43 protein-coding genes and 1 pseudogene are annotated in these 52887 nt (G+C 38.4%); 37 read left to right on the forward strand and 7 right to left on the reverse strand.

Annotation, left to right across the window (positions count from 1 at the left end; genetic code table 11):
• The first annotated feature begins 110 nt into the window (after nt 1-110).
• Entirely contained in the window at nt 111-791 is a 681-nt protein-coding gene (locus C9J34_RS10235) for a metal-dependent hydrolase (RefSeq protein ID WP_107839770.1), read from the forward strand.
• Between the two features lie 393 nt (nt 792-1184).
• Here C9J34_RS10235 and C9J34_RS10240 read toward each other — a convergent pair whose 3' ends face one another.
• Entirely contained in the window at nt 1185-2321 is a 1137-nt protein-coding gene (locus C9J34_RS10240; RefSeq protein WP_107839771.1) for an amidohydrolase, read from the reverse strand.
• A 344-nt stretch (nt 2322-2665) separates the two neighbouring features.
• On the opposite strand from C9J34_RS10240, the gene C9J34_RS10245 reads away from it, so the two are divergent.
• Nucleotides 2666-3973, forward strand: coding sequence for a DRTGG domain-containing protein (locus C9J34_RS10245; RefSeq protein WP_107839772.1), 1308 nt, complete (start codon nt 2666-2668; stop codon nt 3971-3973).
• A 99-nt stretch (nt 3974-4072) separates the two neighbouring features.
• Here C9J34_RS10245 and C9J34_RS10250 read toward each other — a convergent pair whose 3' ends face one another.
• Nucleotides 4073-4387: a YtpI family protein gene (locus C9J34_RS10250; RefSeq protein ID WP_107839773.1), complete on the reverse strand. Its 315-nt coding sequence runs from the start codon at nt 4385-4387 to the stop codon at nt 4073-4075.
• A 95-nt stretch (nt 4388-4482) separates the two neighbouring features.
• On the opposite strand from C9J34_RS10250, the gene C9J34_RS10255 reads away from it, so the two are divergent.
• The 11 genes and pseudogenes from C9J34_RS10255 to C9J34_RS10305 all read left to right on the forward strand — a co-directional run bounded on the left by C9J34_RS10255 (nt 4483) and on the right by C9J34_RS10305 (nt 18757).
• Nucleotides 4483-5424, forward strand: a complete 942-nt coding sequence (locus C9J34_RS10255) for a DHH family phosphoesterase (protein WP_107839774.1) — start codon at nt 4483-4485, stop codon at nt 5422-5424.
• Between the two features lie 16 nt (nt 5425-5440).
• A pseudogene (gene dnaE, locus C9J34_RS10260) lies at nt 5441-7387 on the forward strand (DNA polymerase III subunit alpha); the annotation flags it as partial.
• A gap of 770 nt (nt 7388-8157) precedes the next feature.
• Nucleotides 8158-10011, forward strand: coding sequence for a group II intron reverse transcriptase/maturase (gene ltrA, locus C9J34_RS10265; RefSeq protein WP_107839810.1), 1854 nt, complete (start codon nt 8158-8160; stop codon nt 10009-10011).
• A gap of 109 nt (nt 10012-10120) precedes the next feature.
• The gene (locus tag C9J34_RS10270; protein ID WP_238600618.1) at nt 10121-11248 is read left to right on the forward strand and encodes a helix-hairpin-helix domain-containing protein; all 1128 of its coding nucleotides are present in this window, start codon (nt 10121-10123) and stop codon (nt 11246-11248) included.
• Nucleotides 11249-11508: 260 nt separating this feature from the next.
• Complete coding sequence (locus C9J34_RS10275; RefSeq protein WP_238600619.1) at nt 11509-12141, forward strand: FadR/GntR family transcriptional regulator; 633 nt, start codon at nt 11509-11511, stop codon at nt 12139-12141.
• A 15-nt stretch (nt 12142-12156) separates the two neighbouring features.
• Nucleotides 12157-13026: an acetyl-CoA carboxylase, carboxyltransferase subunit beta gene (accD, locus tag C9J34_RS10280; RefSeq protein WP_107839777.1), complete on the forward strand. Its 870-nt coding sequence runs from the start codon at nt 12157-12159 to the stop codon at nt 13024-13026.
• Nucleotides 13019-13975, forward strand: a complete 957-nt coding sequence (accA, locus tag C9J34_RS10285) for an acetyl-CoA carboxylase carboxyl transferase subunit alpha (protein ID WP_107839778.1) — start codon at nt 13019-13021, stop codon at nt 13973-13975. The genes accD and accA overlap by 8 nt, the downstream gene beginning before the upstream one ends.
• A 236-nt stretch (nt 13976-14211) precedes the next feature.
• On the forward strand, nt 14212-15285 hold the full coding sequence (locus C9J34_RS10290; protein ID WP_107839779.1) for a branched-chain amino acid aminotransferase: 1074 nt from the start codon (nt 14212-14214) through the stop codon (nt 15283-15285).
• Nucleotides 15286-15521: 236 nt separating this feature from the next.
• Nucleotides 15522-16481, forward strand: a complete 960-nt coding sequence (gene pfkA, locus C9J34_RS10295) for a 6-phosphofructokinase (protein WP_107839780.1) — start codon at nt 15522-15524, stop codon at nt 16479-16481.
• A 27-nt stretch (nt 16482-16508) separates the two neighbouring features.
• Entirely contained in the window at nt 16509-18269 is a 1761-nt protein-coding gene (gene pyk / locus C9J34_RS10300; protein WP_107839781.1) for a pyruvate kinase, read from the forward strand.
• 98 nt (nt 18270-18367) lie between these two features.
• Nucleotides 18368-18757 carry an FxsA family protein gene (locus tag C9J34_RS10305; protein WP_107839782.1) on the forward strand — a complete coding sequence of 130 codons (390 nt, stop codon included), beginning with the start codon at nt 18368-18370 and terminating at the stop codon, nt 18755-18757.
• Here the strand turns inward: C9J34_RS10305 and C9J34_RS10310 are convergent.
• On the reverse strand, nt 18741-19709 hold the full coding sequence (locus C9J34_RS10310; RefSeq protein ID WP_107839783.1) for an AI-2E family transporter: 969 nt from the start codon (nt 19707-19709) through the stop codon (nt 18741-18743). The genes C9J34_RS10305 and C9J34_RS10310 overlap by 17 nt on opposite strands.
• A gap of 222 nt (nt 19710-19931) precedes the next feature.
• Here C9J34_RS10310 and citZ point away from each other — a divergent pair, with 222 nt between their 5' ends.
• The 3 genes from citZ to mdh all read left to right on the forward strand — a co-directional run bounded on the left by citZ (nt 19932) and on the right by mdh (nt 23713).
• The gene (gene citZ / locus C9J34_RS10315) at nt 19932-21047 is read left to right on the forward strand and encodes a citrate synthase (RefSeq protein ID WP_107839784.1); all 1116 of its coding nucleotides are present in this window, start codon (nt 19932-19934) and stop codon (nt 21045-21047) included.
• A 162-nt stretch (nt 21048-21209) separates the two neighbouring features.
• The gene (icd, locus tag C9J34_RS10320; RefSeq protein WP_107839785.1) at nt 21210-22475 is read left to right on the forward strand and encodes an NADP-dependent isocitrate dehydrogenase; all 1266 of its coding nucleotides are present in this window, start codon (nt 21210-21212) and stop codon (nt 22473-22475) included.
• 296 nt (nt 22476-22771) lie between these two features.
• Nucleotides 22772-23713 carry a malate dehydrogenase gene (gene mdh, locus C9J34_RS10325; RefSeq protein ID WP_107839786.1) on the forward strand — a complete coding sequence of 314 codons (942 nt, stop codon included), beginning with the start codon at nt 22772-22774 and terminating at the stop codon, nt 23711-23713.
• 67 nt (nt 23714-23780) lie between these two features.
• Here the strand turns inward: mdh and C9J34_RS10330 are convergent, their stop codons facing one another.
• Nucleotides 23781-24599, reverse strand: coding sequence for a hypothetical protein (locus C9J34_RS10330; RefSeq protein WP_107839787.1), 819 nt, complete (start codon nt 24597-24599; stop codon nt 23781-23783).
• A gap of 707 nt (nt 24600-25306) precedes the next feature.
• On the opposite strand from C9J34_RS10330, the gene C9J34_RS10335 reads away from it, so the two are divergent.
• The 12 genes from C9J34_RS10335 to coaE all read left to right on the forward strand — a co-directional run bounded on the left by C9J34_RS10335 (nt 25307) and on the right by coaE (nt 39763).
• The gene (locus C9J34_RS10335) at nt 25307-25744 is read left to right on the forward strand and encodes a MaoC/PaaZ C-terminal domain-containing protein (RefSeq protein ID WP_238600620.1); all 438 of its coding nucleotides are present in this window, start codon (nt 25307-25309) and stop codon (nt 25742-25744) included.
• A 45-nt stretch (nt 25745-25789) separates the two neighbouring features.
• Nucleotides 25790-26497, forward strand: coding sequence for a response regulator transcription factor (locus tag C9J34_RS10340; protein ID WP_107839813.1), 708 nt, complete (start codon nt 25790-25792; stop codon nt 26495-26497).
• Nucleotides 26494-28041 carry a two-component system histidine kinase PnpS gene (pnpS, locus tag C9J34_RS10345; RefSeq protein ID WP_107839788.1) on the forward strand — a complete coding sequence of 516 codons (1548 nt, stop codon included), beginning with the start codon at nt 26494-26496 and terminating at the stop codon, nt 28039-28041. The genes C9J34_RS10340 and pnpS overlap by 4 nt, the downstream gene beginning before the upstream one ends.
• A 203-nt stretch (nt 28042-28244) precedes the next feature.
• Nucleotides 28245-29201 (forward strand): FtsH protease activity modulator HflK, encoded by a 957-nt coding sequence (gene hflK, locus C9J34_RS10350; protein WP_107839789.1) that lies wholly within the window; start codon nt 28245-28247, stop codon nt 29199-29201.
• On the forward strand, nt 29198-30220 hold the full coding sequence (gene hflC / locus C9J34_RS10355; RefSeq protein ID WP_107839790.1) for a protease modulator HflC: 1023 nt from the start codon (nt 29198-29200) through the stop codon (nt 30218-30220). Before hflK ends, hflC begins: the two co-directional genes overlap by 4 nt.
• 226 nt (nt 30221-30446) lie before the next feature.
• On the forward strand, nt 30447-31610 hold the full coding sequence (locus C9J34_RS10360; RefSeq protein ID WP_107839791.1) for an ATP-grasp domain-containing protein: 1164 nt from the start codon (nt 30447-30449) through the stop codon (nt 31608-31610).
• A gap of 18 nt (nt 31611-31628) precedes the next feature.
• Entirely contained in the window at nt 31629-33311 is a 1683-nt protein-coding gene (locus tag C9J34_RS10365; RefSeq protein WP_107839792.1) for a methyl-accepting chemotaxis protein, read from the forward strand.
• A 695-nt stretch (nt 33312-34006) separates the two neighbouring features.
• On the forward strand, nt 34007-34444 hold the full coding sequence (locus C9J34_RS10370) for a DNA polymerase I (RefSeq protein WP_107839793.1): 438 nt from the start codon (nt 34007-34009) through the stop codon (nt 34442-34444).
• 186 nt (nt 34445-34630) lie between these two features.
• Nucleotides 34631-37261, forward strand: a complete 2631-nt coding sequence (polA, locus tag C9J34_RS10375) for a DNA polymerase I (protein ID WP_107839794.1) — start codon at nt 34631-34633, stop codon at nt 37259-37261.
• 12 nt (nt 37262-37273) lie between these two features.
• The gene (mutM, locus tag C9J34_RS10380; RefSeq protein WP_107839795.1) at nt 37274-38146 is read left to right on the forward strand and encodes a bifunctional DNA-formamidopyrimidine glycosylase/DNA-(apurinic or apyrimidinic site) lyase; all 873 of its coding nucleotides are present in this window, start codon (nt 37274-37276) and stop codon (nt 38144-38146) included.
• A 46-nt stretch (nt 38147-38192) separates the two neighbouring features.
• A complete protein-coding gene (locus C9J34_RS10385; protein WP_238600621.1) occupies nt 38193-39173 on the forward strand; it encodes an arsenic resistance protein in 981 nt (326 codons plus the stop codon).
• Complete coding sequence (coaE, locus tag C9J34_RS10390; protein ID WP_107839797.1) at nt 39170-39763, forward strand: dephospho-CoA kinase; 594 nt, start codon at nt 39170-39172, stop codon at nt 39761-39763. Before C9J34_RS10385 ends, coaE begins: the two co-directional genes overlap by 4 nt.
• Nucleotides 39764-39911: 148 nt before the next feature.
• Here coaE and C9J34_RS10395 read toward each other — a convergent pair whose 3' ends face one another.
• Together C9J34_RS10395 and C9J34_RS10400 are read right to left on the reverse strand one after the other, a co-directional pair.
• A complete protein-coding gene (locus C9J34_RS10395; RefSeq protein ID WP_107839798.1) occupies nt 39912-40793 on the reverse strand; it encodes a hypothetical protein in 882 nt (293 codons plus the stop codon).
• On the reverse strand, nt 40780-41286 hold the full coding sequence (locus C9J34_RS10400; protein WP_238600622.1) for an RNA polymerase sigma factor: 507 nt from the start codon (nt 41284-41286) through the stop codon (nt 40780-40782). The genes C9J34_RS10395 and C9J34_RS10400 overlap by 14 nt, the downstream gene beginning before the upstream one ends.
• Nucleotides 41287-41566: 280 nt before the next feature.
• Between C9J34_RS10400 and C9J34_RS10405 the strand changes: the two genes are divergently transcribed.
• The 9 genes from C9J34_RS10405 to thrS all read left to right on the forward strand — a co-directional run bounded on the left by C9J34_RS10405 (nt 41567) and on the right by thrS (nt 52213).
• On the forward strand, nt 41567-42586 hold the full coding sequence (locus C9J34_RS10405) for a glyceraldehyde-3-phosphate dehydrogenase (RefSeq protein ID WP_107839800.1): 1020 nt from the start codon (nt 41567-41569) through the stop codon (nt 42584-42586).
• A gap of 216 nt (nt 42587-42802) precedes the next feature.
• Entirely contained in the window at nt 42803-43165 is a 363-nt protein-coding gene (gene speD, locus C9J34_RS10410; protein ID WP_107839801.1) for an adenosylmethionine decarboxylase, read from the forward strand.
• A gap of 153 nt (nt 43166-43318) precedes the next feature.
• Nucleotides 43319-43810 carry an RNA polymerase sigma factor gene (locus C9J34_RS10415; protein WP_107839802.1) on the forward strand — a complete coding sequence of 164 codons (492 nt, stop codon included), beginning with the start codon at nt 43319-43321 and terminating at the stop codon, nt 43808-43810.
• Nucleotides 43810-44730 (forward strand): sigma factor regulator N-terminal domain-containing protein, encoded by a 921-nt coding sequence (locus tag C9J34_RS10420; RefSeq protein ID WP_107839803.1) that lies wholly within the window; start codon nt 43810-43812, stop codon nt 44728-44730. The genes C9J34_RS10415 and C9J34_RS10420 overlap by 1 nt, the downstream gene beginning before the upstream one ends.
• 63 nt (nt 44731-44793) lie before the next feature.
• Nucleotides 44794-45714 (forward strand): VanZ family protein, encoded by a 921-nt coding sequence (locus tag C9J34_RS10425; RefSeq protein WP_107839804.1) that lies wholly within the window; start codon nt 44794-44796, stop codon nt 45712-45714.
• A gap of 156 nt (nt 45715-45870) precedes the next feature.
• Entirely contained in the window at nt 45871-46335 is a 465-nt protein-coding gene (gene nrdR / locus C9J34_RS10430; protein WP_107839805.1) for a transcriptional regulator NrdR, read from the forward strand.
• Nucleotides 46336-46353: 18 nt separating this feature from the next.
• Nucleotides 46354-49044 (forward strand): DnaD domain protein, encoded by a 2691-nt coding sequence (locus C9J34_RS10435; protein ID WP_107839806.1) that lies wholly within the window; start codon nt 46354-46356, stop codon nt 49042-49044.
• Nucleotides 49031-49972 carry a primosomal protein DnaI gene (gene dnaI / locus C9J34_RS10440; protein ID WP_107839807.1) on the forward strand — a complete coding sequence of 314 codons (942 nt, stop codon included), beginning with the start codon at nt 49031-49033 and terminating at the stop codon, nt 49970-49972. The genes C9J34_RS10435 and dnaI overlap by 14 nt, the downstream gene beginning before the upstream one ends.
• Nucleotides 49973-50281: 309 nt before the next feature.
• Entirely contained in the window at nt 50282-52213 is a 1932-nt protein-coding gene (gene thrS / locus C9J34_RS10445; RefSeq protein WP_107839808.1) for a threonine--tRNA ligase, read from the forward strand.
• A gap of 142 nt (nt 52214-52355) precedes the next feature.
• On the opposite strand, the gene C9J34_RS10450 is transcribed toward thrS, so the two are convergent.
• Nucleotides 52356-52781 (reverse strand): DUF4362 domain-containing protein, encoded by a 426-nt coding sequence (locus C9J34_RS10450; protein ID WP_107839809.1) that lies wholly within the window; start codon nt 52779-52781, stop codon nt 52356-52358.
• Between the last annotated feature and the right edge of the window lie 106 nt (nt 52782-52887).

Raw genomic sequence — 52887 nt, forward strand, 5'->3', positions numbered from 1 at the left:
CGTATTGTTAAATATATTTCCTTTACTAGCATATCAAAAAAGAGGAAATTTTGCAGATATAGAGAATATAATTTTATGTAACAAATTTTTTTTTGAAGGGAGCATTAATAATGCAAATATCTTACCATGGACATTCCGTAGTAAAAATACTAACAAATGATACAACGATTTTAATTGACCCATTTATTCGTGGGAATGCATCCACAGATTTACAAGTAGAGGAGCAAAAGCCCGATGTCATTTTATTAACGCATGGACATAATGACCATGTCGGTGACACGGTTGAAATTGCGAAAGCAAATAATTCATTAGTTGTCGCACCGAACGAATTAGCAGACTTCATTGGCTGGCAAGGTGTAAACGTCCACAATATGCATATTGGTGGGGCGAAGCAATTTGACTTTGGTAAAGTGAAGTTTACACAAGCTTTCCATGGCTCATCTTATGTAACGGAAAACAATGAAATTATTTATACAGGTATGCCAAGCGGAATTTTATTTACGGCAGAAGGATTAACGATTTATCATGCAGGAGATACAGCGCTGTTCGGTGACATGAAACTAATTGGTGAGCGCCATCCAATCGATGTTGCCTTTTTGCCAATTGGAGATAATTTTACGATGGGACCAGAGGACGCAGCATATGCGGTGTCATTATTAAAGCCAAAAATTGTCGTACCGATTCATTACAATACATTCCCACCGATTGCACAAGATCCACAGCATTTTGCTGATTTGGTAGAGGGAGCAGACGTGCAAATTTTACAGGCTGGAGACTACGTGAAGCTATAAGGTAAGGTAGCTGTGGACAAAAAAAGGGATTGTCCAGAAAGTTGGAATCACCGTTGAATAACGGAAAATCTAGATGGGTTATTCATTGAAAGAAAAGGCGATGAAGCATGTGTTTTCGAAATTTTTAGTTCAAAAGTAATGATTTGCCCGTAAGATAGTGAATTTCGCCCGCAAAAAGACCATTTCCGCCCGTTAAAAAGCAAAATTCGCCCACAAGACAACCACATTCGCTCAATTAAACTCAAAATAGGAGCTTATCTAAAAAGGTGATATCTTTTTGGACAGCTCCTTTTTTGGTTTAAGACAGAATATTTAGCTCATTGAAGCGAAAAGAGTATTATCCAGTTGCGCTATTTTTCACAATAGTCGAGTGCTGTCCCAGCTTCTTTATTTTTATTCGTATGCGACTGTACCATTAATGTATGTTTGATGAATGGTTGTACGTAAATCGAAAGGATCGCCATTCCAAATGACAAAATCGGCATCTTTGCCAACTTCAATTGAACCTACCTGTGATTCAATGCCTAAATGTTTAGCTGCATTAATCGTAATGGCAGCAAGTGCTTCGTCCTCCGTTAGTCCGTGTTTAATAGCTAAAATAGCGCTTGTTAATAAATGTGTAATGCCAACAACGGGGTGATCTGTTGTAATGGAAAAGGGTACACCTGCCTCCCGCAATGCAATGAGTGTGTGCCAGCCTTTATTTGCGTTTTCGTTTTTTGAACGTGATGACATTGTTGGTCCGACAGATACGCGAATATCATGCTGTGCGATAAAATCTGCCATGAGATGTCCTTCTGTACAATGCTCGATTGTCATATCAATATTGAATTCGCGTTTAATGCGTAGTGCTGTTGCGATATCGTCTGCACGATGTGCGTGAATGCGTAAGGGAATTTCCTTTTTTAATACTTTTGCAATATTTTCTAGCCCTAAATTTCTCTCACATGCACCTTGTTCACGTTTTTCTAAGTAATTTTGACCTGCGATAAGCATTTCACGTAAGCGTCCAGCAACGCCCATACGTGTTGTTGGCATTTTTCCTTTGCCACCATGCGTATTTTTCGGGTTTTCACCTGTTGCTGCTTTAAGCCCAGATGGATTTTTGATAATCATTGCATCGACAACTGATTTTGCGGCTGTTTTGACGATGACCATTTCTCCACCGATCAAGTTTGCGCTGCCTGGCATAATTTGAACCGTTGTGACACCGTTACGTCTCGCATCTTCAAAGCCGATATCCTGCGGCTGAATCCCATCTAATGAGCTGACTTCAGGTGTTGACTCTGAGCTGATTTCATTAAAATCATGCCCCGCTTTACCAACACCCTCTGCATGAACGCCTAAATGTGTATGTACGTCGATAAGACCTGGCGTAATAATTTTTCCTTGTACATCAATTGTTAGGGCGTTTGCAGGTATGGATATAGCATCGCCAATCGCTTTAAATTTGCCATCCTCAATGACTAAGTCACCATGAATAATATCACCAGTACCTGTACGAATTTGTGCATTTTTAATATGTAACATAAAAAACCCCTCCTATTTTTCAAGTATACTAAATATAAAAAGGAGCAGGTGTATAATTTATAGAATTATTTTTATTTTCGAAATTTTTGTGCTTGAAGCGGAGGGCTAGGTGCAAATCCAAGACGCTCATTCTAAAATAATAGGTGAAAGCAAAATGTTCACAACAGCCTGTAAAAGTCGGATTGGTCAACCAATAAGCATTTAGTGGGTAGGCTAAAAATATTTGCCTTAAAGTCATTTTGTTCAAACGTTTTCATCAAAGTAAAATACACTTTTGTTTTGTATGTATCATCAAGAAATATGATACACTAACTAGGAAGGAAGATAGGGAAATAGGTGATTGTATGTCAACGAAACACGAGAAGATTTTGCAATATATTGAATCATTGCCTGTAGGAGATAAAATTTCAGTTCGCCAAATTGCTAAAGAAATGAAAGTCAGTGAGGGAACTGCCTATCGTGCGATTAAAGAGGCGGAAAATCGTCGTCTTGTCAGTTCAATTGAACGTGTTGGGACAATTCGCATTGAAAAGAAGAAAAAAGAAAATATTGAACGCTTAACATTTGCTGAAATTGTTAATATTGTAGATGGGCAAGTGCTTGGTGGGAAAACAGGCTTACATAAAACATTGACGAAATTTGTTATTGGAGCGATGAAGCTTGAAGATATGATGCGTTATACGGATGCAGGAAGTTTGCTAATTGTCGGGAATCGGACACAAGTGCATGAGCATGCTTTAAATGCGGGTGCAGCTGTATTAATTACAGGTGGCTTCGATACGGCGGAAGCTAATAAACAATTGGCGAATGATTTAGAGTTGCCGATTATTTCGACAAGTTATGATACGTTTACCGTAGCTACGATGATTAATCGAGCGATTTATGACCAGCTTATCAAAAAAGATATTTTGCTTATTGAAGATATTTATGTACCGATTGAAGAAACGGCTGTGTTGCAAAATGACCAAACATTGCATGACTTTAGAGAGCAAAATCGTCGCACTTCGCATGGTGCTTTCCCTGTCGTAACAAGTCAACAAAAGCTTGTGGGGATGATTACGGTAAAGGACGTTATCGGAAAAGAGGATACCGAGCTAATTGACAAGGTGATGACGAAAACCCCGATTGCCGGCTCCATGAAAACAAGTGTTGCCTCTGCGGGGCATCGTATGATTTGGGAAGGAATTGATTTGTTGCCTGTTGTCAATGATGATGGCACATTACAAGGTGTGATTAGCCGCCAAGATGTTTTAAAGGCATTGCAGCTTGCACAGCGCCAGCCGCATCAAGGTGAAACGATTGATGATTTAGTAAAAAACGAAATGAAGATGGTGGATGAGGAAGAAGTTGCGGTAGAATTTGTCGTAACGCCTCAAATGACAAATCAATTTGGCGGTATTTCTTACGGAGCATTTACGACACTGCTTGCTGAAGCTGGCTCTTTTGCTTTGAAAAAACGCAAGCGCGGTGAGGCAGTTGCGGAAAATATGACGATTTATTTCATTAAGCCTGTGCAAATGGAGAGCGTGCTAACCGTTAAGCCAAGAATTTTAGATATGAGCCGAAAATTTGTTAAGATGGAGTTCGAAGTATTCAGTGAGACATTGTTAGTTGGAAAAGCGATGATGACATTCCAACTATTGGAGCGTTAAAACGCAAGTAGCTGTCGGAAAAGCCTTGTGTGAGCACGCTTTTCCGACAGCTACGTTTAACTTGATTTAGCATCACGTCTCGACGTGATAGATTATAAGCTACTTATTGAGCTCGAATTCCTCATGTACATATTTCCCCTCATGGCGAGCGCGTTTGTAGTTATTATATGCTAAGCCTGCGCCGATAAGGGTGAACACAATAGCAACACCATAGCCAACGGATGTTGGATAGATGATTGTTGCATTCAATCCAAATGCAATAATAAAAGTACCGAGTGCAACACCTGCTTTTGCGGTATACCATTTTTTTCGTATCGGCAGTGTTGAACGGAATTGTTTTGTTTTATAATAAAAATAAAACACAAATGATACGACAATAAAGAAAACAAAAATAAAGTTTAAGACATTAGACATAAGTGAACCTCCCATAAAGCTAAAGCTGTTACTATTGTACAAACTTTTAGCAAAAAATGCGAACGGATTTCACTTGAATTAAGGAGGAAAAACGCTTGAAACGTCAAATCATCGACACAATTGAGCAATACGATACAATTATTATACACCGACATGTGCGTCCAGACCCTGATGCCTATGGCTCACAATTCGGTTTAAAGGAGCTAATACAAGCAAACTATCCAGAGAAGACCGTGTATGCTGTAGGTGAGCATGATTCATCATTAACATTTTTAGCGATGCCAGAGCGTATAACGGATGAACTATTTGATGGTGCATTAGTGATTGTGACAGATACGGCGAATACCGAGCGTGTAGATGATGAACGCTATACGTCTGGTGATAGGCTGATTAAAATTGACCATCATCCAAACGATGATGCCTATGGCGATATAATATGGGTTGATACAGGTGCAAGCTCTGTAAGTGAAATGATTTATGAGCTTTATGAGGAAGGTAGAGACTATAAAGAATGGACTTTCTCTGATGCAGCAGCACGTCTATTATTTGCAGGTATTGTAGGAGATACAGGTAGATTTTTATTTTCAAGCTCAACTGTAAAAACATTTGAAACAGCGGCGCAGCTGATTCAATATAACTTCAACCGCAATGAAGTATTTGATGGTATGTATGAAATGGAGCCGCATTTATTGCAGTTACAAGGCTATTTTTATCAATACTTTCAAATGGATGAGCATGGAGCGGCATCATTAAAAATTACAAAAGAAGTATTGCAGGAATATGGTGTAACGGCTTCTGAAACGTCTTTATTAGTAGGCTCGTTAGGCAGTGTGAAAGGTATTTGTGCATGGGTGATCTTTATTGAAGAAGGAGATACAATTCGTGTGCGCCTGCGTTCAAAAGGACCTGTTATTAACGGGTTAGCTAAAAAATATAATGGTGGTGGACACCCATTAGCTTCAGGTGCTTCTGCATCTTCATGGCAAGAAGCAGAGCAGATTGTGAAAGAGTTACAGGAGCTTTGTAAGAACTATTAATGTAAGGGGGATGGAAATGGTTGTTTATCCACAAATAAGAACGAGCGCGGATTTATTGAAAAGTACGATACGCATTGAAGCGCTCATCCCTTTTTTACAGCAACAAAAGGCAGAGGCATGCGCCATCGTGAATTCGAGGCTATATGGTCTTCTGCCTTTTTGGCACGAAATGAAGAAGGCTGGTATCCATCCAGTTATCGGGTTGGCAGTAAATGTGCAATTTGCCGAGGATGTCGAGTTGCCCTTAATTTTATATGCGCAAAATAATAGAGGTTATCACCATCTATTAAAGATTAGTAGCAGTGTCGCGATTCGCAAGGATGAACTATTACCATTTCGTTGGCTTGCAGGCTACGCAGCAGGCTGTATTGCCATTATTCCAGTATTTGCACAAGAGGCAGTATGGTTAGAACGTCCACAGCTTGCCGAGCAGCTTAAGCAATTATTTGGTGAGCACCTATTCATTGGGATTGAGCGATTAGAAGTTGCAGCAGCGCGTGAGCAAGAAGCAGTTCAACTGAGTGAGCAAATGGCGATTCCGATTATGGCTATCCATGAAAGTACATTTATGACAAAGGATGACCATTTTGCTTATGAAGTAGCACGTGCGATTGATACAGGTGTGAAAGAAAATTTAACTTTTAACTTGAAATTAAAGCACCGCTATATGCTAACAAAGGAAGAGTGGCAACAATTTTTTGTGGATCGCCCACAATGGCTAAAGCAAGCAGTACAAGTATTAAGGAGTTGTCATGTCACGCTAGAGCAGCATGATACACTTATGCCGAAATTTCCAGTTGCGAATGGACAAACCGCAGAGCAATTACTGCAAGAACATGTATTAAGTGGCTTGCAGCAAAGATTACAAAGCATGCAACTTCCAACGAACTATGAGCAACGTATGCGCCATGAATTAAGTGTCATTTGTTCGATGGGCTATGCTGATTACTTTTTAATCGTGGAAGATTTTATGCGTTTCGCAAGGGAACAGCAAATTTTAACGGGTCCAGGAAGGGGCTCCTCAGCGAGTTCACTTGTTGCTTATGCGCTGCGCATTACGCAAGTTGATCCGTTGCAATATGATTTATTATTCGAGCGCTTTTTAAATCCTGAACGTGTGACATTACCTGATATTGATATCGATTTTGTTGATACGAAAAGGCAGGAAGTTATTCAATATGTAGCCAATAAATATGGGCAGCAGCACGTTGCACAAATTATTACATTCGGCACATTGTCAGCAAAAGCTGTTGCACGTGATGTTGCGAGAATGCTAGGCTTTGAGCAAACAGAGCTTGAACAAATTTCTAAAATGTTGCCAAATAAGCCGGGAATTATGCTACAAGACGTTTATAAGGAATCACAAAACTTGCGCAATTGGATACAGCAAAAACCTGAGCGAGAGCGCTGGTATGCAACAGCACAAAAGCTAGAGGGTCTACCTCGCAATGCCTCGACACACGCTGCTGGTGTTGTGCTAAGTCCCGTCCCTCTTGTAGAAGTAGTACCAATCGAGGAGGGGCATGACCAAATATTTTTAACGCAATGGCCAATGTTTGAAGTTGAACAAGCTGGTTTATTAAAAATGGACTTTTTAGGCTTGCGCAATTTAACCATTTTAGAGCAAATACGTCGCTCTGTACAATATACGCATGGACAGGATATCCAGTTTGAGAAGATACCACTGCACGATCAACAAACATTTAATTTGCTACAGGCTGGCGATACAGCGGGTATCTTCCAATTAGAATCTGAGGGGATGCGTCAAGCGCTAAGAGAAATAAAGCCAACACATTTTTTAGATATAGTAGCAGTCAATGCACTCTATCGCCCAGGACCGATGGATTTCATTGCAACATATGCACGCAGAAAGCATGGGCAGGAGCAGGTGACGTTGTTACATCCTGTGCTTGAACCGATTTTGTACGAGACTTATGGCGTCTTGATTTATCAAGAACAAATTAGTGTGACACGTTCTGCATAAGGATATTTACTATCCGAAAAGCAGCATCCCTCTCATTTGAGGTAGAGAACTTATAATCCGAGGTTTGGAATGAAGGAGTAACGCCCTGAAACAAACCCTCTAAGGTTCCAACATGTGAGCGAGTAATAGGAAACTTGCTGATATGAAGCTTGGTAAAGTCGGCAGAAATTATCCTAAGTCTCAAAACGACCAAAGTAAAATTGGTTCAAAAAGGCTAGAGCCTACCTGTTTGAAAAGGTGGAAGTAGAGATATGGAAAATGATATGCCGGGAGTCTATAAAATACCCATGGTGAGAATGTTTTAATAACTGACAAACTTCTGAATGTACGTGTCTAGAGTTCTAAGTAGTCGAAAGGCTATTCCCATATAAAGGTGGGGCTAGTGAGGTAGAGTAAAAGTTGATTTTATGAAATACCTTATGATGTTACAGGCATCGTCCAGCTAGCAGGCATAAAGGAAGCACCTAAAGGTATATGTACAGATAGGATTATAGGAACGTGGTAAGCTTGGAACGTTGAGGGATCCTAATTCCAAGGAAGCGTTAATAAGGAAAATCTCATTTGATATAACTTATTTTTATTCAAGTGAAAGTAGTGCCACAGTACCGTTGAAACCATGATAATAAGTGGTGGAGGGATAGGCACAAGTCATATCAATTAAAAGAAAAAGTTATAACAGAATATTCAAAGGTTCGAGTATGACTAAAAGAGGAAATCCACTTCTGCAAAGGAGGGAACCGACTTTGACAATGCAAAGCAATAAGACTTTGAAAAATGATTCACTTCGCTACAATGAATACTACGATGTGCAAAGTATGGATGACGAATTATACAGTCAAGCAAAAAGTGGAAGTAAGTTCTCCGATTTAATGAACAAAATTCTGCATAGAGAAAATATTCTTGTAGCATACAGAAAGATTAAAACTAATAATGGCAGTCTTACAGCGGGACATAATAAACACACAATAGAAGATTTAGAAAGGCTAACACCTGACCAATTGGTATTTCAAGTTAGAAAAAGATTAGCCAACTATCATCCACATAAAGTTGAACGAGTAATGATTCCTAAAGTGAATGGGAAACTAAGACCTTTAGGGATACCAACAATTGAAGACAGATTAGTACAACAATGTATTAGACAAGTTCTGGAACCGATATGTGAAGCTAAGTTTTATGACTACTCGTTTGGATTCCGACCTAATCGGAGCACAACGCACGCTATGGCAAGATGTTATCACCTAATGCAACGCAATAATCTGCACTTTGTTGTAGATATTGATATTAAAGGATTTTTTGATAACGTGAATCATGGCAAGCTAATGAAACAATTGTGGCAACTTGGAATTAGAGATAAAACATTATTAAAATTAATTTCCAAGATGTTAAAAGCTGAGATTATCGGAGAAGGAGTCCCTACTAAAGGGACACCACAAGGGGGAATCTTATCTCCTTTACTGTCAAATATCGTACTAAATGAATTCGATTGGTGGATTCATTCACAATGGAACGGGATGAACACAAGACATCGATACTCTTGCAGTATTGCAGTTAATAAAGCACTCCAAGCTACCAATTTAAAAGAAATGCATATTGTCCGATATGCAGATGATTTTAAAATCTTTTGTCGAACACTTAAAGAAGCTAGAGTTATCAAAATAGCAGTGACGAAATGGCTTCAAGAACGATTAGGGCTTGAAATCAGTGAAGAAAAATCAAAAATCGTCAACCTAAAGAAAAACTATTCAGAGTTTCTAGGATTCAAAATGAAGGTTGTTCGCAAAGGGATTAAATGGAGCGCATATAAAGCAAGCAGTAAAGATAAATTTACAGTTAGGTCACATATGAATCAAAAAGCATTTGACCAAACTGTAAACAAAATAAAAACCGCTGTCAAACAAATTCAACATGGAAAGCCTAGCGAACTACCGAAAAATATCGGTATTTACAACGCAACAATCGCTGGACTCCATAATTATTATGATACAGCTACACATATTAGTAAAGACTTTCATAAAGTGGATTACCTCACAATAAAAATTAGGAAAAATCGTTTTAAAGATGTAAGAACAGAAACGGGTACAATGAGTAAATTTATTGAAGAAAAATATGGCGATAGCAAAGGGATTCATTATCTCTGTAAAATGGCAATAATACCATTAGCAAAGATTTCACATAAAGCCCCGATGCAATTCACCCAGGAAATCTCAAGTTATAGTGAGGTTGGGAGACAACTGATACACAAAAAGTTGAATGCCAATATTGAATTTAAAATTACACTACTAATGAGAAATCCAGTAATGGGTGAAACAGTCGAATACAACGATAATCGTCTTTCTCGATTCTCTGCTCAAAAAGGTAAATGTGCAATAACGAAAATGGAATTAGAGGTCAATGAGGTACACTGTCATCATCAAAAACCGAGACATTTAGGTGGTGATGACAAGTACAACAATCTGATAATTGTTCATGAAAAAGTGCATCGCTTAATTCATGCAGTAAAAGAAGATGTAATTGGACGATTAAAAGTAGAATTAAACCTCGACAATGACATGATTAAGAAAATAAACACATTGCGCCGAAAATGTAAATTAGAAACGATTTAACCAAGTTTTAAAGTCTAAACAAAAAGCATTGGAAATTCTGTTAGATAATAAATTCGATTTTGGTATGATGGAACGCCGTATGAGGTGAAAGTCTCACGTACGGTGTGGAGTGGGGGAAAAGCTGGAGATTATTTCAAAGGCTTACCTATCACTATTGCGAATCGCTCATGTCATGGCAGGTTTCTCGATTGGTGAAGCGGATATTTTACGTCGTGCAGTTAGTAAAAAAAATCGTGAGGAACTAGAGCGTCAGCGTGAACGCTTTGTGCTAGGCGCCCAGCACAAAGGCTATGACCCACAAATCGCAAATGAAGTATATGCATTGATTGTGCGCTTTGCTGATTATGGCTTTCCGAAAAGCCATGCGGTTGCATACAGCCTAATCTCTTATCAAATGGCTTATTTAAAGGCGCATTATCCTGTGAATTTTTATGCGGCATTATTGACAAACGCGACAGGAAACACAGATAAGCTTGTACAAATTTTAATTGAAGCGAAAGCAAAGGGAATAACGATCTTACCGCCGTCCATACAAAAAAGCGGACGTCATTTTAAAGTGGAGAATGGTCAAATACGCTATAGTTTATCAGCGATTAAAAATGTATCACAACCCTTTTTAAAAAGTTTAATGGAAGTAAGAAATGAGAGAGATACGCCATTTAAAGATTTATTTGATTTGGCAAGCTCTCTGTCAACTGCTGTCTTTCAGCAAAAAGCGATTGAACCTTTGATTAAAGCCGGCGCGCTAGATGATTTTCAATTGGATCGAGCGGTGCTACTCGCCTCGATTGAAGCGGCCAGAAAGCATGTTGACTTTAACGTAGGAAAACCGAAATTAGCAGTAACAGAGCCTTTATCACAACAAGAAAGACTACAATATGAAAAAGATGTGCTGGGCTTTTATTTATCGGAGCATCCATTAACGAAATGGCGCACAACGATTCAAGTGAGCGCCACGACATATAATGTGAATCGGCAACGAGATGGCCAGTATGTAAAAATGCTCGGTATTACTTCAGAAATTAAGCAAATTCGTACAAAAAAGGGAGAGTTAATGGCATTCGTTGAATTGCAAGATGAGTATGGTAGCATTTCTGCTACATTATTCCCAAAAGAATTTGCCGCTGTTCAGCAGCAGCTTGAGTTAAATCTTATCGCCTACGTAGAAGGTGTCTTAGAATTTCGATTCGGTAAACCGCAATTAAAAGTAAAGCATATGCGGATGCAAGCGATGTAAACTGTGCTAAGTGCAATTTTTTGTACTTAGCACAGTTTTTTCTTTACTTTTTGTTAAAACTTATGTATATTGGAAATGTGCAAAAGTGGTCAGACCACTTTTGTTCAAACAGTGAAGCTGTTAAAAAATCGCACCTATAAGTAAAAGGCATAGGGAGTATGTGGATGACTGCTGCATGCTCTCTATCATTTGCACGGCTGATTTACATAATAATAACAATTACAAAGTAGTGACGATATGAAGGGAAAGTATCGACATTTATGACTGAAAATAAAAAAATGTTTATGCAAATTGTTAAAGAGCTTCGAACATTGATTCATGAACAGCAAATTGAGCCAGGCGATAAATTGCCATCAGAGCGCGTTTTATCAGAGCAGCTCGGTGTTGGGCGGTCTTCTGTACGTGAAGCACTGCGCAGCTTAGAGTTGCTAGGTTTAATCGAAACAAGACATGGAGGCGGTACGTTTTTAGCATCCATTCATCATCATCAACTAATCGAAATTTTATCATCTTTTATTTTACAAGATACAAAATCTATTGAAGATGTTCATGCAACGCGTGAAATGCATGAGCGCGAAGCGATTCGCATTATTTGTAGAAGTGAGTCTTTGCGCAACTTGCCAGTATGGGAAAGTTTATTTATTAAAGTAGAATTGCAACAGGAGCTTGTGCGAGAGGATGTTTTGAAAGAGTGCATCATCGCTTCAAATAATCGGCTGTCGCTGAAGATATGGTTGCAATTATTGGCCTATAGCGCGCAAACTTTCAAGCAGCTTGTCACAGAGCGAGAAAAAGAAGCGCTCCAAATGTTTATGAAATCATTGCAAATGGGCTACATAAAAGGAGCCATTGAAGCATACGAAGAATGGATAGAAATTATTCAGGGTGAATGATAAGGGGGATATGAAGTGGCTATACGAGATATATTTTCAGTAAATAGAAAAAAACAAAAAGGTAGTTTCAATGCAACAAAGGAAAAGGATTTTCCAGAGGATTTAATGACGAAATGTCCTGAGTGCCGAAAAATCCATGTGACAAAAGCGGTCGAGCAAAATTTAAAAGTATGTCCAAATTGTCAGCATCATTTAAAGTTAACAGCACAGGAGCGTGTGGCAATCTTTTTAGATGAAGGTAGCTTTACATCTTTGGATGACCATTTACAAACAACCAACCCTTTAGGCTTCCCAGCATATGTGGAGAAAATTGAAGTGGACAAAAAGAAAACAGGCTTGAATGAAGCGGTTTTAACAGGTATTGGTACGTTAAAGGATGAGCAAGTGGTTGTAGCGATTATGGATTCGCATTTCCGTATGGGCTCAATGGGCTCTGTAGTTGGTGAAAAAATTACGCGTGCAATTGAAAAGGCGACAGAGCTAGGTGTACCATTTATTATTTTCACTGCTAGTGGTGGTGCACGTATGCAGGAAGGTGTCTTGTCTTTAATGCAAATGGCGAAAACAAGCGTTGCATTAAGTCGTCATAGTGCGATGGGCTTATTATATATTTCGATTTTGACACATCCAACAACGGGTGGTGTATCTGCAAGCTTTGCGTCAGTAGGAGATTTCAATATTGCAGAGCCTCAAGCATTAATCGGTTTTGCTGGTCGTCGTGTTATTGAGCAAACAGTACGTGAAAAACTGCCTGATGACTTCCAAACAGCAGAGTTTTTACTAGCACATGGACAATTAGATGCTATTTTCCACCGTCATGAAATGCGTGATAAAGTAGCGACGATTGTTAAGTTACATCGCAAGGAGGAAGCAGCACATGTCTAAAACTATGCCATTTGAAGAGCCGGTTATTAAATTACGACAAAAAATTGATGAGCTAAAGCATATTGCGCAAGACGCAGATGTTGATATGAGTGGTGAAATTGAAAAGCTTGAGGCACGTCTTGGGCAGCTAGAAAAGTCGATTTATTCAAATATGGCACCGTGGGATCGTGTGCAAGTAGCGCGCCATCCAGAGCGTCCTACAACATTAGCGTATATCGCTGCGATTTTCGAAAATTTTATTGAATTGCATGGAGATCGTCTATTTGGAGATGACGAAGCAATCGTTGGTGGGATTGCTTCGTTTGATGGGCAGCCGATTACGATTATTGGTCATCAACGTGGAAAAACAACAAAGGAAAATATTCGTCGCAACTTCGGTATGCCACATCCAGAGGGCTATCGTAAAGCACTGCGTTTAATGAAGCAGGCGGAAAAGTTCAAGCGTCCAATTATATGCTTTATTGATACAAAAGGTGCTTATCCAGGGAAGGCAGCTGAGGAGCGCGGTCAAAGTGAAGCGATTGCCCGTAATTTAATTGAAATGGCTGGCTTAAAAGTGCCTGTGATTAGTATTGTCATCGGTGAAGGCGGAAGTGGTGGGGCATTAGCATTAGGCGTAGCGAATCGTATTTTAATGCTTGAAAATTCCACATACTCAGTTATTTCACCAGAGGGCGCAGCGTCTATTTTATGGAAGGATGCGAGCCTAGCGAAACAAGCAGCAGAAGCGATGAAAATAACAGCGCCAGATTTAATGGATATGAAAATTATTGATACGATTATTCCTGAGGTTGCTGGTGGCGCACATCGCGATATTGAGAAGCAGGCAAGCACAATGAAGGAGTATTTAACAGCGACGCTTACAGAGTTAGCCATATTAAATGAGGAAGAACTTGTTCAAGATCGCTATGAAAAATTTAAGGCAATTGGTCAATTTATCGAAAATTAAAAAATAATCTGAATTTATAGCACACAATGTTGTAAAAGCGTGTTAGGATAGACATATAATTATTTTGACTCATGGATTTGAGTTTTGATTCAGAGCGCCACTAGGTAGCGAGATGAATGCTGAATCAAAATAAAGCCTTTGGCAGAGGTCATAGATTTTAAAGTAGTAACCTGTAGGCTTATGACAAAATCTAGCTAACCAAGGCGTAATCGATTTATAGAACAGGGGATAGCAATATGTCGTCAACAAACATAATACTAACACAACTTACTACAACACCGAAGGAAAAACCTACAGCTGAACAGCTAGGGTTCGGTAAACATTTTACGGATCATATGTTTATGATGGATTACACGATAGAGCAAGGATGGCATAATGCACGTATTATTCCGTATCAACCTATTTCACTTGATCCATCGGCTATGATTTTCCACTACGGACAATCTGTTTTTGAAGGTATGAAAGCCTATAAAACACCTGCTGGTGATGTGCAATTATTTAGACCAGAGCGCAACTTTAAGCGTTTAAATATCTCAAATGACCGTCTATGTATTCCTGCAATTGACGAGCAGTTTGCGTTGGATGCACTAAAGCAGTTGTTATCAATTGACAAAGACTGGGTTCCAAGCGAGCCAGGGACATCGCTTTATATTCGACCATATACTTTCGCAACAGAGCCATTTTTAGGTGTTGCGCCAGCTAAAAGCTATCATTTTATTATTATTATGTCTCCTGTTGGTGCATACTATAGTGAAGGAATTAACCCAGTCAAAATTTTAGTTGAAAAGCAATATGTTCGTGCTGTTGTAGGTGGAACAGGTGAAGCAAAAACAGGCGGTAACTATGCAAATGGGTTAAAAGCGCAGGAAATTGCGAGCAAGGAAGGTTATTCGCAAATTTTATGGCTAGATGGTAAGGAAAATCGTTATATTGAAGAGGTAGGTAGCATGAATATTTTCTTCAAAATTAACGGAAAAGTGATTACACCTGCTTTAAATGGTAGCATTTTAGCAGGTATTACACGTGATTCGATGCTGCATTTATTAAAATCAAAAAATATTGATGTAGAAGAGCGTCGTATTACAATTGATGAAGTGGTACAAGCTTATAAGGAAGGCATTTTAGAAGAGGCTTTTGGCACAGGGACGGCCGCAGTTATCTCACCTATCGGGCAATTGAAATGGCAAGATACGGAGCTAACAGTAAATGACGGACAAATCGGCGAAGTAACACAAATGCTCTATGATACGTTAACAGGTATTCAGAACGGCACAGTAGAAGATTCATTTGGCTGGATTGTTAAACTATAATAGTAAAAGATGTTTAAAGATAAGGCTGTTCAGAAATAATATATTCTGAACAGCTATTTTAAATGAGCTACGCGATTTATTGAGCAAATAGTCGTCTTAGTTGAGTAAACTTTTAAAGAACAGCCCGTTAATTATTATTTTTTTGTAAAAATAGTTGATTGAATCGTGTAGAGTGCTTACATAAAGTGTACATTCATGATAATGTGATAATAGCGTCATGCGAGGAGGGATTTTTGATGAAAAAAATAGCTGTTTTAACAAGTGGAGGAGATGCGCCAGGAATGAATGCCGCGATTCGAGCGGTTGTTCGTAAAGCGCACTACCATAAAATAGATGTTGTAGGTGTTTACTATGGCTACGAAGGGCTTTATAATGGTAACTTCGAGCTTCTTGATTTAGGGTCAGTAGGTGGCATTATCCAACGTGGTGGTACAATGCTTTATTCGGCGCGTTTCCCTGAGTTTAAAGAGGATGAAATGCAAAATAAAGCCATTGAGAACTTACGTAAAGAAGGTATTGATGGCTTAGTTGTTATTGGTGGAGATGGTTCATACCGAGGTGCAATGGCATTAACGGAAAATGGCTTCCCATGTGTAGGAATTCCCGGCACAATTGATAATGATATTCCTGGTACAGAATATACAATTGGCTTTGATACAGCGCTTAATACAGCTGTTGAAGCGATTGATAAAATTCGTGATACAGCAACGAGTCATGAAAACACATTTATTGTGGAAGTAATGGGGCGCAATGCAGGCGATATCGCACTTTGGACAGGATTAGCGGCAGGTGCGGAAACAGTTTTAATTCCGGAAGAAGAATTTGAAATTGAAGATATCGTTGCACGTTTAGAGCGAAGTGCTGCTCGTGGGAAACGCCATAGTATTATTATTGTTGCGGAAGGTGTAATGCCTGGACATAAGCTCGGAAAAATTTTAGAAGAGCGAACAGGTGTCCAAATTCGTGTGTCAGTGCTAGGCCATATGCAAAGAGGCGGTGCACCGTCAGCTCGAGATCGTGTTTTAGCGGGAAGACTTGGCGCAAGAGCTGTAGAGCTTTTACTTGAAGGACAAGCTGGTCGCGCAGTAGGAATTCAAAATCATGCAGTTGTGGACTATGATTTAAAGGAAGCGTATGAAAATGAACATAAAGCAGATGTAAGTTTATATACGTTGTCTAAGGAATTATCGATTTAATATTAATCAAATGGAGAGAGTGAACTTATGAGAAAAACAAAAATAGTATGTACAATTGGGCCGGCAAGTGAATCTCCAGAAATGCTGGAAAACCTCATTGAAGCTGGAATGAACGTTGCTCGTTTAAACTTTTCGCATGGATCGCATGAGGAACATGCGGTGCGTATTGCAGCAATTCGTGATGCTGCTGAGAAAGTCGGAAAGCCTGTAGGGATTTTATTAGATACAAAGGGACCAGAAATTCGTACACATACGATGGAAAATGGCGAGCTACATTTAGTAACAGGTCAAGTAATTGATATTTCAATGGCAGAAGTTGTTGGAACAGCAGCTAGCTTTTCTGTTACATATGCAGAGTTAATTGATGATGTAGAGCAAGATGATATCATTTTATTAGATGATGGATTAATCGAATTGCGTGTATTAGCAAAAGATACTGAAAAAGGCTTAATTCACACGATTGTTGAAAATGCTGGCGTATTAAAAAATAAAAAGGGCGTTAACGTTCCAGGTGTCTCGATTAAATTACCGGGCATTACTGAAAAAGATGCGCAAGATATTTTATTCGGTATCGAGCAAGATGTCGACTTTATTGCGGCATCCTTTGTACGTACAGCAAGTGACGTTTTAGAAATTCGCGAGCTGCTAGAACAAAACAACGGCAGCCATATTCAAATCATCCCTAAAATCGAAAACCAAGAGGGTGTTGATAACATCGATGAAATTATTCAAGTTTCAGATGGCTTAATGGTTGCGCGTGGAGATTTAGGTGTGGAAATTCCTGCTGAGGAAGTGCCATTAGTACAAAAGTCGCTTATTTTAAAATGTAATCAAGCAGCAAAACCCGTTATTACGGCAACACAAATGTTAGATTCAATGCAGCGCAATCCACGTCCAACACGTGCTGAAGCAAGTGATGTGGCGAACGCAATTATTGATGGTACAGATGCAATTATGTTATCTGGTGAAACAGCAGCGGGTCTTTATCCGTTAGAATCAGTTCAAACGATGAATAAAATTGCAGAGCGCACAGAGCAATCATTAGATTATCGCTCGATTGTGTCAAAACAGAGCCGTGGAAAAGAAGCGAATATGACAGAGGCTATTTCACAAGCTGTAGCTTATACATCACTGAATTTAGGTATTAAGGCTGTATTAGCACCGACGGAAAGTGGGAACACGGCAAAAATGATTGCTAAGTATCGCCCAGGTGTGCATATCGTAGCAGTGACAGGCTCTAAAAACACAGCACAACTTTTAACATTAGTTTGGGGCGTGAAGCCAATTCTATGCCAACGTGCCAAAACAACGGATGAAATTTTAGAGCTATCTGTTGATGAATCATTAAAGCATGGCTTTGTTGATCATGGTGATGTTGTTGTCATTACAGCTGGTGTACCTGTCGGTGAAGCCGGCACGACAAACTTAATGAAAGTACATGTTATTGGCGATTTACTTGCACGTGGTCAAGGTGTTGGCAAAGCGTCTGTAGTAGGGAAAGCATTGGTGGCGAACAATGCAGCAGAGGCACTAGCATATGATGCGGAAGGTGCCATTTTAGTAACAATCGGCACAGATCGTGAAATGATGCCAGCGATTGAAAAATGCGCGGGAATTATCACGGAAGAGGGTGGCTTAACGAGCCATGCGGCTGTCGTTGGCTTGAGCCTTGGCATTCCTGTTATTGTAGGGGTAAAGGGTGCATTAGAGCTAATCCGTCAAGGACAAGAAATTACAATGGACGCAGAAACAGGTGTTATTTATAAAGGGCATGCGAGTGTTCTATAAAAGAGATGGGGGCTGTTTGGCAAGTGCCAAACAGTCCTTTTCACAATGAAACCTTTTTCGTCATAGTTCGTATTACTAAGTAAGTAGGAGGTGCTTGTATGCAAAAAATATTGCTTCTATTCATTGTACTAAGCTTTGCAGAAATTGCTGCATTTATTCTAGTTGGTAAGTGGTTAGGCGTTTTCGTAACATTGCTACTCATTATCGCAACAAGCCTGATAGGTGCCTTTATTTTGAAAAATAAAGGACTCCGCTCATTCCAATCGCTTCAACACAGCATCGCACAAGGTAAGTCACCTGGTGTTGCGATGATAGAAGCCTTTGCGTTGTTTATTAGTGGTGTGTTATTACTATTACCGGGCTTTTTAACAGATTTAATTGGCTTTTTATTACTGTTACCATTTACGCGTAATCTGTTTAAGCCACTTATTTTTAGCTGGGTAAGAAGAAGAATGAAACATAGTCAAATTATTATCGAGCAAAAATAGATTTTTCGCTTATTTTCACTGCGATGAGCAAGAGAAACGGACTGAGTAAAATACCGTATATCCCGAATAAAAGAATAGAGGCAGCGCTAATAACGAAGGAGTGTACCATACGTAATTGGAAGGTCGATGCCCAAACGATGGATTCTACAAGCTGCCTCGATAGTTGAATAAAAAGATAAAGGGCGATTAATGAAATGGATAACCACTTTTGTCCAATAATAAAAAAGTAGATGATTAGTGGGATAAGAAAAATGCCTATCCCGAAAAATGGTAATGCGTCAGCAATAGAGATTAACAAGGCTTTGCTAATTGGATTTTCAAAGCCTAAGAAATAAAAGCCAATACTTAATAAAACAAAGGTCATAATAAATAGTTGTAGTGATACAAATAAAAAATATGAAAAAATATGTAAAGCGCGCTTAAAATAATGCTGCCATTCAGCGCGATATTTTTTCGGTACATAAACAAAAAACCATAAGCGATTTTTTCTTGATTCAAATAAGGAAAAATAAAAGACGAGTAGAAAGATAAAAAACTCAAATAAATAGCCGAAAGTGTGTTGGGCAATGCTGACAAGTGTCATCATAATGGAATCGATGAAAGAAAATGATTTCTCAAGCAGCAATGGGAAAAATAATAAATCAGCATATTGTGTTGAAAATGTATCTAAATGCGTTTTAAAATGAGGTATAAGCGTTAACAAGCTTTGAAAAAGAATAGCAGATAGTTGATAAATAATAGCGAAACATAAAGCTGTGGTTAATGTGATGCTAATGATAATAGGAAGATGCAACTTTTTGTGGAAAAATTGTACAATTGGGTATAACAAGTACGCGCAAAGTAAAGCTAAAGAAATAGGTAATAAAAGAAATGCGAGTAGTAAGTAACTAACAACAATTAAATACTTTATTATATTGTTGGTTGTTAAAAATTTTAAATGTGTATGATGCAATCATTCCACCCCTTAAAACTTTATGTATTTTTCTTCTCTTTTAATGATATTTTTTCATCCCTAATGCCTTTTTTTCTTAAAATAGTTACTTTTCATTCACAAAGCCGTCAAAATTGATTATAATGGTTCATGTAAGCGATTTACTTATAGGTTCATATAGTTAATGAAATTAGTGTGTTTAAACACTAATACAGTCAACAAAACATGAGGGAGCGATTATTTATGACAGCAACACGTGGTTTAGAAGGTATCGTAGCAGCAGAGTCTAAAATTAGTTCAATTATTGATGATACACTTACATATGTAGGGTACAATATTGATGATTTAGCAGACAATGCTAGCTTTGAAGAAGTAGTTTATTTATTATGGCATACTCGTTTACCAAAAGCGGACGAGCTTGCTGAATTAAAACAACAACTAGCTGATAATATGGCTGTACCACAAGCTATTCTTGATCAATTTAAAACATACCCATTAAATACAGTTCACCCAATGGCAGCGTTACGTACAGCTGTATCATTATTAGGCGTGTTCGATGAAGAAGCAGATGTAATGGACCCAGAAGCTAACTATCGTAAAGCAATCCGTTTACAAGCGAAAATTGCAACTGTAGTAACAGCATTCTCTCGTATCCGTAAAGGCTTAGAGCCAGTGGCACCTAAAGCTGAGCTGAGCTACGCTGCAAACTTCTTATATATGCTAAAAGGTGAAGAGCCAGCAGAAATCGAAATCGAAGCATTTGACAAAGCGTTAGTATTACATGCTGACCATGAATTAAATGCATCAACATTTACTGCACGTGTATGTGTAGCAACACTTTCTGATGTATATTCAGGTGTAACAGCTGCAATCGGCGCACTTAAAGGACCTTTACATGGCGGTGCAAACGAGCAAGTAATGAAAATGTTATCTGAAATTGGTTCACTTGAGAATGTGGAACCATGGGTACAAAATAAATTAGACAATAAAGAAAAAATCATGGGCTTCGGTCACCGCGTATACCGCAAAGGCGACCCACGTGCACCACATTTACGTGTAATGTCTGAAAAATTAACAAAGCTAACAGGCAAACCAGAATTATATGAAATGTCTGTTAAAATCCATGACATGATTGTAGAACAAAAGAAACTACCAGCAAACGTAGACTTCTTCTCTGCATCAGTATATGATTCATTAGGTATTGAGCATGACCTATTTACACCAATCTTTGCTGTATCACGTACATCGGGTTGGGTAGCACATATTTTAGAGCAATATGCAAACAACCGTTTAATCCGTCCACGTGCAGAGTATGTAGGGCCAGGCATGCAAAAATACGTTCCAGTTGAAGAGCGTTAATTTTCATAAATAAGTTAAAAATGTGTGTTTAGCACTCGTACAAGTTGCTACTTATAGCAGTTTTACGACTGCCAATGCACGCTTTGAAAAAATATGCTAAACTTATCTAGGACTGGGGCAGATGCACAGTCCTAGATTTTCGAATATAGGAGGCAACTATTCATGACTAACGGTAAAATTTTAGTAGAAAATGGCGTGTTAAACGTACCAAACAATCCAGTAATCCCTTTCATCGAGGGTGACGGTATCGGTCCAGATATTTGGGCAGCAGCTTCTCGCGTAATTGATGCAGCTGTAGAAAAAGCATACAATGGCGAAAAGAAAATTGAATGGTTAGAAGTTCTTGCAGGGGAAAAAGCATTCAACCAAACAGGCGAATGGTTACCACAAGAAACTTTAAATAAAATTGACGAATATTTAATCGCAATTAAAGGACCTTTAACAACACCAATCGGTGGCGGTATCCGTTCTTTAAACGTAGCATTACGTCAAGAGTTAGACTTATATGTTTGCTTACGTCCAGTACGTCACTTTGACGGTGTACCTTCACCAGTTAAACGTCCAGAAGATGTGGACATGGTTATTTTCCGTGAAAATACGGAAGATATTTATGCTGGTATCGAATACCAAGCTGGTTCTGACGAGCAAAAGAAATTATTAAACTTCTTACAAACTGAATTAGGCGTTAACAAAATTCGCTTCCCAGAAACTTCTGGTTTAGGTATTAAACCTGTTTCTCAAGAAGGTACAGCGCGTTTAGTTCGTGCTGCAATTGAGTATGCAATTAAACATAACAAACCAACTGTTACTTTAGTACACAAAGGAAACATCATGAAATTCACTGAAGGTGGATTCAAAAACTGGGGTTATGAATTAGCTGAAACTGAATTTGCTGATAAAGTATTCACTTGGAACCAATACGATGCAATTAAAGCTGAGCAAGGTGAAGCTGCTGCGAACGAAGCACAAGCTAAAGCTGTTGCTGAAGGCAAAATCATCGTAAAAGATTCAATTGCTGATATCTTCTTACAACAAATTTTAACTCGTCCAACTGAGTTCGACGTAGTAGCTACAATGAACTTAAACGGTGACTACATTTCTGATGCATTAGCTGCACAAGTTGGTGGTATCGGTATCGCACCAGGTGCTAACATTAACTACGTAACGGGTCACGCTATTTTCGAAGCTACTCACGGTACAGCGCCAAAATATGCTGGTCAAGATAAAGTAAACCCATCTTCAGTATTACTTTCTGGCGTATTAATGCTTGAGCACTTAGGTTGGCAAGAAGCTGCAGATTTAGTAACAAAATCTGTAGAAAAAACAATCTCTTCTAAAGTTGTAACTTACGACTTTGCACGTTTAATGGACGGCGCAACAGAAGTAAAATGCTCTGAATTCGCTAACGAATTAATTAAAAATCTATAATAGATTTGGGTGTCAGAAAAGCAGGCTAACGCGCCGCTTTGCTGGCACCCTTTTTGCTTTTCTATGGGGATTTTTCAGTTCAAAAGTAATGATTCGCACGTAAGCTACTCGTTTTCGCACGTTAAACATTGCAGTTCGCACGTAAGTACACCCAATTTCGCACATTAACTATAGATGTTTGCTCAATGCTTGTCTGATAAATTTGCTAATTTTGCCACTTGTTTGACTTATATAAATACCCTTTTTTTGATACTATAAAAGTAGGAAAACATTTCATTTATAGGAGTGGATTGATCATGACATTAAGACGTAAAAAAATCACGGTAATTGGTAGTGGATTCACTGGGGCAACGGCGGCGTTTTTAGCAGCGCAAAAAGAGCTAGGTGATGTTGTCTTGCTAGATATCCCACAAGCTGAAAATCCAACAAAAGGTAAAGCATTAGACATGTGGGAGGCAGCGCCAATTCAAGGCTATGATGCTTATGTAAAAGGAACGGCTGATTATGCAGATACAGCAGATTCAGACATCGTTATTGTAACAGCAGGTGTCGCACGTAAACCGGGTATGAGCCGTGATGATTTAGTACAGACGAATGAAAAAGTCATGGTTTCCGTATCGGAGCAAATTGCAAAATATTCACCGAATGCAACAGTACTTGTATTAACAAATCCTGTTGATGCGATGACATATACCGTTTATAAAACAACAGGCTTCCCAAAAAATCGCGTCATCGGTCAATCAGGTGTTTTAGATACAGCCCGTTTCCGCGCATTTATTGCAGAGGAATTAAATATGTCTGTAAAAGATGTGACAGCACTAGTTTTAGGTGGACATGGTGACACGATGGTTCCATTAACACGCTATTCATTTGTTGGTGGCGTACCAATCGAATCATTAATTGCACCAGAGCGCTTAGAGGAAATTGTCAACCGCACACGTAATGGTGGGGCAGAAATCGTTAACTTGCTTGGCAATGGCTCAGCCTACTACGCACCAGCAGCCGCAATGGTTGAAATGGCTGAAGCGATTTTAAAGGATCAAAAGCGTGTATTGCCATCAATCGCTTACTTAGAAGGCGAATATGGCTATGAAAACCTTTGCCTAGGTGTACCAACATTATTAGGTGCAAACGGTATAGAAAAAATCTTTGAGCTAGAGTTAACAGATGAAGAAAAATCAGCACTAGATTATTCAGCAGAGGCTGTAAAATCGGTTATGGGTGTTTTGAGTAACTAAATTTAATATAAAGAAGGGGGCTGTCTTGAAAGAATTTTCTTTCTAAGCAGCCCCTGTTTCTAACAAATTAATATTTTTGTTGTTTTCTATAGTACCTCAAAGCAAAATAACTAATAAGTAAAATTACACTTCCTATAATTAGAGAAAGCTTTAGAGTAGAGGTGGAAGAATCTTGTTCTTCCATTGCAGGACTTGAAGATTCCTTTTCTTGCATTACTTCCTCATACGTTTTATTGAAATTTCCTCCTACTGCAGTATTTTGCCCATGCTCTATAATTTCTTTTGGTGATGCATATTTTTTATAAATGTATTCTCTAAACTCTGGTAATTTTAGTGGTTTTTCAATTAGAAGTTGTGCACTTTTAGCAAATCCTAAAACTCTGCCGTTTTCAAATATATACCATGCATCTGCTGGCACTTCATAGAAAATTTTCCCATCAGAAATTGATTTCGCATCAAGTGCCATGGCTAAATCTTTTCCATAGCCAAACATGGAAAGTACATAATCGCCATCTTTATTTTCGGCAGTGGCAATTACATTAACAGGTATATTATCTTGATAAACTACAGCGATATATTCATTTGAATCCACGATTCCTTCGTCCTCGGATAATTCGTTTTTAGTGGTTACAAAATCATTAGATAGTCTATATCTTTTGTGCAACTTACTAAAGGTAATATTTGTACTATTTGTTAAATTATAATTGTGTGCGTCTTCTGAGTTTACAATGTCCAAAATGATTTTTTCAATATATTTTTCAGCAAATTGTTGTGCGGATTTTGCTCTATACTCCCCATCTGCATATTCCACATTTGCATGCACAGGAATCGTAATAGAAGAAATAAAGAGTAAACATAGTACAATCATAAACAAAATCTTTTTCATTAGGGCTCTTCCTCTTCTTAAATTTTTTGATCTAGTAGGTGTGTTAGCAAGCAAAATGAAGTGGGGGACCAAACCGCCTGTAAAAAAACTATTTTCGGCCAATACGGCGTTGATCACACAAACGTTTTCACAGGATGTGAAGCGCTTAGCTTGTGTTCCTTTAGTAGCATCAGTGGAGGTGGGAGAAACCTCCACTGATTGAATATTCTAATTAAAGATATAGAGATGATACTGAAAACCTTATAAAATACTATAATTTTTTTAATTACAATTTTATACTTTATTAAATTCTCTAAAAAATAGATATAGCCTTCTAATTTAACAAAAATAAAGTTGATAACCACAAATTAGAATCTGTGAGCTGAATGGCATGTCGTGTCACTGTCTATCGTGATAGAAGGTTGAAAACACCGTCGATTTTCGTTACGAGGGAAGCGAGCCAATCGCAACGGAGATCAACAGCATGTTTAGCTTTCTAAAAAAGATTAACAAATAAGGCTATCTATCTCTTTCAAATAATTATTTTGCATTTTGTCAACTCTAGTTTATGGTGATGAATTAAAAATAAAAAGTTCTATTAACTCGCAATAAAGTGAATATCTGAACAGTTTTTACTTTTAGTGCAGAAGCCATGATTTCACAACATTGTGCTTTCTACAAAAAGTTGTTACTATAAAAGTATCGCATAAAGAAGGAGTTGCTTCGTATTGCTACAAAAGAATAGAAAGCAAGGTAGATTGATCTCAACTTTAACAGTTGGCGAAAAGCTACATATTACTGAAAAAATGGATGATAAAGATTTATTAATCTATTTAGGTTTAACAAATGATAATAATCCATTATTTATTCAGCATGATTATGCGGCAAGCACATCTTTTGAGCAACCAATTGTTCCGCAAATTATGTTAACAGGCATTATTAATTCAGCGATTTCTAAGCATATGCCAGGTCCAGGCTCTTATATTTTAGAGCAAGCGCTTAAATTTTTGGCACCTGTGTATCATTATGAAACAGTCGATTTTGTATTGGAAATCGAGCATATTGATGAAGCGAAAAATGAAGTGATTATCAATGTAACAGCAAGTAATATGGAAAAGGAACAGTTGCTGGAAGGAACGCTTAAAGTATCTCCTCCTCGCATATAATAGATTTGAGATGGGGGTTTCAAATCGATGATGGAGGCAAAGGAAATGACGAAAACAATTTTAGTCGTAGAGGATGAATTATCTATTGCGACACTATTACAATATAATTTGGAACAGGCTGGATTCAATGTGCTTCTTGCACATGATGGGAAAAAAGGACTTGATTTAGCGGTTGAAAAAACGCCAGATTTAATGTTGCTTGATTTAATGTTGCCCACAATGGATGGCGTGGAAGTGTGCAAGGAATTGCGAAGCCTGCGCATGAATATCCCGATTATTATGTTAACCGCTCGTGACGATGAATTCGATAAAGTGTTGGGCTTAGAGCTTGGCGCAGATGATTATATGACAAAGCCTTTCAGCCCACGTGAAGTGATTGCGCGAGTAAAGGCCGTATTACGTCGCTTTACACCATCAGCGGCAGAAGAGGTGAAAACAGGGGAGACTACATATGAATATGGCAGTTTAAAGGTGTTCCCAGAGCGTTTTGAGGCCTTTTTAAATGATGAGGCATTGGAATTTACACCAAAGGAATTTGAGCTGCTTGTTTATTTATTAGAGAATAAAAACCGTGTACTGACACGTGATCAACTACTTAGCTCCGTATGGAATTATGACTTTGCTGGTGATACGCGTATTGTCGATGTACATATTAGCCATTTGCGCGATAAAATTGAGGAAAATAGCCGCAAGCCGCTGTTTATTAAAACGATACGTGGATTAGGCTATAAATTTGAGGAGCCTAGAAAATGAATAAGTCAATGAGTGGCCGACTCTTTTTGTCCTTTATTTTGCTTGTTACGGCAATCTTTGCTGTCCTAGAACTTGTGATAGGTCAGCTTTTTCCTTTTTATTTAGAGGACTATGTAGAAGTGCAAACAGAAATCGTTCAGCAAAATGTGGGGGAGCTTATTCAGCAGGAAAATATTGAATTAACTTCGTCGCAAGAGGAAAAATTATTGCAAGCATATGATGCGCATATAGATGAAGAGTATTTTGGCTATATCCGCGTTCGCTTAATGCTCGTCCTTGTGTTTTTATTTTTAGTAGCTATTGCAGTTATCGGCTTAGTGTCATATCGAATGGTGAATAATTTTGTCGAGCCAATCGAAGCAGTTACACGTACAGCGCAAGAATTAGCGGTTGGTAATTATTATGCTCGTGCCTTTGCAAACGGTCCGAAAACAATTGTTGAACTACGCAACTCCATTAATGTTTTAGCTCGTAGCTTGCAGGATATTACGAAAATACGTGAAATCGAAGAAGAACGTTTAAAAACTTTGATTGAAAATATGGGGAGCGCATTGATGATGATTGATCGAGAAGGCTATATATCGATTGTCAACAAGCAATTTCTTCATCGTTTTGATTTAACAGTTGAGCAAGTGCAAAACAAAAACTTTTTAACGGTCGGCTTGCCTGAAAAATTAGAAGTATTTATTGATCATGTTTTTTTAACAGAGCAGCCATATCAAAAACAGCTCGAATTGGAGTTACAGCAGGAAATTACGCATAAGCTTGTGTATGGCGCACCTGTTGTTGGGGAGCATGGACGTTGGCTCGGTGTCGTATTAGTCATGCATGATGTAACGGAGCTTATTCGTTTAGAGCAAATTCGTAAAGACTTTGTCGCGAATGTTTCGCATGAGTTGCGAACGCCGATTACTTCCATTAAAGGCTTTTCTGAAACATTACTGGACGGTGCATATAAAGATGAAAATATGCTGTTGTCGTTTTTAGAAATTATTTATAAGGAAAGCAATCGATTGCAGGAGCTTATTCATGATCTATTGGAGCTATCGAAAATTGAGCAACATGGTTTTTCCGTAGATATTGCACCAACAAGCTTACAGGGAGTTATTGCAAGAGTTGTTGATGTAACGAGCCCTCGACTTGATGAAAAAAATATGCAGTTTGATATGCAAATGGATAAAGATGTACGTGTTTTAGGGGATGAAAATCGTCTAATTCAAATTTTTACGAACTTAATTTCCAATGCAGTGACATATTCTCCTGATAGTACAGTGATTACTGTCACAATGAAGCAAAATGCTGACTATGGAATCGTGGAAGTAGCGGATCAAGGAATCGGTATCGATAAGCACGAAATTGCTCGTGTATTTGAACGCTTTTATCGAATTGACCGCGCACGTAGCCGCAATTCAGGAGGTACAGGATTAGGTCTCGCCATTGTAAAACATTTAGTGGAAGCACACCAAGGTAAAATTGTTGTCACAAGCGAAGTAGGTAAAGGAACAAAAATTCAAATTCAGCTACCACTTGCACCATCATCTTAACGAAATCTTTACAATTGCTTTATAAATGCTTAAAAAAGCATCTATATAATAAGACGTAAGAAACCCCATTTCAAAACTACAATATAAAGGAAGGCGCTTGAAAATTTTTCAGGCGCTTTTTCTTTATTTTTATGCTTTAAATTGAAACCTTTTCATAGCCTCTTCCGTAGAAAAGCTATAGTGAAATACAGGGAGGAACATATATGAGTACAAAGCGTGTCTTACTAACGATGTTTTTAGGGCTGTTTGCCATTGTCGGTGTTATAGCTGCATTGACAACATGGTATACAGTCGACGAATCGGAACAGGCGGTTGTGATTACTTTTGGTAAACCGGGAGAAACAATTACAGAATCAGGGCTACATTTTAAATTGCCGTGGCCAGTACAAAATGTAGAAGTGTTATCGAAGGAAACATTTAGCTTAGAGTTTGGTTATAAAGAGCGTTCACAAGGGGATATGGACGTGTATCCTATGGAAACAAAAATGATTACAGGCGATGAATTTTTTGTTTTAACTGATTTAGTTGTACAATGGAGAATTACTGACCCGAAAAAATATTTATTCCATTCACAGGATCCGAAAGAGCTATTACATAGTGCTACTTCAAGTGCGATTCGTTCCATTATCGGCAACTCTAAGATAGATGCTGCTTTAACTGACGGGAAATCGGATATTGAATCTAAAACGAGAACGTTATTAACGCAATTAATGGAAAAGTATGATGTTGGCATTAGCGTATTGGGTGTCAAGCTTCAAGATGTTGAGCTGCCAAATGAAGAAGTACGTGCTGCCTTTACTGCTGTAACAGATGCGCGCGAAATGAAGAATACAAAAATTAACCAAGCGGATAAATATAAAAATCAGCGCATGGGTGAGGTAGAAGGGGAAATCGCTGCTATTAAATCAAAGGCAGAAGGACAAAAAGTTGCGCGTATTGAGCAAGCCGTTGGGGATGTAGCGGTATTTCAGCAGCTTTATAATGAGTATAAAGATAATAAAGTGATTACACGTGAGCGTCTTGTACTAGAAACATTAGAAACGGTATTGCCACAAGCACAAATATATATTATGAATGATGATGAAGGAAGCACGATGAAATATTTACCGATTCAACCAGGCGCGTCAAAGCCTAAAGAGGAAGGGAGCGATGGCCAATGAGTAACAACAATTTCGATGGAGATTTAGAGAAGTTTGTAAAAAGGTTATTTGGGGATAAAACGAAAAAGAACAGCAAAAATGTTGAAGCGGTAGACGCTGAATCAGCAACAATCAAAAAAGAAAAACAGCCTAAAAATATGCGTAAATGGGCAACGTCAGCCATGATTATTACCGCGGTTTTTGTGATGGCGATCATCGCTTTTGCCAATCTTTATATCGTTAAGGAAAATGAATATAAAATAGTGCGTCAGTTTGGTGAAGTGGTGAAATATGAGAGTGAGCCAGGGTTGCATATGAAAATACCATTTATCCAAAGCGTAACGACATTGCCAAAAAATTTAATGACGTACGATATGATGCAAGAAGAAATTAATACGAAAGATAAAAAGCGAATTATTATTGATAATTATGCGGTATGGCGCGTAATTGATCCGAAGGCACTTATCTCGAGTGCTGGGACATTGCCGAATGCAGAGCGTCGTATGAGTGAATTTATTTATTCGGTAATCCGTACTGAGCTTGGGAAATTAGATTACGACCAAATTATTAATGCTGGAGATTCATCACGCGGCGATATAAATGACAGTGTAACATTGAGAGTGAATGAGCTATTAGCTAACGATAATTACGGTATTGAAGTAATCGATGTGCGTATCCGTCGTACAGATTTACCACCAGAAAACGAGCAGGCAATTTTTACACGTATGATTTCTGAGCGTGAAAAAACAGCACAAACTTATTTATCGCAAGGGGATGCGGAGAAGCGTGCAATCGAAGCAAGCACGGATCGAGAAGTACAAACATTACTGGCGAAAGCAAATCGTGAGGCTGCTGTAATAATCGCAGAAGGTGAAGCTGAAGCCGCAAAAATTTACAATAACGCTTTTTCACAAGACCCTGAATTTTACTCGCTTTATCGTACATTAGAATCATATAAGAAGACGATTGGTGATGATACCGTTATCATTATACCGTCAGATTCTCCTTATGCTAAAGTATTATCTGGTTATTTAGAATAATCTTTATTGAAAAGCTATTCAGAAATTTTTATTCTGAGTAGCTTTTTATTTTATTTCCTATAAAAAACGATATTTTTGGAGGTAAATGTGGCAATTAAAATTTATTGTAGTATAATGAACTACGGTTAGTTGTTTTGGCATATTAATTCGCTAAATAACTAATGATAAATGTCCGTAATGGGATTAATTTTTAAAAGTACTTAAGACTCAGAAAGGTGGAAAAATAGTGATTTTTCTAGATACTAATTATATATCTCCAATGCTACAAGAAGCATTAATTCATACTAAAATGCCAATGTACGATATTGTGAACAAGCAATTAATAAATGAATCACCAGCAAGTACATTTGAATTACAAGATAATCAACTGGTCATTGTCAATTCTGAAAATGCGATTAAAGTATTGACAGACCATTATGCACATTTAAATGTTACAAGATGGTCAAATTTATTTAAAAATAAAGTGGCATTCCGCAAATATTTAGCAGCTAGCTTCCCGAGCTTTTACTTCAAGGAAAGTACATTACAAGAGCTAAGCATGATGGATAGTAGCACCATATCGTATCCGATTATTTTAAAACCAGCTATTGGCTATTCAAGTGTAGGAGTACAAAAAATTAAAGATGCACAGCAATTTACAGAAGCTGTTCAACAATTGGTAGATAATAATGGTCTTTCAACCTCTTATTCAAAGGACATTTTAAATTTCCAAACATTTATTTTAGAAACCTATATTGAAGGTCAGGAGCTAGCGGTAGATGCCTACTTTAATGCGGATGGGAAGCCAGTTATTTTAAATTTATTCGCTCGCATGTTCCGAGACGCCGAAGACATGAGTGACCGCATTTATTATACAAGTAAAAAAGTAGTTACTCAATATTTACAAGTTGTTGAACAATACTTGAGTGAATTAGCTACCTCGCTTGATTTGCGTAATTATCCGTTCCATATTGAGCTTCGCATTGATGCACAAGGTGTGTTAATTCCAATCGAAATAAATCCTTTACGTTTTGCTGGTATCGGTACGACAGAGCTTGGTGTACATGCCTATGATATTAATCCGTACGAGTATGTTTTGAGGCAGTGGGAGCCAGATTGGTCACAAAAAATTGCCAATATGGATGAGCGTATTTACAGTTTTACTTGTGCTGAATTTGATAGTCAGCTAACTTTTGAGGATATTGAATCCATCCAACATGAAGAGTTAAAACAGCAATTCGAACATTTATTAGAGTATCGAATTTTACCGCAAGATAGTGGGACAACCTTTGCAGTTATCTTTTTTGTCAGCGATTCATTTAGTCAAAATGAACATATTTTATCATTAGATTTTATGTCATTTGTTACAATAAAGAACGAGGTACTTGCTTTAAGCGGATTACAAAAATAGAGAGGAGTAGGCTTACATATGAGCAAAAAAACAAGTTCAGTTAAAACGAAAATATTGATGAGTATTATTTTACCAATTAGTATTTTAAGCATTGTTTTCGGTATACTTTGCTATGCTGTAACAAGCAAGTTAATTAATAATCAAATACTTCCAGCGTATGAACAAAATTTAACATTAAAAATTGAGCAGCTTGAGCGATTAGTTGATGCAGACACAATCAATGCTGCCAAAACAGACCGTAATGAATTTGAAAAGCTTTTAAAAATTACTTCTGATTTTAAACATCAAACAGGGTTAGAGCATGTTTATATTATTAGTAAAGTAAATGGACAAGAATTAATTTTAGTATTAAGCGACGATGGTGAGTATTTGACACCAACTGCTTTCTCAGAGGATCAAACAAAAGCGATGGGTACAACAGGTATAGTAGTTAGCCCAATTTATAAAGATAGCTATGGGGAGCATAAATCGACATTCTTACAAATTCCTGGCACAGATTCTGTCATAGGCTTGGATGCAGATGCTGATTTTATTAGTGAGCTAAAAACAAATATTATTATTACAATGGCTGTCATCTCCGTTATTTTTGTTGCGATAGGCATAGCAATCGCATTGTTTATTGCACGCAATATTACACGTCCAATGGAAAGATTAATAAAGCATACACAAATTGTTGCGAAGGGTGATTTGCAGCAGCAAGTCGTTGTGGAAGGCGATAGGGAAGTACGTAATTTAGCACAGAGCTTCCATGAAATGCAAGAGCAGCTTCGTGAAACAATTCAGCATGTTAATATTACGTCGACACATGTTGACCAAAGCTCATCTACTTTGAAGGAAAGTGTAGAACAGCTAACGATTGCTTCAACACAAGTAGCTGGAGCTGTTCAGGAAATTGCTTCAAGCAGTGAAGTCATTGTAGAAGGTGCTGTGCAAAACCGAGGAGCAATTGACCGAATGGTGACGCAAATTGCGTATATTTCCAATGTAACATCAAAAATTTCTGATGAAGCGCTAAATGCGACAAATGTTGCACAGCAAGGGAATGAAGTTGTTCAAAGCTCTGTAAAAGGCATTGGAAATATTCATGAAACAGCGAAAGCATCTTTGGAAATTACGGAACAGATGAATGCACGTTCAACAGAAGTAAGCCAAATTACGAAAATTATTTCGGGTATTTCTGATCAAATTAATTTATTGGCATTGAATGCGGCGATTGAAGCGGCAAGAGCTGGGGAGTACGGAAAAGGCTTCGCAGTTGTAGCAGATGAAATCCGCTCATTGGCTGAGCAATCGGCACAATCGGCAAGCAATATTACAGCTTTGATTCAAGGTATGCAAAAAGATTCAAATGATTCTGTTACAGCAATTACCAATGTTGTCGCACAAATTGAGCATGAAAATGCGGCAATGCACTCAGCTGGTGAAACATTTGGCACGATTTCAACATTAGTGAATGAAATGAATAGTGAGATTCAACAAGTAACAGCGACCGTTCAAGAAATGGCCGCAAGTTCAAATCAAGTGCTTGTAACGACAAATCAAACAGTTGAATCAATTGAAGCATCTAGTGAGCATTCACAAAGCATTGCAGCATCAATGGAAGAGCAAACAGCGACAACTGAAGAAATGCTAAGCATTGCCACAGAATTAAACGACATGATTGGCAACTTAAAAGCACAAATCGAACACTTTAAAATTTAAACTAGTGGAGGCTGACGAAAAAGCGTATGAACATAACGCTTCTCGTCAGCTATTAGCTTTTTGATTGCTAGGAAATTGGGGGGATTGTCCAGAAAGTTGGAATCACCTTTGAATAACGGAAATCTAGATGAGTTATTCATTGAAAGAAAAGGCGATGAAGCGTGTGTTTTCGAAATTTTCAGTTCAAAAGTAATGATTCGCCCGTAAGATAGTGAAATTCGCCCGCAAAACGACCATTTTCGCCCGTTAAAAAGCGAAATTCGCCCGCAAGACCATCACATTCGCTCAATTAAACTCAAAAATAGGAGCTGCCTAAAAGATGATATCTTTTTGGGCAGCTCCTTTATACAACTCGAAACATTACAACAATTGTATAAGTCCTTTCCGCATGATTAAACCTCATTATAGTTGATACAAAAAATTACCCATAAATTATGGTGATTATCTATATCCTTCCGATTAAGGAGAAAGAAGTTTCTTTTCACTTCTCTATTTCTTGCTATAATAGATTATGCAATTCGTCTTAATTCAACAGATTGTAAGATATGTGCTGAATTAAGATGAGACCTCTGGCGGATGTCACAGATTGAGGCCTGCATCGTGCAGGCCAGTTAACCGTTGGCGCGTGTCGAGGTAAACTCGAAAAAATCTGGACTAGAGTTAGCCGAGGCGTAATTGATGGAGAGGTGGATGGTATGAGCAAGCGAATTCAAAATGTGCTAGTCGCATTTATTATGGCAACGTCAATGACGGCACTTTTTCAATCAAGTCATTTTGAATGGATGAAAACGAGCCTATTTCATATACCTGTATTATTTGTCGTGATATTTCTACTCGGTATCATCATCGCTGAGGATGTGCGCAACGCCTTTAAAAAAGTGTTATGGTTTGACAAACGTAAAGATCCGCGTCCAATTTGGCAAGTGGGTGTTGGTATGATTTTTTATTTTGCGCAGATTGGCTTTGTGGAAGTGTTTATGAGAAGCTTAATGCCATATCATCTCGGTGGAATGCCGCTGTATTTAGTTATTAGCTTTTTAAATGCCTTTTTACTGACGGTTATTTTCGAGGAGATTTTTTATAAAAAGAGTCAGCCTTCGATGGAGCAATATAAGTTTAAGAAATTAAAATAGAGTAGTAGGTGCTTTTGCAAAAATTTTTTAGGAAAGTTTATGCAAAAGCGCCTTTTTTGGTGGAAAAAAACTCGGATTCACGCTAAAGTTAAGAAGACAATAGTTCGAACGCATGTTTTTACTTTGCCTCAGTAAAAGTCTAACTGAAGCATAATTAATTGTCGAACTGAAAAAGGAGCGTACACAATGGCGAAGGAAAAATTATTATTACTTGATGGCAATAGCTTAGCATATCGCGCATTTTTCGCATTGCCACCATTAACGAATGATAGCGGAATTCATACGAATGCGACATACGGCTTTACAACGATGCTACAAAAAATTTTAGAGGAAGAGCAGCCGACGCAAATGTTAGTTGCATTTGATGCAGGGAAAACGACATTCCGCCATGAATCTTATGGTGAATATAAAGGTGGTCGCCAAAAAACACCGCCTGAATTGTCTGAGCAATTTCCTTATATTCGCAAGCTAATTGATGCGTACAATATTAAGCGCTATGAGCTTGATTTATATGAGGCGGACGATATTATCGGCACATTGGCGAAGCAAGCGGAAGCGAATGGGAGCGAAGTCATTATCGTCTCAGGTGATAAAGACTTAACGCAGCTGGCAACGGATAATGTAACGGTTTATATTACGCGCAAAGGGATTACAGATATTGAAAAATATACACCAGCACATATCGAGGAGAAATATGGTTTAACACCAGCGCAAATAATTGATATGAAAGGGCTAATGGGCGATGCGTCAGACAATATTCCAGGGGTACCGGGTGTCGGTGAGAAAACGGCGATTAAGCTATTAAAGGAATACGGTTCTGTTGAAGCCTTATATGAAGCGATTGGTGGTATGAAGGCTTCAAAAATGAAGGAGAAGCTTGTTGCAAATGAAGAAAGTGCTCATTTGTCAAAAAAGCTTGCCACGATTTTTACAGAAGCACCAATTGAGGTGACACTAGATGAATTAGCTTACGCAGGGCCGAACGAGGATGCGCTACTTACTGTTTGGCAAGAGCTTGGCTTTAAATCGCTAATTGAAAAAAGTGATATGCAAAGCACAGCGCAAGAGCAGGAAGAAATCCAGCTAAATATTGTGAACGATATAACAGCCGCTATGTTAAAGGATACGCTGGCATTGCATGTCGAGCTAGAAAATGAGCATTATCATAGCTGTGCTATGCTTGGTATTGCGATAACAGATGGCGTAGATGCGAAGTATATTCCTGTGGATGTCGCTTTAAAAAGCGATGCTTTTAAAGCATGGTTAGAAGATGAAACGAAGAAAAAGTACATTGTGGATAGCAAAGCGACACAGGCGATTTTAGCCCGTTATGATATCAAGCTCGCAGGCGTTGCATTTGATTTACTTTTGGCATCATATATCGTCAACCCTGCTATTTCAGGTGATGATGTCGCAACACTTGCAAAAGAATTTGGTTATACAAATGTACAGCCAAATGAAGTTATCTATGGTAAAGGGGCAAAATGGACAGTACCAGAAGAGGATGTACTAGCAGATCATATAAGTCGTAAAGCGATTGCAGTGTGGCATTTACAACCTGTTGTCGAGAAGAAGTTACAAGATAATGAACAATATGATTTATATCATGATTTAGAATTGCCACTTGCGGAAATTTTAGGGGCAATGGAAATCGCAGGTATCTCTGTGAATGTTGAAACATTAAAGCAAATGGGGCAGGCATTGCTAGAGAAGCTTTCAGTGATTGAGCAAACCATTTATGAGCTTGCTGGTGAAGAATTTAATATTAATTCACCGAAGCAATTAGGTGTTATTTTATTCGATAAGCTAGGGTTACCTGTTTTAAAGAAAACGAAAACAGGCTATTCGACAGCGGCAGATGTGCTTGAAAAACTACAGTCAGAGCATGATGTGGTCAAGCATATTTTAGATTATCGTCAATTAGCAAAGCTACAATCAACTTATATTGAGGGTTTAACGAAAGAGGTACATGCGGAGGATGGCAAAGTGCATACGCGCTTCCAGCAAGCATTGACAGCAACAGGGCGCTTAAGCTCAACAGATCCAAACCTGCAAAACATTCCGATTCGCTTAGAAGAAGGACGGAAAATTCGCCAAGCATTCGTCCCATCAAAGGAAGGTTGGGTACTATTTGCGGCTGATTATTCACAAATTGAGCTACGTGTATTAGCACATATGTGTCAGGACCCTGTGCTAGTTGAAGCGTTCAAGGAAGGGATGGATATTCATACGCGCACAGCGATGGATGTCTTTGGTGTAGCAAATCCAGATGAAGTAACCGCAAATATGCGCCGTACAGCAAAGGCGGTAAACTTCGGCATTATTTATGGCATTAGCGACTATGGCTTGTCACAAAACTTGGATATCCCACGTAAAAAAGCAGCTGAATTTATTGCAAGCTATTTACAAAGCTTCCCAGGTGTACAAGGCTATATGGAAAACATCGTTGCCGATGCAAAACGTGAGGGCTTTGTCACAACCATTTTAAATCGTCGCCGTTATTTACCAGAAATAAATAGCTCAAACTTCAATTTGCGTAGCTTTGCTGAGCGTACAGCTATGAATGCACCAATTCAAGGCAGCGCGGCAGACATTATTAAAAAAGCAATGATTGATATGGATGCTCGTTTGCAGAAGGAAGGCTTACAGGCGAAGCTATTACTACAAGTACATGATGAATTAATTTTCGAAGCACCAGTAGAAGAAATTGAAATTTTAGAACGTATCGTACCAGAAGTGATGGAATCTGCTATTGAATTAACTGTACCATTAAAGGTTGATTATTCTCACGGTCACTCTTGGTATGATGCGAAGTAAGGAGTGATTTTGATGCCTGAGTTACCAGAGGTCGAAGGTGTCGTGAAGGATTTAAAGCCGTTAGTTGAAGGTAAAACAATTCAATCTGTTACTTTATCCAACACGGTTTATACATCTCATGCGGCAGGTAAGCAAACGATCGTTAAAGGTGGTGCGCTTGAGTGGTTTGAGACAAGTGTACAGCAGATGACGATTGCGGCAATTGAACGCCGTGCTAAATATATTTTTATTCATTTAAAAAAAGACGGAGAGCCATTTGTGCTCGTCAACCATTTAGGGATGACGGGTGCATGGTTTGTCGTGCAAAATACAGCAGAAATTGCAGAGGAAAAATTTCGCAAGCATATTCATGCGACATTTATTTTAGCAAGTGGAGAGCTGCTCGTATATAGTGATATTCGCCGCTTTGGTGAGTTGCGTTTTTTACGTACAATTGAGGAGCATGCACCGTTAACAAAAATGGCACCAGAGCCATTTGATGCTACTGCGTGTGAATTTTTCTTAGCACAATGTACGAAATCAAAATATGAAAATAAAACGATTAAAGAAGTGATTATGGATGGGCAAGTGATTTCGGGTTGCGGTAATATTTACGCAACAGAAGCCTTATTTGCAACGAAAATTAGCCCTACACAAAAAGTGAAGGCTATTTCGAAGGCAAAGAAAATGGAGCTGTTTCAAGCGATTGTGAATGTATTACAGGAAAGCATTGACAATGGTGGCTCTACCATTTCAGACTATCGCACTGTTAATGGTGGCGCAGGTTCCATGCAAAATCGCTTGAAAATGTATGGCCATAAGCAGTGCCCACTATGTCAATCGGCAACAGAATCGGTTGTTATTGCTGGTCGTACCTCAACATATTGCCCAAGCTGTCAAAAATAAAACACAAGGAACTGCTTAAAAGGGTGGCATTATTAAGGAGAACAAAGTGACACATTATAGAGAGAAGCTAGAAAATCAGCAAATTTGGATTTATGTTTTTGCATTGCTGTTAGGAGCAATACTAGGCTTAGTAAGCGAGCATTTGGCAGCTTATTTCGCTGTAGCTATTTCACCGCTTATTGCCATTTTAATGTACGGCATGTTTGCACAAATTCCCTTTTTAAAGCTGCGTGAGGCGCTGTCCAATAGTAAATTTATCGTGACATTATTGCTGGGTAATTTCATTGCGGTGCCGCTTGTTGTTTGGGTTTTAATAACTCTATTTCCGCAGCCTACACCTATTTTATTAGGTGTTTGTTTAGTATTGCTAACACCATGCATTGATTATGTCATTGTTTTTACACAGCTAGGGAAGGGTAATGAGAAGTTAATGTTAGCTGCTACGCCTATTTTATTTGTTGTTCAGTTACTATTGCTACCGCTCTATTTGTGGTTATTTATAGGGGAAGAAATGATGGGCATTGTACATGTTCAGCCATTTGCGGAGGCATTTTTATTGCTAATTGTAGTGCCTCTTATTGTAGCAATTACAACACAGCTATGGGCTAACAAGAACACGCTGGGCGCAAAGGTATTGGGGTCAACTGCATGGCTACCTGTACCTTTTATGGCTTTTGTATTAATTGCTGTAGTAGCTTCACAAATTGGTCAAGTATATCGTGAGTTCGATCAAATTATCGCTGTTCTTCCAATTTATGTTTTATTTTTAATGATTACACCTATTGTTGCCCGACTTATTGTAGCTTTTGTCAAATTAGATGTCGGAGCTGGAAGGGCGCTAGTTTTTAGCATGGGCACAAGGAACTCTCTTGTTGTGTTACCTTTAGCGTTGGCACTTCCTAATGAATGGGCAACAATCGCAGCGGCAATTATTGTGACACAAACAATTGTCGAACTAGTAGGGGAACTCATTTACATAAAGCTAGTGCCTAAGTGGATACTAAAAGATAAAGGGGAATCTGTATGATTATAGGATTAACAGGGAGCATTGCAAGCGGTAAAAGTACAGTTGCACAGATGTTGCAAAGTTATCAATTGCCAATTGTTGATGCGGATTTAGTGGCGAGACAAGTGGTGGAACCTGGTTCGGAAACATTGCAGCAAATCGCACAAGCCTTTGGACAAGATGTGATAAAAGCAGATGGCACGATGGACCGCGAAAAGGTAGGTTCAATCATTTTCCATGAACCTGCGCAGCGTAAAGTATTGAATGATATTATTCATCCTGCAATTCGTGCGGAAATGCTTCGGCAACGAGATGAATTTGTGCAAGGTGGAGCAGCACATGTCGTAATGGATATTCCGCTCTTGTTTGAAAGCAAGCTACAACATTTTGTCGATAAAATTTTAGTCGTGTCTGTCACGGAGGAAATTCAGCTCGCCCGCTTAATGGAGCGTAATCAGCTTCCAGAGGACGAAGCGCGTGCCCGTATAGCCTCGCAATTGCCGATGTCGGTAAAGGAGCAAGGAGCGGATGCAGTTATCTACAATAATACGACGAAGGAATCGACAGCACAGCAACTGGAAAAAATATTGCAACAATGGGCTGTCATTTAAAATTTCCTAGTTCAAAAGTGATCATTCGCTCATCGGACAAAGGAAATCGCTCAACCAATCGGCAAATTCGCTCAACGAACTGATAGAATCGCTCAACCAAACTAAAAATAAGGGGATTGTCCGATTTCAGACAATCCTCTTATTTTTGTTAAAATCCGAAAAATAGTAAGATGATGATTAAGCTACACAAAACGATTATTCTTCTTCGTTCGAAATTTAAAATATTTAATGACGGTGCCCAATGCTTCGTCTCTCGCAACTGAAAATAGGCACTTAAGATAAAACAGGCAGCGAAAGGGAGGACATAGGCTGGCCCGATGAAAAAGACCCAAAAAGCAAATAGAAGAAATACGCTGAATATAGCGATTGAATGGATATAGAAGCTCGCTGTTTTTGGGAAAATATCTCTAGTATCTATATTGAGCCTTTTATAGTAACGCGTTGATAGAATATTTATAGCAAATATAGCGAATAAACAAATAATAAAAAGGAAATTCAGCTTTTTTGATTGAGATAAATTCATAAAAATCATAAGATGCCTTGCAACATTATCGTCCCGATAATAAATATTTTGGTCAACATCATAAATATCTAAGTTAGATAGTTGAAATTTTCTTTGTTCGCCATTGTCGATAAAAATAACATCCACGATATGCCGGCCAAGCTGACCATCCTTTACTAGTGGAAGCGTTTTTATATTTTGAAAGTAGTGAATAAATTCTTCAGATTGCCATTTTTGAATGGACGTATAAAAAAGGCTAGAGGTCTTTGCTTTAAAAGCTCCTTCTTCCCCATCAAAGTACGTATACAGTGTTGCAGCATTTGTGTCAGCACTTTGTAATGAACGCTCAGGGTTTGTTAGTATTAATAAAATGAAAATACTACAAACAGCTACAATAGTTGCTGGTATTTTCCATTTAAAGGTTTTTTTCATAGGCTGCTGTGCTAACGATTGCTTTATTTGTGCTTTCAACTGCTCATTTTTTGGTAAATGATTTAATTGCTGTAGCTGTCGTTCAAGGCGATTCATGCCATTCACCTCCTAATAATTGTTGAAGCTTTTTCATTGCGCTGCGTTGTGTATTCGCAATTTTTGTGATAGATAAACCAGTAATCAAGCTCGTTTCCTCAATCGATAACTCCTCGATTTTGCGAAAAATTAAGATTTCTCGCTGCAATGGCTTCAACTGCTGTAATGCCTCATACAGCTCTTGACGCAGTTCATTTTGAGCAAGCCAATCATGTGGTGTGTATGTGAAATCATGCTGCTCATGCTCTTGCGTAAACGGGAGCCACTGAATTAATGCTTTTTTTCGATAATGGTCAATGACAAGATTGCGTGCGATTTGTCGGATAAATGTTTGAATATGTGCCTCATTGCGAAAATTACCTTTTAAAAGTCGTACAAAGGTTTCCTGTGTTAAATCCTCTGCTAGCTGTGCATGTGATACCATTAAGCGTATGTATTTGTATATTGTGTGAAAATGCTCCTCATAAATTGCTTCAAAATCCAAATTTTTCACCTCTCTTACAATATTAGACGAACGAAGGTCAGAAATTTGTAAATTTTTTTCGAAAAGATTTTTTAAATATGTTATACTAAATGTATTGGGCTATTGAGAGTGCATCGTTATGAAAGCGTTTCATTTTCCTTTTTACTATTGGTTTAAACCCTTTTAGTTGTCTGAAAATAAGAACTTTTAAAAATGACATAAAATATGTTCATCTTTTCGGATAATGTGTTATACTAATTGACAAGAATACGAAATAAAATGATAACCTATTTACAGGAGGCTTTTTTATATGTCAGTTTCTATTGCAATTAACGGATTTGGTCGTATCGGACGCATGGTTTTCCGCCAAGCTATTGTTCAGGAGGGATTAAATTTAGTCGCTATTAATGCGAGCTACCCAGCTGAAACATTAGCGCACTTAATTAAGTATGACACAAATCATGGTCCATTCGAAGGTACTGTTGAAACAGCGGAAGACGCATTAATCGTAAATGGTAAGCGCGTCGCTATCGTTTCAGAGCGTGACCCAAAGTTATTACCTTGGAAAGCAATGGGCGTCGATATCGTAATTGAGGCGACAGGTAAATTCAACTCGCGTGACAAAGCGGCATTACATTTAGAAGCAGGTGCGAAAAAAGTAATTTTAACTGCACCAGGTAAAAATGAAGATATTACAGTTGTGCTAGGTGTAAATGATGAATTATTAGATATTGACAAACACGATGTTATTTCAAATGCTTCTTGCACAACAAACTGCTTAGCACCAGTTGCAAAAGTATTAAATGATACGTTTGGAATTGAAAACGGTTTAATGACGACAGTTCATGCTTACACGAATGATCAAAACAACTTAGACAACCCGCATAAAGATTTACGTCGTGCACGTAACTGTGGTTCCTCGATTATTCCGACATCTACAGGTGCGGCGAAAGCGCTAGCATTAGTTTTACCTGAATTACAAGGGAAATTACACGGCATGGCATTACGTGTACCGACACCAAACGTTTCTTTAGTAGATTTAGTTGTGGATTTACAAAAAGATGTAACAGTTGAAGATGTCAATGCAGCATTTAAAGCAGCAGCAGAAGGATCGATGAAAGGTATTTTAAATATTTCAATGGAGCCTTTAGTATCTTCTGATTACAATACAACAACATATTCATCAACAGTAGATGGTTTAACGACGATGGTAATGGGTGACCGCAAAGTGAAAGTACTTGCTTGGTATGATAATGAGTGGGGCTACTCAGCGCGCGTTGTTGATTTAACAAAAAAGGTAGCCAATGCATTAGCGATGGTGAACGCATAATATAATAGTATAGGGGCTATAGAAAATTGAACTTTTCTAGTAGTCCCTATTTTAACACTTGCAACTATTAGGAAAACATCTTATAATCACACATGTGTATGTATTGATTGCAAACACATGACTACTTAAAGGGTTAGGACCTCTTTGGACTAACTTTCCCCCGTGGTAGTCAACTTTGAACATGCTAAAATATTATGTCAAAGGGGGAAGCGAACCATGAGAACGATGGGACGTCATGTTATTGCTGAGCTTTGGGATTGCGATTTAGAGAAGTTAAACAATGTTCAATTTATTGAACAAACTTTTGTCGATGCGGCTTTAAGATCAGGGGCAGAAGTACGCGAAGTCACTTTTCATAAATTTGCGCCACATGGAGTAAGCGGAGTAGTAATTATTTCTGAATCACACTTAACGATACACAGCTTTCCAGAGCATGGCTATGCGAGCATTGATGTGTATACTTGCGGTGATTTAGATCCAACAGTTGCAGCAAATTACATTGCGGAAGCACTCGGCGCCAAAATGCGTGAGGCAGTCGTTGTGCCACGCGGTATGGGACCTGTTATCGTTGGTGCTTAAAAGATGAGTAACGTATTATGAGACAAACATAGGCTATTTGCTAACCGAGTAATTCGGGTGGCAAATAGCTTATTTGTTGTTAGAAAAAATTTTAAAAATACTGTATACATTTTTATTCGCTCATTCGTTGTCTAGATGTAGGGAGGATATGAAATGAAAAAAGAAGAGAAGCTAACCTCCTATCTATTGCAATTGGGAGAGGAAGTGCACCGACTTTTATTAGCAAAAGGCGCTAAAAAGGAGGATGCTGAGGATATTATTCAAAACACGTTTTACAAAGTGTACACACTCTTACGCACATTAAATGAAAGCAATCTTCGCCCATGGTTTTTTCGCGTAGCGTTAAATGAGTATATTGATTTAAAGCGTAAAAAAGATGAACAAACATCTTCTTTAACGGAAGAGATTTATGCAAAGCTACAGCAAGCAAATAATGAGTTTGATGTAATTAATCATAAGGATGAGATCACCTATTTATTGAAAGATACGAAGCAGGAATATCGAGAGGTTTTTATTTTGAAATATTACTATGACTTAACCTATGAGGAAATTGCACAGATTTTACATATCCAACCAGATAGTGTGAAACAAAAATTATATCGAGCGCGAAAAACTATTCAGCGTCATAATAAGGAGGGGTCATAATGGAAGAATCATTACAAAAAGCATTGAAAAAAGCAAAGCGCAAGCACCTGATGATGATTATTATCGTTTCGCTTGTTGTTATGTTAGTATCATTGCCAATTATTTATAAAGTTTTTTATACAACGAGTGATTATTTTGCTGCTAAAGGGTCGGAAGAACTACAGGATAATTTATTTTTATGGCACGCTATTACAGAGCCTAATGTGCAAATCTCTTCTCAAATTACGCAGTCATCTATATTTGGTGGAACCGTTGTAACAAGTCGTTCAAAGAATATAAATGGCTATGTTGTACCATGGAGCACATTAACAAGCACGTATGGCTGGAAGCACTTTGACATTGATTACAATGAACTTGTACCTGATTTCTATTTATCAGACGAATCTTATTATGTATACGATAAACAAACGAAAAATAAAGTTGCCACTTTTTTTCATCCAGATTTAAAAGGATATTTTACGGAAATTCCTAATGATATAGCTGCTGTTAGTACAATGGGGAATTATGTAGCAGAAATGGCGATTTCCTTTAATCGACCGTATCCAGTTGCAGAAATAGAAGCAATGATTCCTGAAAATCTGAATATTGTATGGTTATACATGACATCAGCAGTTCAAGATGAAAACACAGATCCTTCAGGGGTTCCGGTATATGGCTTTAATGCAAATCCTTTATCTGAAAAAACATATGCGGACTTTGTGAAAGATTTAGCAAAATATAATTTGGATAAAAACGATGAAGTAATTCAAACGTTTCTACAGGAAAATAAGGACAAGTCTTTTAAGGATTTACCTGTTCTAGGTGTGATGCTTACTGGTCAGGCTGAAAATTTTGCTGCATTAGAAGGAGAAACGTTTGTAAGAGCAGCTTCGGTAGGTGCAATTGTTCAGATGGTTCCATACATTAAGCCAGAAAAATAAAGGTCCGACGCAATTACGCTGAGGCGTAATTGATAGAAAATTATAATTTTTGTGGAGATAAATATGAAAAAACGAAATTTCATCATGACGATTACGACTGTGTATACAGCTTTGATTTTATATTTCATGTTCTTTGGCTTTAATCGTTTAGAAGGTAGAGGCGATTATATAGAGGCAGGCTATGAATTTTTGTTCGTTCCAACAAGCGTTCCTTTGACTTTTCCGGATTGGTCATTTTCTTGGTTATATGATTTTGGCAATATCGCGGCGTTTATCCCTTTTGGTATTTTAGTGCCTTTATTAATGCAAATAAATTATAAAAAATTTATTGGGGGGTTTTTGCTTGTTATTTTTGGATTAGAAACCCTTCAAACTTTACTATATCTCGGAACTTTTGATATCGATGATGTGATTTCAAATACGCTAGGGGCAACAATAGGCTACGTTGCATACAAAGTTGGCTTCACTTCAAATTTGACTGTAAAAAAACTAATTGCCTCAAGTCTGTCTGCCATTATACTGATAATTTGCGTGATGCTTGTTTCGGAAATTTTAGAAAAGAGAGTCAGCTCGATACAGCCTTTGCAGACCATTGATGAAGTCACAGGGGCTAAGCCGCAAACAAATCAAATGCCAGCTTTCATAATAGGCGATGAAAAAATACAGCCTCAATCTAATTTATATATGAATGAAGGAAATGCTAGTCAAACTTACATTTATACGATTGAAGGCAAAGAGGAGCTAATACTCTATCTAAATCTCGGTATCCCAGATGATGAGGAATTTCAAGGGGAAGTGACCATTGTTGCCGATGAAGATAAGAAATTTGAAATGGCTGAAGATTACTTGAAAGAATTTTTAACAATGCCAATGCCACTAGAAGTGCCGCTATTTTTTGAATATGAAAAAATGACAATTACCATCACAGGGAATGTTAAGCTGTGGGATGTAGGGTTTACAGAGTTGAAGCATTGGTGGGAATAAAGAATTTGAAGGGCTGTCTAGAAACGTAGGTGTATACTTACTTTCTCGGCAGCTTCTTCTTTTTCATGTGTTATAATATAGTACGCTATTTTACCATCGTCATTTTTGGTATAATAAAACGAAGTAATAAATTGAAATGAATCGGGAGAAATTTGTATGAGATGTCCAGCTTGTCAATATAAAGATACACGTGTTGTGGATTCAAGACCTGTAGATGATAATAAAGAAATAAGAAGACGACGTGAGTGTGAGAAGTGTTCGTTTCGTTTTACCACATTTGAAAAAATGGAGGAAACACCGCTTGTTGTTGTGAAAAAAGAAGGAGCGCGTGAGGAGTTTAGTCGCGAAAAAGTGTTACGTGGGTTGATACGAGCATGTGAAAAACGCCCTGTATCATTAGAGGAACTAGAGGAGCTTGTTATTGCGATTGAAAAGGATTTGCGTCGACTTGGTCAATCGGAAGTTCGTTCGGAAGATGTAGGAGAAATGGTTATGGATCGTTTAATGAAATTAGATGAAGTGGCTTACGTCCGCTTTGCCTCTGTGTATCGCCGATTTTGCGATATTGATGCATTTATCCAGGAATTGAAAGAGTTGCAAAATAAGCAAGAGAATGCATAGTGAAGTAGGAGGGATTGTATGACCTTTATGAATCAATTACATCCGTATGATATTTGTGAAGTTCAATGCCCTCACGAATTTAATGGAATCAATCAGAAAATGTTGCAGCTTTGTTATCAGCCGATTATTGGGGTTGATGCAGTTGCCTTATATTTAAAGTTATCGGTTGAAGCATCAAATAAACATACTGCCTTTCATCATCATTATTTGCTTGATAGTTTAGATTTTGCGATTAAGCGGCTGTTTCAAGCAAGGATTACACTAGAGGCGATTGGCTTACTACAAACGTATTGTAAGGTGGAGAATGACACATCTCATTATATTTATCGTTTGAAGCAGCCGTTAGATTCGATATCATTTTTCGATGACCCTATATTATCTGTGTCATTAATGAGAAAAATCGATAAAAAAGCGTTTGAGCATTTGCGAGATACGCTTGCCCCAAAAGTTCAAAAGTTGCATGATTATACAGAGGTGACACGTGGCTTTAATGATGTGTTTTTAAATGTGACGGAAAAAGAACTACAGCATATCGAGGAGCTATATGTAGAACAACAGTTGGATCTGCTGACGAATGGCTATGATTTTGATTATAGTACTTTTGATTTCAAATTATTTTTCGACGGCATTAGTCAAGCAATGATTCCACATAAGCTTTTTACTATCGATTTGAAGCAAACGATTGCGAAAGTGGCGTTTCTTTATAAATTTTCACCATTAGATATGCAGCGGATTGTCCTGCAAGCATTAAATGGTGAGCAAACGTTGAGCGCCGCAATGATTGAAAAAGAAGCCAGAGACTATTACCAGCTAAGTTCGCACAGTCAAAACGAGTATAAGCTATTAAAGCGCTATGACATTGCATCGAAAGCGCAGAAGCCAGCGGAGCAGGATAATCGATCAACGCATAGTCAGTATTTGGACAAAACATCGCCTATTGAAGTATATGAGGATATTCACGGAGTTATTCCAACAGATACAACAGTTCGCGTGTTCAATGATTTTTTAAAGCGTGGTATTTCTTACGGCGTGATTAATACATTGATTGAATACATTGCGATGTCAGATGGTAAGCTTGATTATAATAGCAATTTAATGAATAGCATTATTGACACATGGGTGCGTCGAGGAGCCAAGACGGCAGAGGATGCGATGCGGATTGCGAAAGATGAGCATGGCAAGCGCAATGGGAAAGTGATGCCAACCATTCAAAAAACGGCTTCTGCTGCTAGTGGTATTCCAGATGCGACAAGAGATTATGAGCTTTCCACGCCATATGAATTTTTGAAGATACTCACAAAAGGCAAAGAGCCATTTAAAAATCAGTTGAAAACAGCGGAAAGCCTAATGACGGTGTATGAAATTGCACAAGGTGTAACGAATGTCATTGTTGAGCATGTATGGAAACTATCGAATGGCAAGCTGCCAGAAAAATTTGTCGAGTCCGTTGCGGCTGAAATGCAGCTGCAAAATATCCAAACGGCAGAGCAGGCCAAGCAGTTTTTAGCACAGCGAGGAACGAAGCCTTATAAAATTGGGCAAGAGGCACTTGGTGAATTCGCGGCATCCTCGCAAGCGCTTGTCTATGATCGCACAACACCGTATGAATTTTTAAAGCAGCTTTATGGTGGTAAGGAGCCTGTGCGTTTTATTGTGGAACTGGCGGAGGATTTGGTTTTGACTCAAAAAATGCCAATAGGCGTTGTCAATTATTTGATGGAATATGCGATGCGTGAAACGAATGGCAAATTAACGCAAAACTACGTACAGGCGATTGCGGGAAACTGGATGGCACACTCATTAAAGAGCGCGGCAGATGCATTGCATTTAGTTGAGCAAGAGCAAAAAGGTGCTGTGAAGTATAAAATAACAATGGACACGCCGCTTGCTTTTAAAGCAAAGCAGCAAGATTTAGCGAATTGGCTACCGCGCTATGACGAAACAACACCATATGAATTTTTAAAGGCATTGAAAAATGGTGAGGAGCCATTGCCATATGTCATTGAGATGGCTGAAAATTATGTTGAGTCCGGGCTAACGGTAGGTGTTGTCAATGCGATGTTTGAGTATGTTATTACAAAAGCAGGGCGCATTAATAAAAAGTATCTCGAAGCATTGGCAGCGAATTTGCAAATGCAAAATATTGTGCTCGCAAAAAATGCGTTACAATATTTGCAACAGCAAAACCAAACGGCAACAATTACAAGTGAAAATTTAACACAATATTATCCAGCGCACTATGTTTTTGGTGTGGCAGACGAGAAGTATGAAAAGCAGACACCGTATGATTTTATAAAAGAGCTAAATAATGGACAAGAGCCATTCCAGTACACGGTCAAGGCAGCAGAAAATTTAATTACGCGCTACGGCATGGTGCCTGCCGTTGTTAATTTCTTATTGGAATATGTGTTAGAGAAAACAGACGGTGCATTACCTGAGAAATATATCAATAGTGTGGCTGATTCATGGCGTCGCCAGCAAATCCAAACAGTGGAGCAGGCACAAAGCTATGTGAAAGGTGCTGAACAAAAGGCACTGGCAAGCAAAGGGAAGAAAGTCGAGATTGTTCCTGAATGGTTTAACAAGCCAAAGGAGGAGCCTGTCAAGGAAGAGTCGACAGAGGTAGTGGATATAGATGCAGAATACAACAAACTATTACAGCAATTTCGCAATTATGATGGGAAGGTGAAGAGCGATGGAACCGATTAAAGAATCATTAAAGCGCGTTGTCAACGTCCCATCTTTTCAAGAGCGCTATGAGGCGATGCGAAAGTCGATTTTGGAGCATGAAAAAATTCAACAATTTATGACAGCAAACGCGGAAGCAATCGATGCCCAAATGATTGAGCGTAGCTTGCTGAAGCTTAATGAATATATTAGCCAATCAACTGACTGCTGTAAATGTGGCACGACAGCGCAATGTACGAACTATTTGCAAGGCTTTATACCAAAGCTTTTAATAACGAATGGACGCATCGATATTACGTATGAGCGCTGTGAACAAAAAATCGTCGAGGATGAACGCCGAGAAATTGCCTCAATGGTATCGTCGATGCATATGCCAAAAGAGGTGTTACAGGCGGCATTCGAAGATATTACAATTGCTGGTAACAGGTCGCGACTTGATATCGGTCAGCGAGTTATGGCGTTTATTCAGGAGTACCGAGAAACGGGTCAGTTGCCTCATAAAGGCTTATATTTATATGGGGAATTTGGTGTTGGCAAATCGTTTATTTTAGGAGCAACCGCCAATGAATTAGCGAAGGTAAAGGTGAAGTCAGTCATCGTCTATGTACCAGAGTTTTTACGTGAGCTCAAGGCAGCAATGGGGGATCATACATTAGAGAGCAAGGTTGATTTTGTCAAAAGAGCACCTGTTTTAATGCTGGATGATTTAGGGGCAGAGGCGATTTCACAATGGGCACGCGATGAAATTTTAGGGGCAATCTTGCATTATCGTATGAGTGAGCAGCTGCCGACATTTATTTCCTCGAATTTTAATTATGATGAGCTAGAGCATCATTTAGCTCACTCCCAGCGTGGAGAAGTTGAGACAGTAAAGGCACGCCGCTTAATGGAGCGTATTAAAGCGACAACGATACTAATGAGAGTCGAAGGTGAAAATTTACGCCGTTAGCTGTTGCATTTTTTGTCGATTCAGCGTATACTGTGCTCATATAATCAAAGCATTGAAAAGGACATGAAGTTTGTGTAACGACTTGTAGAGAGGGGAGCCTTGGCTGGAAGCTACCTAAGAACGACACAATCTTTACTACCTTGGAGCAGTGGCGGGGATAATCCGTCAACGTTGATCAGTACGTTAACTGACCTAGAGCTTCGTTCGAGATATTTCTCGCAAGGAAGAAGGGTGGAACCACGAGCATACGCGTCGTCCCTTTGTTGGGATGGCGCTTTTTTTGTGGGAAAAATAAAGGAGGACATCAACATGTCAGAAATGATGAAATTAACTTTCCCAGATGGCGCTGTGAAGGAGTACGCAGTTGGCACATCGACAGAGGAAGTCGCACAATCTATTAGCCCAGGCTTACGCAAAAAAGCGTTAGCAGGTAAAGTAGATGGTCAATTAATCGACTTAAAAACACCAATTGAAGCAGATGCAGCAATCGAAATTATTACACCAGATTCACCAGAGGCGTTAGAAATTTTACGCCACTCAACAGCACACTTAACTGCACAAGCAGTAAAACGTTTATTCCCAGATGCGAAGCTAGGGATTGGTCCTGTTATCGAATCAGGTTTCTATTACGATATCGATTCACCAACACCGATTACAACAGAAGATCTACCTGTAATCGAAAAAGAAATGCGCAAAATTATCGCTGAAAATATCGAAATTGAGCGTAAAAATGTCTCTCGCGATGAAGCGCAAAAAATTTACGAAGAAGTTGGAGACGAATATAAATTAGAGCTGCTTGAAGCGATTCCAGCAGATGAGCAAGTATCGATTTATTATCAAGGTGATTTCTTTGACTTATGTCGCGGTATTCACGTACCGTCAACAGGCAAATTGAAGGAATTCAAGCTATTATCACTTGCCGGTGCATACTGGCGTGGTAATTCAGATAATAAAATGCTACAGCGTATTTACGGTACAGCATTCTTCACAAAGGATGAGCTAAAGCATCATATTCAAATGCTTGAAGAAGCAAAAGAGCGTGACCATCGTAAAATTGGTAAAGAGCTAGATTTATTCATGACTTCTCAAACTGTGGGGCAAGGCTTACCACTATGGTTACCAAATGGTGCAACAATCCGCCGTACGATCGAGCGTTATATCGTGGATAAAGAAATCTCATTAGGCTATAAGCATGTGTATACACCAGTGCTTGGCTCGAAAAAATTATACGAAACTTCAGGTCACTGGGGTCACTATCAAGACGGCATGTTCCCACCAATGGAAATGGACAATGAAACATTAGTTTTACGTCCGATGAACTGCCCGCACCATATGATGGTATTTAAAAATGGTTTACATTCATACCGCCATTTACCAATCCGTATTGCGGAGCTTGGTACAATGCACCGTTATGAAATGAGTGGTGCGGTATCTGGCTTACAGCGTGTGCGTGGGATGACATTAAATGATGCACATATTTTCGTTCGCCCAGACCAAATTAAAGCAGAATTCAAAAAAGTAGTGGAATTAATTTTAGAAGTATATAAAGATTTCGATATTAAGGATTATTCATTCCGTCTATCATATCGTGACCCGAACAACAAAGAGAAATATTTCGATGATGACGAAATGTGGGAAACAGCACAAGCGATGCTGAAAGAAACAATGGATGAATTAGGCTTGGATTACTTCGAAGCAGAAGACGAAGCTGCATTCTACGGTCCAAAGCTAGACGTTCAAGTAAAAACAGCGATCGGTAAAGAAGAAACATTGTCAACGGCACAGCTTGACTTCTTATTACCACAGCGCTTTGACCTTTCTTACATCGGTGAAGACGGTCAACCACAACGTCCAGTGGTAATCCACCGTGGTGTTGTATCGACAATGGAACGCTTCGTAGCCTTCTTAATCGAAGAATACAAAGGTGCATTCCCAACTTGGTTAGCACCAGTACAAGTGGAAATTATCCCTGTATCGAATGCGGTGCACTACGATTATGCAAAGCAAATCGAAGAGCAATTAATGGCAGCAGGTATCCGCGTAGAAATGGATGACCGCGAAGAAAAACTGGGCTACAAAATCCGCGAAGCCCAAATGAAAAAGATTCCGTACATGCTTGTTATCGGAGATAAAGAAGTCGAAGCAGGCGGCGTCAACGTTCGTCGCTACGGCTCGAAGGATTCGGAGACAGTATCGTTTGAGGAATTCTTGAATGGATTACGTGAAGAAGTGAAAAAATAATAATGGAAACAGCTCCTATTCATGTAGGGGCTGTTTTTATCTTGATTCAATTGAGAAGAGTGGGAACTCTATTTAAAAGTAGACACTGTAATATAAATTGAATTGCTGTACACGATGGTGTGAGAGGTGTGAATATTTCCTTTTACTCTTTATGATGGCTGAATATCGTAGAATCTATATCCTTATCGCAACCTTCAAGGATATATTCTGTATTTTGTGTATGCTTAACCACATCAATGGAAGTACAGATTGCTTCTATGATTTGTCCACTCCCGTATTGATCTTTAGTTGTGTCTATTGAGTATTTGATACTATCTGTATCATATGCAAGCTCATGAAATATTGGATCACCCTCAGTTGTATAGCGCACGACTCTAACATCATCCTTTTCTCCACCTTCAATATGATTTAAAAATGACTCAAATCGTTCTATATTTAGTATTTTATCATGAAGAACTACTACATCTTTGGGTAAAGCGGTATATAAAGAATCTGTATCATAGATGTTTTCGGTATTTTGACAACCTGCAATTAAGAAAATGGATAACAAGAGAATAATTTTTTTCATATTTATCTCCTTTTGTTTTTATGAAAAACTTGAATATTTTCATAAGTGAATATATCAATATAGTAACAAATTTTCTATTATAAAGATTATTTTTAATATTATCTTT

Origin of the sequence: Metasolibacillus meyeri (assembly GCF_003049505.1) — a bacterium.
Classification (GTDB): Bacteria; Bacillota; Bacilli; order Bacillales_A; family Planococcaceae; genus Metasolibacillus; species Metasolibacillus meyeri.

Excerpts from the sequence above, each read along its gene's own strand:
- speD (WP_107839801.1), top strand. The coding sequence starts at position 42,803 with ATGAGAACGATGGGACGTCATGTTATTGCTGAGCTTTGGGATTGCGAT.
- coaE (WP_107839797.1), top strand. The coding sequence starts at position 39,170 with ATGATTATAGGATTAACAGGGAGCATTGCAAGCGGTAAAAGTACAGTT.
- mutM (WP_107839795.1), top strand. The coding sequence starts at position 37,274 with ATGCCTGAGTTACCAGAGGTCGAAGGTGTCGTGAAGGATTTAAAGCCG.
- pfkA (WP_107839780.1), top strand. The coding sequence starts at position 15,522 with ATGAAAAAAATAGCTGTTTTAACAAGTGGAGGAGATGCGCCAGGAATG.
- C9J34_RS10405 (WP_107839800.1), top strand. The coding sequence starts at position 41,567 with ATGTCAGTTTCTATTGCAATTAACGGATTTGGTCGTATCGGACGCATG.
- C9J34_RS10235 (WP_107839770.1), top strand. The coding sequence starts at position 111 with ATGCAAATATCTTACCATGGACATTCCGTAGTAAAAATACTAACAAAT.
- C9J34_RS10365 (WP_107839792.1), top strand. The coding sequence starts at position 31,629 with ATGAGCAAAAAAACAAGTTCAGTTAAAACGAAAATATTGATGAGTATT.
- thrS (WP_107839808.1), top strand. The coding sequence starts at position 50,282 with ATGTCAGAAATGATGAAATTAACTTTCCCAGATGGCGCTGTGAAGGAG.
- polA (WP_107839794.1), top strand. The coding sequence starts at position 34,631 with ATGGCGAAGGAAAAATTATTATTACTTGATGGCAATAGCTTAGCATAT.
- hflK (WP_107839789.1), top strand. The coding sequence starts at position 28,245 with ATGAGTACAAAGCGTGTCTTACTAACGATGTTTTTAGGGCTGTTTGCC.
- C9J34_RS10450 (WP_107839809.1), bottom strand. The coding sequence starts at position 52,781 with ATGAAAAAAATTATTCTCTTGTTATCCATTTTCTTAATTGCAGGTTGT.
- C9J34_RS10435 (WP_107839806.1), top strand. The coding sequence starts at position 46,354 with ATGACCTTTATGAATCAATTACATCCGTATGATATTTGTGAAGTTCAA.
- C9J34_RS10370 (WP_107839793.1), top strand. The coding sequence starts at position 34,007 with ATGAGCAAGCGAATTCAAAATGTGCTAGTCGCATTTATTATGGCAACG.
- ltrA (WP_107839810.1), top strand. The coding sequence starts at position 8,158 with ATGCAAAGCAATAAGACTTTGAAAAATGATTCACTTCGCTACAATGAA.
- hflC (WP_107839790.1), top strand. The coding sequence starts at position 29,198 with ATGAGTAACAACAATTTCGATGGAGATTTAGAGAAGTTTGTAAAAAGG.
- icd (WP_107839785.1), top strand. The coding sequence starts at position 21,210 with ATGACTAACGGTAAAATTTTAGTAGAAAATGGCGTGTTAAACGTACCA.
- pnpS (WP_107839788.1), top strand. The coding sequence starts at position 26,494 with ATGAATAAGTCAATGAGTGGCCGACTCTTTTTGTCCTTTATTTTGCTT.
- mdh (WP_107839786.1), top strand. The coding sequence starts at position 22,772 with ATGACATTAAGACGTAAAAAAATCACGGTAATTGGTAGTGGATTCACT.
- C9J34_RS10425 (WP_107839804.1), top strand. The coding sequence starts at position 44,794 with ATGAAAAAACGAAATTTCATCATGACGATTACGACTGTGTATACAGCT.
- C9J34_RS10330 (WP_107839787.1), bottom strand. The coding sequence starts at position 24,599 with ATGAAAAAGATTTTGTTTATGATTGTACTATGTTTACTCTTTATTTCT.
- C9J34_RS10305 (WP_107839782.1), top strand. The coding sequence starts at position 18,368 with ATGCAAAAAATATTGCTTCTATTCATTGTACTAAGCTTTGCAGAAATT.
- C9J34_RS10275 (WP_238600619.1), top strand. The coding sequence starts at position 11,509 with ATGACTGAAAATAAAAAAATGTTTATGCAAATTGTTAAAGAGCTTCGA.
- C9J34_RS10340 (WP_107839813.1), top strand. The coding sequence starts at position 25,790 with ATGACGAAAACAATTTTAGTCGTAGAGGATGAATTATCTATTGCGACA.
- C9J34_RS10415 (WP_107839802.1), top strand. The coding sequence starts at position 43,319 with ATGAAAAAAGAAGAGAAGCTAACCTCCTATCTATTGCAATTGGGAGAG.
- C9J34_RS10290 (WP_107839779.1), top strand. The coding sequence starts at position 14,212 with ATGTCGTCAACAAACATAATACTAACACAACTTACTACAACACCGAAG.
- citZ (WP_107839784.1), top strand. The coding sequence starts at position 19,932 with ATGACAGCAACACGTGGTTTAGAAGGTATCGTAGCAGCAGAGTCTAAA.
- C9J34_RS10245 (WP_107839772.1), top strand. The coding sequence starts at position 2,666 with ATGTCAACGAAACACGAGAAGATTTTGCAATATATTGAATCATTGCCT.
- nrdR (WP_107839805.1), top strand. The coding sequence starts at position 45,871 with ATGAGATGTCCAGCTTGTCAATATAAAGATACACGTGTTGTGGATTCA.
- dnaI (WP_107839807.1), top strand. The coding sequence starts at position 49,031 with ATGGAACCGATTAAAGAATCATTAAAGCGCGTTGTCAACGTCCCATCT.
- C9J34_RS10395 (WP_107839798.1), bottom strand. The coding sequence starts at position 40,793 with ATGAATCGCCTTGAACGACAGCTACAGCAATTAAATCATTTACCAAAA.
- C9J34_RS10250 (WP_107839773.1), bottom strand. The coding sequence starts at position 4,387 with ATGTCTAATGTCTTAAACTTTATTTTTGTTTTCTTTATTGTCGTATCA.
- accA (WP_107839778.1), top strand. The coding sequence starts at position 13,019 with ATGTCTAAAACTATGCCATTTGAAGAGCCGGTTATTAAATTACGACAA.
- pyk (WP_107839781.1), top strand. The coding sequence starts at position 16,509 with ATGAGAAAAACAAAAATAGTATGTACAATTGGGCCGGCAAGTGAATCT.
- C9J34_RS10420 (WP_107839803.1), top strand. The coding sequence starts at position 43,810 with ATGGAAGAATCATTACAAAAAGCATTGAAAAAAGCAAAGCGCAAGCAC.
- C9J34_RS10240 (WP_107839771.1), bottom strand. The coding sequence starts at position 2,321 with ATGTTACATATTAAAAATGCACAAATTCGTACAGGTACTGGTGATATT.